The organism is Paenibacillus sp. YIM B09110, assembly GCF_037167145.1.
GTDB lineage: Bacteria > Bacillota > Bacilli > Paenibacillales > Paenibacillaceae > Pristimantibacillus.
On sequence record NZ_JBANSP010000041.1, the window covers coordinates 1 to 41,452 of the forward strand.

The window sequence follows — 41,452 nt, forward strand, 5'->3', positions numbered from 1 at the left end:
CTTCGCATACAAAGTCGTATTCGCGCTTACCGTATCCGTCGTGAAGTTCCACGCCGATGCGTAACCCTCATCCTTATACCAGCCCGAGAACGTGTGGCCGTCTCTCGTCGGATCCGTCGGCTTCGCGACAGTCGCGCCGGAGAGGATGCCTGTCTCGCTCACTACCGCGCTGCCTTCCTTTGAGTCGAAAGTCACCGTGTATGTCACCACCGGAACTGCTGTCCACTTCGCATACAGCGTCGTATTCGCGCTTACCGTATCCGTCGTGAAGTTCCACGCCGAGGCGTAACCCTCATCCTTGTACCAGCCCGAGAACGTGTAGCCGTCTCTCGTCGGATCCGTCGGCTTCGCGACAGTCGCGCCGGAGAGGATGCCTGTCTCGCTCACTACCGCGCTGCCTTCCTTCGAATCGAACGTTACCGTGTACGTCCCGACTGGAACTGCCGTCCACTTCGCATACAGCGTCGTATTCGTGCTTACCGTATCCGTCGTAAAGTTCCAAGCCGAGGCGTAACCCTCATCCTTGTACCAGCCCGAGAACGTGTACCCCGCTCTCGTCGGATCCGTCGGCTTCGCGACAGTCGCGCCGGAGAGGATGCCTGTCTCACTCTCTACCGCGCTGCCTTCCTTCGAATCGAACGTTACCGTGTACGTCCCGACTGGAACTGCCGTCCACTTCGCATACAGAGTCCTATACACGCTCCACGTATCCAAGATTACCGTATCCGTCGCGAAGTTCCATGCCGACGAGAAGTTTTCATCCGCATACCAACCCGAGAATGCGTAGCCGGCTTTCGTCGGATCGGATGGCTTCGGGACGGTCGCTCCGGAGAGAAGGCCGGGCGCGCTCTCAACCAAACTTCCTCCTTGCGAGTCGAACAACATCGTGTACGTCGGCGTCCACTTCCCGTACAGCGTCGTATTCGCATTTACCGTATCCGTATCAAAATCCCATAAGGTAATAAAATTCCATTCCTTATACCAACCCGCGAAGAGATAACCATCCGCGGTTGGCTCCGGCCTGGCAATCTTCGATCCGGGAGTAACTTCATTCAGGTCCTCGACCGGACCGCCATAATTCTCGACGAAGGTTACCTTGTAGCCCGCCGGCGCGGCTGCCCGCGTTACCGTCAAGGTGTAATTGGCCGTAGCCGACCCATCCTCCGACGTCACCACGACCGCAATCGTATTGCTCCCGACCTCCAGGGGAATCGCTTCGGATAACCTGCCGTTCGGTACGCTTTTTCCGTTTACGGTGATCGTTGCATAATCCATTTTGGCCACCGCATATACTCTAGTGCTCTGCGCGCCGTAGGCAAAGTCGATGGAGTATTTCTTGTTATCGCCCGGATCGACAACGGGTATGCCGTTGTTCAGCCCTAGTTCGATAAGCGAAGTGTCCGCGCCCGGGAGGCGATTAATATGCAACGTATAGGTCCGGGTTGTCGTCCCGTCTCTCGCCGTCACGACGACCGTTATCGTGTTATCTCCCATTAGTAAGTCAACGGGTACTTTGACGCCTCTTGTCGCTTCGATTCCGTTTACCGTGACGGTCGCCCCGCTATCTTCGGGTTGGGGATCGATCAGAACCTTGTTCTGGCCGATGAAATCTATAAAATCATAGAATGGCAAGCTCTTATTGAACCCGAAGCCGACGGGTAAATCCCCCGGTATTTCGCTTTCCAGAAATAGGCCTAGAAAATTCAATATGGTGTTGCTACCCGGCCCGCCCGCTCGAGTTACCGTTAAAGTGGTAATTTTCTTATACGATTGTAGAGGGGCGGCCGGTGTCACCAGAATCTCTATCGTGTTAACTCCAACATTCAGGGCAATAGCTCCCGACGGACTGCCGCTAGCTACTTCTACGCCGTTTACCTCAATCTTGGAATCAGCGTCTACCGCCGTCGGCGTAACCGTTATCTCGCTCACGTCGTTCGCAACGTCCGCATAGAATTTCCAAGTGTCCATGAGGTCCTCCACAGCCTTGCCGCTAGACAAAGTTAATGTGGTTAGACTCGTGACCCCGCTTCCTGCAGAAGAGTAAGAGGGAAATAAACCCATTACTATTATCAAAACCGTAAACAATGAAATACCACGCCTAATCATTAGTTTCTACTCTCCTCTTATCGTTGTGTAGATAGAGTCCATTTGTCACTCTCGAGCTGTACAAGCCATACTCTCTACTATAAAAGATAGCAGGGCTGAATTGACCTACCCGAGAGGGTAGTTCTATGGGCTAAATCGGGTAGTTAAATTCATGTTTACAGATTCGGCAGCCCCTTGGTTTTAAAAAAGAAATGAGACCCCTGAGTCTAGAGGTCTCCTCGTTCAAGTCAATAAAAAACGCCAAGCCGGATGAGATCCAGGGCTTAGCGTCCTCTTGCTGTTTCGGTCATCCTTTATGAGCGCTGAAGGCCACGCCTTCGTTTATCAGGCGAGCTGTTGATGATAAGAGGCCATTGCAATTCGTTCCAGTTCCATAGAAGTTGGATGATGATGAACGCGACCAACGCGGATTTTACCAATGGCAGCATGATATATCGGAAAGTCTGAAACAGATTGCATCCGTCCAGAGTCGCGGCTTCCTATCTTACCAGCAACGATCACTTCCGGCCATCGTATCTCCTGCCCGTCACACATTACATTAGATAAGTTTGGCTTGCTGTAAAAGCCTCCATACGATCATAGCTGCTTCCGCCCGGGTAATATACGCTTTCGGCGATAGCGTGTTTCCTCCGCGACCCGATACCAGACCAGCCTCCACTACCATCGCCGCACCGCTTCTCGCCCATTCCGATAGGCTATCCGAATCTACAAAACGGTGTAGCGGAGCAGAGGGATTAACCGTCTGCTGGCTTTTATCCGTATGAATCAGCATCATGGCTTTGGCAAGCATGATAAACGCCTGTTCGCGCGTTATGTTATCGTTCGGTCGGAACGTGTCGTCGCCGAATCCTGAAATTAAGCCATACGCATAGGCCGTTTGCACGGCGCCGCTATACCACTCCTCCTCCTTCACGTCCACAAAACGCATCGGCCCCTTCACCCTGCTCAGCCCAAGGCTCCGCACGAGGATTCCCGCAAACTCGGCTCGGGTTATGTCGCTATTGGGATGGAAGAATCCGTTTACCGGAGCACTCAGAATCAGACGCGACCCCAGGTCGTTTACGGCTGGTTTGGACCAATGCTTCTCCACGTCGGTGAAGCTTTGCGAATGATGAATAACGGCATAGGTGCCATTCGACAGGTCGCTGATTTTCACATAGCGTTTGCCGTCGACCTTCACGATTCTGCTCGGAACATGACGAATCGTTCCATTCGGTTCAAGAGCGACTGCTGTCGTGATCCGATTCATATCCACCTCCGGAGCAATCGCAAGCAGCCTATCTGGGTACTTCGAATACCGGACCTCGTCCTCCGTCTTATCGCCGTACTCCACCTTGATGGCAAACGTGATAGCTGGCGAGATGATCTCCGCATCTAACCGCTCTGCTGCATCCTGCAAGCGCTTGGATGTTTCACTCGTAGCATGGCCGACAGAGAGCCATACCTTTACGTCTTGCAGTAGGATTTGGCTACCCAAACGATCCGCGACGATCGCGTCGCTATAGATTGATTCGGCAGGCAGCGTGAAAACCATCTTCTCCGTCTGAATGACCAAGGTCGTCGCTTTCTGCTCCAGGTTGTGAAGCAGTTGGCCGTTTAGCTTGATGTTTACCGTGTCGGAGCCATTAGCCGCGACAATGGACAGGACAGCTCCCGGCTTTTCTTGCCCCAACCTGGCCGTTAGCTTAGCGGAATCCAGCTCGGCCGTGATGACCGTTCGCCCCGCTAGGGTCGTTACGATGACAGGACCAAGCTGTTCTACCTGCTGCCCGTTCACCAAAAACTTCACCCATTCCATCGTTGGGGACGAAGTCTGCGGCGGTGACGTTGTGACGCTCGCCGTCGGTCTAACGGAATGAGATGCATCAGATACGGCACCAGGTCCGACGCTGTTGATTGCCCGAACCGTAAACGTGTAGTCCGTCCCGTTGGTCAGCCCTGTGACTTCCATTTGCGTTGTCGTTCCGACTACCGTAATTCCGCCCGGGCTAGCCACCACCTCATACCGAAGAATGGCGCTCCCCCCATGGTCAGCCGGAGCATCGAAACGAACGGTGGCTATCTTGTCGCCCGCGCTCGCTCGCACGTTCGTCGGAGCTAATGGCACCGTTGCAGGCATCGCACTGGCTTCTTCCGAGAAGGGGCTTGAGCCTCCCGAATTGCTAGCCTTGACCGCAAAATAATAGGAAACTCCATTGGTTAGGCCTGTCACTTCGTAGTTCGTATCCCTCACCGTAGCGACGGATTCGCTGAAATCGCCCGAAGCCGTCGCTACATAGATCTCATATGCATCGGCATGCTCTACCGCCTCCCAATGCAAGGCAACGCTTCGATCTCCGGCTATAGCTTGTAGCGAAGTCGGGCTTGCAGGCACGCCAGGCAGGGTAATGTTCTGGGTAACGGTAAAGGTCCGATCGCTCATAAGGGCAGCGGATACGGTAACCGTTGTGGTATAACTCCCGGCTGCGAGACCATCCTTGACTTTGACTGTAAAGCTGGTGGACGGCGCACCGCTATTTAAGGTGGAGGCCGGCTGCGAGATTTCAAAAGCTTCGGCGTCTGCTCCCCCCTTTGCTACGGATAAGCCTGTTAAATGTCCCGTACCGGTATTCATAACGGAGATCACCAACGTTTGCTGAGTACCAGGCCCATACCCTTGCGTCAAGGCAGATGCAGTCTGATGATCTATCGCTTCTATTTCATAGGTAAGAACCTCGGTTGCGGTGACGGAAACGACATTGCTTGTTACGCTCGCCGTCTTCGTTCCGTTAACGCTCGCATTCGTGTTCGTCACTTCGACGTAATAATACCTCGTGCCAGCTGTTGCCGTCGGTGCGTTGTAGCTAGCGCTTGTCGCACCGTTCACCAACGTCCCTCCGCTTGTGCTATTGCTGTCGTTGCTGTACCACTGATAGCTCAGCACACCTCCATCGCTCACGCTCGCCGCTACGCTAAGCGTAGCCGTCCCTCCAACGTTCACCGTCGCATCCGTCGGCTGCGTCCCAATGCTTGGCGCCTCTGCGTTAACGAGCGTATTCAGCGTCACTTGAGCTACTCCACTTATCACGCTAGCCGTCTTCGTTCCGCTAGCGCTCGCATTCGTGTTCGTCACTACGACGAAATAATACCTCGTGCCGGCCGTTGCCGTCGGTACATTATAGCTAGCGCTTCTCGCTCCATTCACGAACGTGCCTCCGCTCGTGCTGTTGCTGCCGTTGCTATACCACTGGTAGCTCAATACGCCTCCATCGCTCACGCTCGCCGATACGCTAAGCGTAGCCGTTCCTCCAACCTCCGCCGTCGCATCCGCTGGCTGCGTCTCAATGCTTGGCGTAACCGCGTTCACGAGCGCGTTCGCTGTCACCGAAACAATATTGCTCGTAACGCTCGCCGATTTTGTTCCCACAGCTCGCGAATTTGTATTCGTCACCTCAACGTAATAGTACAAAGTCCCTTCAGTGGCAGTCGGCGCGTTATAGCTTGCGCCGATCGCTCCAGTCACAGGCGTACCACCGGAGGTGCTGTTGCTAGTATTGCTGTACCACTGGTAGCTTAACGTTCCGCCGTCGATGGTGTATGCCGTCACTCTAAGCGTCGCCGTTCCTCCCACATTTACCGCCAGATTCGCCGGCTGTGTACTGATGGTCGGAAAATCAGCGTTAATCAACATCCTGGCTGCCCTAACCTGACCGGAATAACCATTGGCTTCAGCCCAAAAAGCATATAAATCACCATTGAATTGTTGCAGGGAAGGTTCCCAAGCTGTATCGACAGTACCGGCATTAATACCATTTGAACCTCCATCATCTACAGATGACCAACTTGTTCTATCATACTTTTTTACCCGAATTTGAGCTCGAGTCGTGCCATTATCTTCAAGCCATGTAACGTATAAATCATTATTGAACACCATCGGTTTAGGAAAAGATGCTTCCCTGTTAATATTTACATTCAAGCCAATAGAACCCCCGCCATCTTCACTCGTCCAGCTTGCTCCATCATATTTCTTTACTCTAATCTGACTACTCTCATACCATGTTGCATACAGGGCATTATCAAATTCGATTAATTCGGGCGCTAATGCGTTGGAAGAAGGATTTACGTTTATACCGTCGCTTCCTCCGCCATCGACACTAATCCAACTGGAGCCATCATATTTCTTTACTCTCACTTGTGCAGCCCAAGGACCATATTCATACCAAGAAACGTATAAAGCGTTGTTGAATACGGCCATCGTCGGATAGGTTGCAGAACTCAAAGGATCTGCGTTCAAACCTGTAGAGCCTCCGCCATCGACACTGGTCCAATTGGTACCGTCAAAGCTCATTACTCGAATCTGATTAACTCCGCCGTCTACCTTCTCATGCCAAGCTACGTAAAGAATGTTGTTCATGACGGCCATGCGTGGAGCAGACGATGTTGCCGATGCGCTTCCATTTAAGCCGTCTTCATCCACACTGATCCAACTGGTTCCATCGTATTTTTTCACGCGAATCTTACCCGTTTCCTCCCAAAGCAAGTATAAAATATCCTCATATACGATTAAGGAAGGGTTAAGCGCTCGATCTGCTGGATTTATATTCAGACCGGTCGCACCGCCTCCGTCTACGCTTCTCCATGTTGTTCCATTAAAGCTTTTTACTCGAACCTGATTAACTGCAGATGCCCTCTCAATCCAGGCTGCATAAAGAATATTATGGTGTACGGCCGTACGCATAGCTTGCGATGCATGACTCGAAGTGTTCACATTCAGGCCATTAGCCCCGCCGCCATCCACCATAATCCAATTAGAGGCTGCTGCCTCAGCCGTTCCAGGCCCAGCTATCAACGTCAGCATCATACTTACTATTAACAGATAAATCAGCGATCTGCGTTTCAAATGCTTCATAAATATTGTGTTCCTCCTTGTAATCCCTTATCTATTCTGAAAAAAATAATAACCATATTCGACTCCCCCACCATCAAGATGCCTCTTATTAAATACATACGTTTAGGCACATGATGTCCCCGGGTACTTCTCCATTCCTCAGCACAAGGTAACGCAAGTGGTCTACTATCTTTGCTGCCAGCATTACTCAATCAGACCAACACAGAAATACTCTGACAAAAAATATAGGAATCGCATCGTAATCTTTGACAGGCGGGAGAGAGTTTAGTGCAGCAATTAGATGTTGGAAAATATTACATTTAAAACGAGCTAAATTCTCGCTCTCCGTAAGGCAAATCTAAATTAAGTATAATGGTTGAAAAACAAAAAATGACCTACCCAGAAGGGTAGGTCAACAAGGAAAAGGGGTAGGTAAACGTAAGCGTTCTATAATTACATTTCAAACTAACTTGTCTCCCACAAGCCCCAAAAGACCCGCTACTGTACCCTATTTTCTTCATTTTAAGTGCAGTTCGATCTTTTGATTTTTAAATAGCAATATTAATTTTTGAATTTTCTAACTAAATGCATCTGAAAGTTTATGCAACAAGTTTTATCTTTCTCAATTTCACTTAGCCGTCCTTATGAATTACCTAATAATGAAGAGAAATCAACTTGAGTCCTCTGGTTTAGTTTACGGATCCTTTTTACACGCTCGCCTATAGTGCCCGACATTTAGTTGCTCCTTCATAAAAATACCCGATGATCTAGTAAAGCATCATCGGGTATTTTCTAGTTGTTCAATAATTCTTGTTGGAGATCAAAACAATACTTTATTGTAATTCTCCATTCAAGAACATAACTTTATTGTTCAGAACAATACTTTATTGTAATGAATCAGTGAGAGTATTTCGTTTTGAATTTCTACTCCACCGTCACGCTCTTCGCCAAATTCCGTGGCTTATCAACGTCATGACCTAGAGCCAGCGATGCATAGTAGGAAATCAGTTGAAGAGGTACGACCGACAGAGCTGGTGTAAGAACCGGCAGCGTCTTCGGAATCGTGAACAGCTCGTCGACGGATTTCGCTGCTTCGGATTCGAAACCAGCGTTTGCGATACCGAGGACATGCGCACCGCGCGCTTTCACTTCTTTAATGTTGCTGAGCGTCTTCTCATACAGCGCTTCTTGCGTAACAAGGGCGATAACCGGGATGCCGTCCTCGATCAGCGCAAGCGTACCGTGCTTCAGCTCGCCTGCCGCGTAAGCTTCGGAGTGAATGTACGAAATTTCTTTCAGCTTCAGCGAGCCTTCTTGCGCGACAGCGTAGTCTACGCCGCGGCCGATGAAGAACAGGCTCTTGTGATGCGAGATCGACTCTGCCACTTGCTTCAGCACATTGGATTGCTCAAGGATGCTTTCCACTTGCTCAGGAAGCTTATGCAAACCTGCAATCAGTTCTTCAACAGCGGATTGCTCCTGCGTGCCAAGAACGCCTGCAAGGTGCAAGCCGAACAGGTAGAACGCGATCAATTGCGAAGTGTAAGCTTTGGTCGAGGCAACCGCGATTTCAGGTCCTGCCCAAGTTACGAGCACGTCGTCCGCTTCGCGGGCAACCGAGCTGCCGACTACGTTCGTAATCGCCAGTACGCGAGCGCCGTTGCGCTTCGCTTCACGCAATGCTGCCAGCGTATCCGCTGTTTCGCCGGATTGGCTTACAACGACAACAAGCGTGTCAGGCGTAATAATTGGCGAACGGTAGCGATATTCGGATGCGACATCGTTCTCTACCGGGATGCGGGCTAGCGACTCGATGACCGTTTTGCCGACAAGACCTGCGTGGTACGCCGTACCGCAAGCTACGATATGCACTTTGCGAATCGATTTGATATATTCTTCTGTCATTGTTAGTTCTTTCAAGTACACCGATTTGTTGTCATCGGCAATACGACCAAGCATAGTGTCGCGGTATGCCTTCGGCTGCTCGTAAATTTCCTTGAGCATGAAGTGATCGAAACCGGCTTTCTCCGCCGTTACTAGATCCCAATCGACATGAAATATTTCCTTGGAAATAGTTTCGCCTTCTGTCGTCATTAGTTCGACACCATTACGTGTCAACACGGCCATTTCGCCGTCGTCCAAAATGTAGACGTTGCGAGTATGCTCGAGGATCGCCGGAATGTCCGAACCAATAAAGTTCTCGCCTTCGCCGATGCCGATAACAAGCGGACTTGCAAAACGTACAGCGACTAAGCGCTCAGGCTCATACTCTGTCAAAACGCCCAGCGCGTAAGCTCCGCGCATACGTTTCACTGCGCGTTGCACCGCTTCGACAATGTTGCCGTCGTATTCTTCAGCGATCAAGTGCGAGATGATTTCCGTATCCGTCTCCGACACGAATACATGGCCTTTCGCAGCCAGCTCATCCTTCAAATCCAGATAATTTTCGATAATGCCGTTATGCACGACGGAGAACTTCGCCGAGTTGTCCGTATGCGGATGAGAATTCACGTCGGACGGCTTACCATGCGTTGCCCAGCGTGTATGTCCGATACCTACTGAACCTTCCAGTGGATCTCCTTTTAGCTTATCTTCAAGATTAGCCAAACGTCCTATGGACTTCGTAATTTCCAAACCGTTTTTCGTAAAGACAGCGATACCTGCGGAATCATAACCGCGGTACTCCAGCTTCTTCAATCCCTCAAGCAAAATATCCTGCGAATCCCGTTTACCAATATATCCAACAATTCCACACATAATTTAATAAGCCTCCGTAAGGTGTATTTCCCGCCTTCGTACGGATGCAGCCTTGCCAATGTGCGGCACAAGCAATATGAAGTTGTCACAGATTAATCCCTTATGTTGCATTAAAATGTAACCCTTCTGCCCGTGCTCGCCCCGCAGGCAGCATCTTGGACATACGGGATCAATATCAGCCTGCCGCAATTTTGTAAGACGGGTCGCCCAGTCTCTTTGATTTGCAGCTTTCGGTTGGCTTGTCGTACCGGAAGGTCCCCGCCGAATGTTTCGAACACCTTCACCTCGTCAGCTTTCCGCATGGATAACGACTCTATTCAGCCGCTGTCCCATCGCGCAAGCTCTGGCGCTTATATTGCTTATTTAACCTCTATCCTCGCTTTCCTTCTTGAATCATACTACCTACCTATCATATTCAATCTGGATATAATCTGCAACCTGTTTTCTGAAAATGGACAACTTACCAGCCGTCAAGTATGACATTTACATGTCCATTTGCAGTCAGAACAGGATACTAGGATACTTCAAATGAGCCATTGGCATGAATACGAGGAAAAAATGTCCGAGCATCTAAATGAGTCCAAAAAAGACCCGAGCACCCGTACGCATCACCGCAAACCATGCTTGGCTTGAAATCATTGAAGCTTAGTTGCGTATTTTTTGATTCAAGCAAAGAATCTTAATGGTCCTATTTACAGTTTTCCCCTCTAAAAAGATTCGTTACGAATCATGAGATTCTTATTTCATCCGATTCCTTACCGTTACGCAACATTTCGGGTAAATAAGGCTTTCTGAGTTCGTTAGTAAGCAAATATTCGTTGAAACCCGCAAATAAGATGCTCTAGATTCGTTAACAAAGCGTACACGGCTGTCGACGTCCTTAAAGGTGGTGGGCGGTGTGAAGCAAAGTATGGCGTATCGATTTACTTTCCTAAATCTCAAATAAGGACCAGCCGGGTTATTCGCCCAGCCGGTCCGTCTTCTATAAGTCATATATAACTGCCTTTACCATTAACCAAGCTCATTTTTAACGACGTCCACGATCTGAGCCACGTAAGCTTCAACTTGATCCTTGTCCGGACCTTCCGCCATAACGCGAATCAGTGACTCTGTACCGGATGGGCGAACAAGTACGCGCCCGTTATCGCCAAGCTCGCTCTCAACTTGCTTCACAGCTTCCTCGATGGCAGCGTTGCCTTGGTACAGGCTCTTATCTTCAACGCGAACGTTGACGAGCACTTGCGGGAACTTGCGCATAAGTCCCTTGAGCTCGCTTAGCTTCTTGCCCGATGCAGCCAGCGTGTCGACCAGCTGCAGAGCAGTGAGGATGCCGTCTCCCGTCGTAATATAATCGAGGAAGATGACATGGCCGGATTGCTCGCCGCCGAGGTTGTAGCCGCCGCGACGCATTTCTTCCATAACATAACGGTCACCGACCGAAGTTTGAGCCGTTCTTAATCCGATATTCTCAGTACCCTTGAAAAAGCCGATATTCGCCATTACCGTTGTTACGACGGTATCATGGTTTAGCTTGCCCGCACGCTTCATCGCATCGCCGATGATGCACAGAATGAAGTCGCCGTCGACTTCCTCGCCCTTCTCGTCGATCGCGATCAAGCGATCAGCGTCGCCGTCGAAGGAAAGGCCGAGATGCGCCCCGTGCTTCAGCACTTCCTCGCGCAGGTATTCCGGATGCGTCGAACCGACGCCCGCATTAATGTTAAGGCCGTCTGGCTCCGCGCCTACGGTAATAATGTCCGCGCCAAGCTCGCGGAACACAGTCGGAGCAAGCTCATACGCTGCGCCGTTTGCGCAGTCTAGAACGATCTTCAGGCCGCTGAAATCGCCCTTGATCGTTGTTTTCAAATAATCCAAGTATTGCTGCTTCGCTCCGTCATAGATCGATACAGCGCCAATCTCGCCGCCCTCAGGACGCGGCAGCTCATCGACTTTCGCATCGATAAGCGCTTCGATCTCAAGCTCCGTCTCATCAGACAGCTTGAAGCCGTCGCCGCCGAAGAACTTGATGCCGTTATCCTCAACCGGATTATGCGAAGCGGAGATCATGACCCCGGCGTCAGCGCTAAGCTCACGCGTAATATAAGCAACAGCAGGCGTGGATACAACGCCTAGACGCACAACGTTCGCGCCAATCGACAGAAGGCCGGCAATAAGCGCGGATTCCAGCATAGGACCGGAAATTCGCGTATCAAGACCGATCACAACGACCGGGCTCTCCGCCTTTCTTGTCAGTACATAACCGCCGCAACGGCCGATCTTATAGGCTAGCTCAGGCGTCAGCTCTCTATTTGCAACGCCTCGTACTCCGTCAGTTCCGAAATATTTCCCCATTCTCATTTTGCCCCTTTGTTCAACATGTTATCGACTACTTGTTACCTCATTCATTGCCACAAGCTACTCGCTGCTATTCGCAGCATTCCCGCCGGCATTGCCGTTCCCGCTTCCCGGGTCAGGCGTTGCGGGCGGCGTAACGGTAGGTGTCGTGCCCGTCTCATCCGGCGGCGTCTCAACCCCCGTACCTGCTCCAATTGAACCATCATCCACAATTTCGATGGTCACGGATAGCGGCTGTCCGTCCGCAGCTACCGTCTGCACATAAGCAGGCAGAACTACATCTAGCGGAATCGTATGCACGCCAGGCCCAAGCCCCGCGAGACTCGCTGTAATAGTAATCTGATTCGCTTCCACCTTGGAGAGGATCGATTCCGCTCCGCTAACCGTTAAGTCGTATTTGCCCGACACAGGCGTTCGCACGACGGCCGTCAGCCCTTCTGCAAGCCCCTCCATATTGATTGCCATACCGGTAAAGGTCCGCGTTACCGTCGGATCAACAAATACACTGATTGAAATCTCGCTCGGATCGACGGACTTAATGCCGTCAATAAGCTGCGTCTTCACCTTGAACGTTCCCGATGCCTTCACCTTCGACAAGTCGAAGACGACTCCGTCGAATACCGTCAGCGCATCAATCGTTTGCTGATCGCCATAGACGGTAACCTCTTCGATCTCCGGCTTGATCGATTCAATGCTGAAGCCGTCCGGAAGCGTGCCTGTATATCGAACCTGCAGCGGCACTTTCTTGAATGGCGGCGTCACCTTAACCTCCACCATGACCGTGCCGGGATCGACAATTGCATTCGTCATCTCCAAGCCGTCCGTATCGTAAACGACGACCTTCGCTTTCTTATCCGTAACCGTCTTATCCGCGCCTTCAATATTGACTGACGCAACGACGCTTCCTACACGCTGCATATCGTCCTTCGGCAGCGTTACCTCAATACCTGGTCCGGCAGCTTCCGTCGAGAGCGTTACCGCAGCCGGCTCGCCAGCGACAAAGCCTTCCGCAGGCTTACCTTCCGCAACGACCTGCAGATCAAACGTTTTCGTTACGATTTCCTCCAATTGTACGGTTACCGTACGCGGCGACATTGCCACAAGCTGAATACCTTTAGGTAATTTTACAACGAGGGGCAATTCCTGTATGCCTGGTTTTACGTCTTTCACATCTACTATTACTTTATAATCATCAATGGAGGAAGCTGACAGCAAATCGGTCAGCTTGCCCTGCACATCGATTCGCACAACGGTCGGCTCCATTGCCGTCAGGGCGAACTTATCCGCATCGAGTCCCTCAATGTTAATCTTCGCCGCTTCAATCGTCTTCGTGTCGATCGACGACGTAACCGTCTGCGGCGACGAATCGGTATCGATATGTACGACCGCCCATAACAATAAAGCAAGCACCACCGATAAAATCTTCATTGCAGTCGGATGACTTAGCCACTTATCCATGGCCTCCTCCTTTCCGCTTGAAGAGCGACGAGATCGACAGAGTCGACTTCTCCTTGCTCTTCGGGCTTGACTTCGGCGTCAACTCCTCGAACAGCTTCGAGATGAGCGACTCCTCATTAATGTCACGCACAATCATACCGTTCAGCGACAACGATACTTGTCCCGTCTCCTCAGAGACGACGACTGAAATCGCATCGCTCACTTCGCTTACCCCGATGGCAGCGCGATGGCGCGTTCCAAGCTCCTTGCTAATAAACGGATTTTCGGAGAGCGGCAAATAACAGCCTGCGGCCATAATCTGATTGCCGCGAATAATGACCGCTCCGTCATGCAGAGGCGCATTCGGTGTGAAAATATTAATGAGCAGCTCCGAAGTAATCCGCGATTCCATCTGAACACCGGATTCGATCAGTTCGCTCACGCCCGTGCTCCGCTCGAATACGATCAAAGCGCCGATCTTGCGGCTGGCCATATGCTGAACCGCTTTGATAACGCCGTCCACCTGCTCGCTTACGGCATCCCGCTCCAAAGAATACGTCCGTGAGAACAGCTTGCCCCGTCCGAGCTGCTCAAGCACCCGGCGCAATTCCGGCTGGAATATAATAAGCACCGAAACGACCCCGAACGTGAACATCTGATTCATCAGCCACTTGAGGGTGTACAAATTGAACCAGGTGCTAATCGCCCAAGTACCAACCAAGACGAAGATCCCCTTAAGCAATTGCACAGCCCTCGTGCCGCGAACGAGCAAGATCATTTTATAAATAATATAGCTGACTATGCCAACATCGATGATGTCCTTCAACCAATCGTGCCAAGTTAAATCCGAGAAATAGCTCATATGCCAACCCCCAACAGCCGATAACCTTGTTTTTCGCAACCTGATCCGATACTATGCCTTACGCTTCGGCTTCCTATCGATTATGATCGGAATTCAACTTTATTATTTTCTATAATTGGGATTGGAAATCCTTTATTTTGATAAAAGTTTACTTTGTACGGATAAGGTACACAAAAATACCTCCCTGCACGAGGGAGGTATGACGCTTTAATCGGCGATTCCGCCAAACGTCTGCGTTACCTTGAACCAGAACCAATCAAGCGCCTGATCGATTGTGCGGCTCTGCCCTGCAATATGCCCCGTCGATGCGAGGTTCAGCGTCCCGTCGATGACCGTCACGTTTCCGTCGATCTCGCCAAGCACCTCAGCCCGCCCGTTCTCCACGGTCAGATTGCCAGTTAGATGTGCGCCTTCAGGGACGATTACGGTGTTTCCTTCTATTATAACAGATTGAAGGTCCTCACCCGCAACGACCAGCTTCGTATCTTCCTCCCACAATGTGAAGAAGCTGCCAAGCATGACGAGCAGAAATACGGCCGCAGCCGTAACGCCGGGATATCGGTAAATAAACCGAACGAAGCCGTTCCGCGTCTTCGCTTTCTTTAACGGGAGCTGCTGCATGATTTTGTTCGTTAATTGCTCAGAGGCTTGCTTGTCGTAACCCGTTTGCGGCGCTGCCGCAGACAGAGAGTGGAATGCTGCTGATTCCGTGTTCTCCAATTGCTCAAAGCGGCTACGGCAAGCAGGACATGAAAGCAAATGCCTCTTCAGCTCCGTAATATCTTCACGCGGCAGCTCGCCGTCCAAATAGTCATGCATCCAAACGATGGCGACGTTGCAATTCATAGCAGCCAGTCCTTTCTTTCCATTGCTTCCGCAGTAGTTCGTAATTGATTTGTAAAACGTAAATGGCTAACGTCGTTATTATGTCATGAAAAAACAGCCACGATCATCTATCATCGGCATGGCTCGTTTAAGCTTGCTATAGGATACGTTGCGAATCACAGGATGTTTCACTTTTTTATGCTGCTTTTTTTTCCATAGGCAAATGCCCGTAACGAAGCCTACAGCTTGTGCTCCAGCTTCTTGCGCAGAAATTCCCGGCCGCGGTGAACGCGTGTCTTAATCGTAGTAACCGGCATATCCATAATATCGCCAATTTCCTGTAAGGACAAATCCTGCATGTACCGGAGCGCCATAACCGTCTTGTACTTCGGAGGAAGCGTCTCGATCGCTTGATGGATGATGCGCTGCGTGTCCGATAACATCAACTCCGTCTCCGGCGTCCGGTCATCGCTTGGAATCATCGAATAGCCGTCGAGTCCCTCGTGTTCCGAAGATTCCGCATCGAGCGAATAAACCGGCTTCCGCTTCCTTAATCGATCGATGCATAAATTAGTAGCAATTCTATATATCCACGTAGAAAATTTCAAAGTCTCGTCGTACCTGTCCAAGTTTTTGTATACACGAAGAAACGTATCCTGAACAACGTCCTCCGACTCCTGACGATTGTTCAGCATTCGGTATGCCATATGAAACAGCTTATCCTGATACAGGCTCACAAGCTCGGCGAACGCTCCCTGGTCGCCCTTCAGCGACAGGCGCGCCAAGCGTGCCTCCATTACATTCACCTTTACTCCTCCAGACGTTCCGTGCGTACAACCGCTCGCCTTGCTGATTGCTCGGCGATAACGATCCCAATCAATATAAGGACGATGCCAATTATTTGGCCTGTGCTTAATTTCTCATTAATGATGAGCCATGCGCTCACCACAGCGACCGGCAGCTCCATTGCTCCGAGCAGCGAGGCTAGCCCGCTTCCGATCTTCGGAATGCCTGCATTGAAGCAGATCGCCGGCATCACACTGCCAAGCAGCGCGAGCGCCGTTCCCCATCCGAGCATTTCCCATTCCGCATCGCCTGCCCATGACCCTGATCCGTAGAGCAAAACGATGACTATGAAGCCAAAAGACATCATCATTGCGGACTTCATGACCGGATCATGATCGGTCTCGATCAGTCCCGTCAGGAACAGAAACAAACTATACGTAACAGCGGAGGCTAAGCCGTAGCCTACTCCGATGATATCGATCCGTGCAAGACCCACTTCCTCGAACAAGCCTGCCGCGAGCAAAGTGCCCGCCATTGCGACGGCAATCGCCGCCAGCGCAAGCTTCCTCGGAAACCTTCGAACGCGTATGCATTCTAGCAAAATCGTAATCCACATGAACTGAAAAAGCAAGACAATTGAGAAAGATGCTTCCAGCCGCTGTAGAGCCATATTATAAAACACCGTTGTGAGACATAAGCCGAATATGCCGACGACAGCCAGCATCAGCCACTTTCCTCTGCGAAAAGGGTTCCGCCACAGCTTCGGACGAAGCAGCACGAGCAGCCACAGCAGTACAACGCTTATGCCGACTTGGTGCACCGTTATTTGCTCGAAGCTGAAGCCCGCATCATAAGCTAGCTTGACGATTGGCGATAATATGCCGTAGCAAGCAGCGCCGATTAAAACGATAATAACGGAAAACCAGTATGATGATGACTGCTTCACCCTTCGTTCCTCCCGCACCTGCTTGCCAATCATTCTGATTATTATAAACGTTATAGAATGGCTCGGCAATCGACCTAGGTCGGGGATTGGAGAATTATGCTTGCCCTACAACCTACAAATAAAACAAGCAGCAGCCATGATCATTACGTTCATGGCTGCTGCTCTCTATAGAATTGCCCGCTGCGCTTACAGCGTATTCGTCTTCAATTGATCCAGCACGTTCATTATGGTAGTCGTCGGAATCGCAAAGCCAATGCCTTGCGCCTCAGCGTTAACCGCCGTATTAATGCCGATTACTTGGCCTTTCTCGTTAAGCAGCGGTCCGCCGGAGTTGCCCGGATTGATCGATGCGTCCGTCTGCAGCAGATGCTCGTACTCGTGATCGCCCTGCTCGTCCGCTATCGTAATCGGACGCTCCTTCGCGCTAAGCACCCCCATCGTCATCGTCTGATCGAAGCCGTACGGGTTGCCGATAGCGATAACCCAGTCGCCGATCCGCGTCTCGTCGGAGTTGCCAAGTTCAAGCGACGGGAATGCCTTACCGTCAGGGCTTGTCACTTTGAGCACGGCAAGATCCAGCTCATAGCTTGTACCCATCACCTGCGCCGTAAGCGGCTCGTCATAACCTTGAACGGTAACCTTCACTTCCTTCGCTCCGGATACGACATGCTCATTGGTCAGAATATAACCGTCCGATTCGAAAAAGAATCCTGTACCCGAGCCGCTAAGCTCGAGCTCGCTGCTGCTCTGCTCATCAGACGGCTGCTGCTCTTGCTGCTGCTCCTGCTGACTTTGACCGCCTCTTCCCCCTCCGCCGAAAAACTGGCGGAACAGAGGGTCGTCCATCATCGTGCTTTGCTTGCTTGGCTCGGTATAGGTTTCGATCTTCACGACAGCAGGGCTAGTCGCCTCGTAGATTTGCGCTACGGTTGCGTTCGTCCCTAGCGATGCAGTCGTAAGCCCCGCATCCTGCTGAGCTGCGCCGCTTGCGATAGAGGTTGTTCCCGTGCCGGCTGCCGTGCTGCCGCCGCTGAACAAGTTGTTCCGATCGGCTGCATAAGCGAATCCACCAACGACCATGGCGCCGATAAGGAATGATGCCAGCATCGTTCGGGTCGAATTCCGGCTGCTGCGCTTCGAGCGATTACTGCCGCCCATGTTCATAAGGTCCATATGGATTCCAAGCTCTTTCTCATAGGAAGCTTGCAGCTCCGACGGCTTCCTCTGCCCTTGCGCCTGCGAGTCATAAGTATAAGTCGTGCTAGGCTTAACACCTGTTTCGTTCTGTGAATGCATATTCGAATTCGTTGTTCCGTTATGCGAAGTATATTTGTCCTGTTCGTTCATGTTTATCATCCTCCTGCGTTTGTTCTCTTTGCTATGTTTCTATCATGCAGGATGCACCTTAAATCAAACTTAAGCAGATTATAATTGAACATAAGAAAATCGATTTTCAAAGACAACATGCAACATTCCAATCATTCCCTCGTCTATGAGTAGGTAACATACCCGCTTACTAACAGGAGGAACGACAGATGAACAAAATGTACAAAGTATTAGCAACCGCATCCATTATGGCACTTGCTGCCGTACCGTTGACTGCTAGCGCGCAGGATATCCCGCCGGCACCCATTCATACGGGACAAGGGCAGATCGTCAATCAAACCAAAGTCGTACCGGCCGTTTGGGGTCAAATCACGGACTTCGTCAACGACTCTTCAGGTAAATTCATCACGGTCAAGGGTCGCGGGCTCGCGATTAACGACCAGAGTGAAATGATCCTTAACATTACGAAAGATACGAAAATTTATAATGCTAAAGGCAAGACCGTCGCTCTAAAAACGATCATCGACAATAAAATGGTCGTTAAGGCGTTCTACGGCCCTAATATTACGAAGAGCCTTCCCGCTCGCGGAACGGCGCTGACGCTTGTCGTTCAAGACAACAGCTTCACCGGTATCGAAGGAACGGTTGGCGAAGTGAGAGATAACGGCATTGTCGTAACGGGAACGAATATATATTCGGCATCCGAAGAAACGGTTGTGCTCCATTTTGCAGACAATGTCCAAATCTTCGATCAGAACGGACAAGCGATCAAGGCAGATGTGATCAAGCCCGGCATGTCGGTCAAATCCATCTATGGTCCGGCAATGACAATGAGCATTCCACCGCAATCAACGACCAAATACGTCGTAGTGAACACGGTGATCGAGGAGCAGACACCTCCCGGTACGGATGGCATCATTACGAATATTACAGGCAAGCAAGTGACGGTGATGGGCAATCCGCTGGAGCAAGGCGGCGTCAATTATGTCATTCTGACAGTCGACGAACAGACGGAGATCGTGAACGAGAAGGGCGAGAAGCTGACGGCTGACGCGCTCAAGCAGGATGCGCGCGTAGAGGCGTATTACGGCGAAGTGATGACGATGATCTACCCTGCTCAGACTCATGCCGATAAGCTTGTCGTGAAGGCTGCTCAAACGAATAAAGTAGAGGGCACAATCGCGGCATCCGATCGTGTAGGCAAAGATCAAGTATACGTGAATGTAGGTTCCGATGATTCTACAAGCAACGATATTATACTGAATATTAGCGAAGCTACGAGAGTGATCTACCCCGTCGGCATCGACACAGGCCTTATTGCAGGCAGCAAAATCGTCGCTTACACTGCGGCAGAGATGACGGCCTCCCTTCCAGGCATGACGAATGCGGAGCTCGTTATTGTGACGAGCAAGGACTCTGTAGACACAGCAGAATAGTGTTGTTAAAGTTCCCAAGCTCGCTATGTTGGATTTCTGCAGTATAGAAGGCAGTATCTAGCATTTGTAACGCGCTATAGTGGATTTCTGCAGTAACTTTGCTCGTTATGTGTTATTTTAAGGCGGAATTGGCTAAAGTTAATGCAATTATCCAACATAGATTAAAATATAGGGCAAAAGACGCTGAAGTTGATGCAATTATCCAACATAGTCAATAAGGCCATTAATTAACCTAGATACACAACAAAAGAGGCGGTACAGGATGTAATGTCCTGTACCGCCTCTACTTATGTGGAGCATTAGCCCGTATTGCGAAGGCCTGCTGCAATTCCGTTGATTGTAAGGAGCACCTCGCGGAGCAGCTCCGGATCGTCTTGATCGTCAGCACGCAATGCGCGAAGCTCCGTCAGCAATTGTACTTGCATGTAGCTGAGCGGATCGACGTACGGGTTGCGCAGACGGATCGATTCTTGGATGACAGGCACGTTATCCAAAATTTCCGTTTGCCCCGTAATGGCGAGAATCAGCTCGGAAGTCAGCTTGTATTCTTGCTCGATTTGGGCGAAGATACGGTCGCGAATCGTTTGGTCGGAGATCATATCCGCGTATTCCTTCGCGATGACAAGATCTGCTTTGGCAAGCGCCATCTGCAAATTGTCGATCAGCGTACGGAAGAACGGGAACTTCTCGTACATCGTACCGAGTGTCTTCAGCTTCTCTTTGTCGTCGCCTGTGTATTGCTTCAGCGCAGTACCTGCTGCATACCATGCCGGCAGCAAGTAGCGGCTTTGCGTCCATGCGAATACCCATGGAATCGCACGCAAGTCCTCAAAGCGATCGCTGTTCTTCCGTTTCGACGGACGGGAACCGATGTTCAGCTCGCCAACCTCAGGCAGCGGCGTTGATTCCTTGAAATACGTTAAGAAGTCCGGATCGCGGAAGATCAGATCTTGATACTTCGTAAGCGCCGTCTCGGAGATCGAGCGGGCGATGTCATCCCACTCCGGTTCCGTTTGCAGCCCTTGCTCTGGATATTTCGCAAGACGCGCCGCCGTAATAAGCGCCCACGTTGCTTGCTCCAAGCTGCGGTAAGCAATGCCTTGCATCGAGTAACGCGAGGACAGAACCTCGCCTTGCTCGGTAATCTTGATGCCGCCGCCAACCGTATGCGGAGGCTGTGCAAGAATACTGCGGTTCAGCGGCATGCCGCCGCGACCGAGTGCGCCGCCGCGTCCATGGAAGAACTTCAGCTTCACATCGTATTCTTTGCCGGCAGCCGTAATGTCGTTCAGCGCAACGCGAAGCTCCCAGTTCGCTGTAACAACACCGCCGTCCTTGTTACTGTCAGAGTAACCAAGCATAATCTCATGCAGGTTGCCGCGCGCTTCAACCGCTTGGCGGTAGATCGGCATCTCGAACAGCTGCTTCATAATGCCAGGTGCTGCGTGAAGATCGTCAATCGTCTCGAACAACGGAACGGATTGCAATGTGCAACGAACCGTACCGTCCGATTCTTGACGGAACAAGCCAACTTCCTTCGCGAATACCATAACCTCAAGCATGTCGCTTGCTGCTTCCGTCATACTGATCAGGTAGCTGGAAATACAGTTCACGCCGAACTCTTGTTGAGCGCGATAGATCGTATGGTATACGTCCAAACATTCGCGAGTCGAAGCCGAATAATCCAGATGGCTGGACGTAAGCGGACGCGGATCGTTCAGCAAACGATGCAGCAGGTCCGACTTCTCTTCTTCCGAAAGCGAAGCGTAATCGGAAACAACGTTCATTTTCGCCAAAATCTCGCTCATTGCGTTCTCATGCTCTTGGCTGTGCTGACGCACGTCAAGCGCCATCAGATGGAAGCCGAACAGCTCCACTTGGCGAATAAGCGTAGCGACATTCGTATTAGCCACATAATCGGCGAAGTGATGACGAAGGCTGCGGTCAATCACAAGCAAGTCCTCGCGCAGCTCATCCGGATGGTTGTAGCGCATCGCCGAGCCCTTCAGCGACTCGTCGCGCGTATTCGCAAGCTTCTCCAGCATAAAGCCAAGCTTAATGCGATAAGGCTCCTTCGTGTTTCTCCACAGGTCCACGCACTTCAGCTCAACATGCTCGCGGTCCAATCTGATCGATTCAACCAGCTCGTCGGACACTTGAACAAGGTTCGTGCTGAAGCTGAGAATATCCATCAAGCCGTTCAGCTTCTCTTCATACTTGCGGATGGCAAGCTGGCGATGAAGCGTCAACGTCTCCCATGTTACCTTGGCGGTTACGGAAGGATTGCCGTCACGGTCGCCGCCGATCCAGGAACCGAAGCGCAGGTAGTCAGGCACATGCCACTTCTCGTCCGGATAATATTTGCCAAGGCAGCGCTCCAGCTCTTCGTAGACGCTAGGCAATACCTCGAATAAAGTTTCGTCAAAATAATACAGGCCGTTGCGAACTTCATCGATAACCGTAGGTTTGCGATCGCGCAGTTCGTCCGTTTGCCACAAAATAAGAACTTCGTTCATTAGCTTCTCATGCAGCTTCCCGCGCTCGCGGTACGTAAGCGTAGGGTTGTCCAACTCCATAACGTCATTAGCGATACGCTTATGGATATCAAGCACTGCACGGCGCGTTGCTTCCGTCGGATGCGCCGTCATAACGAGCTCCAGCGAAATGCCGCCCAAAATTTCTTGCACGTCTTCAATCGCGATACCGCGTTCCTTCAACTCTTGAACCGCGCTTTCGATCGAACCGCGTTGAACCGATTCGCCCGCCGATACCTCGTAGTCGCGTTTCCGTCTAATACGATGATTTTGCTCGGCAATGTTCACAAGCTGGAAGTAAATCGCGAACGCACGAATAACTTGATGCCGAATTTCCGGACTCAAGGACGAGATCGTTCCTTTAAATTGCTCGAATAGTTCCGGTACGAATTCCGCGCGCAATGCCTTGCTCGTCTCACGAATTTGCTCGACGATCTCAAGCAGTTCTCGTCCGCCTTGGTGCACAAGTACTTCGCCAAGTATATTCCCTAGAAAACGGACATCTCGGCGCAGCAGATTGTTCGATTGCGGCCGATTGCCCGTCAATGTAGATGCTGGTTGATCCGACATACTGTGTTCCTCCTTAAGTTTTGCGAATGCAAAACTCTCTTCGTAAGCGTAAACTTTACTTTTGCGAATGCAAAAGTCTCTTCGTAAGCGTAAGCTTGTTTGCGAATGCAAAACCAACCTCATATCCATAATGTTCGTTTTGCGCACACAAAAGGATTACCCTTTTTGACTCGAATATAAACTTCTCCTATCATACTACAAAACGGAACAGGGTTGAAGCCCCTATCCGAATCGGTTCTTGCCTATGTGCTGGTAATGTTCGGTGTTTAACAGCATGTTAGCGATACCATGACCAGAGTTCTGGATAACCGTCCCAATATATCCATCAAAATAAAAAGAAGCCCTGCTCAGCAAGGCTTCCCGGTATTGTATTCGCTCTTATTAACCCGCGACGAGAATACCCTTCCGCTCCAACGTTTCAATCAACGACTTCGCCATGATGTCGTAGCCTAGCAAATGCGGGTGAAGTCCGTCGTCGGCAAGCTCTTCGCGCAGCCTGGCGCCGTCTTCTTGCGTCATATGCGAGTGGTAATCAACGTAGACAGCTGCTTCCTCATTGGCTACTATCTGCAGCATGTCATTTACTTTGATGATGCTCGCATTCCTTATATCGTTATTTCCCGATTGCGGCAAGTTCGTTGGGAGCAAGGAGCATACGATCGACGTAATCCCATTCGCATTCGCCTTTCGCGCCATTTCGCGAATATCATCCACTAATCCCGGAATAATTTGCTCCGCCGTTTTCCGATCGTGGATCGTCCAGCCGTCCAATCCCCAGAAGTTGTTCACGCCGATCTTAATGACGACGTGCTTCGGCTTCAGTTGAATGACGTCCGCGTCGAATCTTCTTAATACGTGGCTGCTGATGTCGCCGCCGATTCCGCGATTGACGACAAAATGACCGCTGCGGCCAAAGTAGGCATTCAGCTCCCACATATGAGTAATCGAATCGCCGATAAACACAAAATCAACAGGTACGTTATGCGCGATTAATATTTCGTTGCCAATATCGAATTCTCCTCTGCGGCTATCCGCTGCAGCTGCTGCGGCGAAGAAGCCAGGTCTTACGATATCGATTCGTTTGTTAGTCATTTATAAGTTCCTCTCCATCTGAATTGAATTTTGAATATTACAATTTTTTAAGCTTCAGCAAGGCTTCAACAAAATAATAATCCCCGTAAATAAGCGGTGCATCCACATACACATCCGCAGCATAATAACCTGTAGCATGAAGCAGCAAAGCTTCCTCATCCGCTTCCCAAGCGCCGTAATGGTTGTATAGAGAATGAAGGATCGCTTCCGCCTGTTGCCGATACTCTTTACTTTCCTCACCCTGCACCGCAACTGCTAAATCCAGTAACCCTGATGCGGCTATCGCTGCAGCCGAGGAATCCCGAGGCGTGTCCTTGCCGAAGTCTGGCAGTCGGAAATCCCAATAAGGCACTTTGTCTTCAGGCAGATGATCGAGAAAAAATCGCGCGACTCTCTCGGCAGCCTCCAAGTATTTCTCCTTCCCCGTGTATGAATAACTAAGCGTAAATCCATACAATGCCCAAGCCGCCCCTCTAGCCCAAGCCGAATCCGCGGCATGGCCTTGTCCTGCTAATTCACCGATCCGCTTGCCGGTTTCCGGGTCGAAGCTGACGATATGGTGAACGGAGCCGTCATCCCGTACAAATTCTCGCAGCACGGTATCCGCATGAAGCTCGGCGACATGTCGATATCTTGGATCGTCGATTTCCCGGGAGGCCCAGTAAAGAAGCGGCAGATTCATCAGACAATCGATAATGGCCCAGCCGCTGTGATCCTCCCCGCCCCAATTCGGCCACGCGCGAATGAACCCGCCTGCCGGATTAAATCTTCCGGCGAGCAAGCTTGCAGCCATTAGAGCGTGCCGCTTCGCTTCCTCATCTTGGATGTGCTTATATTGATTCACGCTGCTTAAGCCGAACATAAACCCGACATCGTGATGCAATTGCTCGAATTCCCAAAGCGTTTGACTGATTTGCCGTTCGCATTCAACGGCTAGCTCCTTCAGACGAACATTATTCGTTTCCTCATAAGCTAACCACAGTAATCCCGGCCAGAATCCGGAGACCCAATCATGAGCGGGAGTCTTCTCGTAACGGCCTTGCGCGGAGCCGTTTGGAAATGATGCTCCAATGGACAAGCTCGTCCGCTCTATTTTATCGATTGTTTTCCGGCAAGCTTCATCTACCCAATTCACCCTTGCAATCATCTGGACCCTCCCTAATCTTTCCCGCCGCAACGAATCATCTTCTCCGATAGATTTCAGGCGTCACGCCGTAATACTTCTTAAAGGTTCTAATAAAGTGCTGCGGACTCTGATATCCGACCATTTCTGTAATTTCATAAATCTTAGAGCCCGATTTCTCCAATAAAGCCTTTGCTTTCTCCATGCGTGCGCGCAATATATATTCGCTTAAGTTCTCTCCCGTGATTTCCTTGTAAATTTGCGATAAGTAAATGCCGTTCAAATATACGGAATCTCCGATGGATTGCAGCGTTACGTTTTTCCCGAGATTCTGCTCGATATAGGAATGAATTTTGTGTACGAGCTGCTGATGATTCTCGCCGATATGCATAGGCTGCAAGATCTCATTCTCTAGTAGAGCATCCAGGATAATATGGCTCCAGGTTTTTAAGAGCTTAGCAGAGTGAATAACGTTGTGTTCGGCGCGGCTTGAGGCTGTTCCGACGATATCCTCCAGCACTTTGCCCCTCTTATGCGCAAGATACGTGAAGCTGCTTAACAAATGCAAGTACGCCTCGCGCAAATGCGCCTGTGAATCCCTATGCGAATGCTCCAGTTCGCCAAAAATGTCCGAAAGCTTAGCGTTCAGCTTATCTCCATTCCCGATATCCATAAGTTGAGTCAGCATGGGAGATTGATAGAGAGACTGCAATGGCTTCATTTCCCGATCTGTACTTTCATGAGTAGTCGACACGATCATTCCCTGCTGATTCGACCTCATCAATATAGAGGCGATAGATGAATACGCAGAATAAATTTCGTCTGGAAATTGCGTTGGATTCGAAATACAAATGGCGATATTTCCCCGCAAATAATGATCGACATTTTCAGTGAGCCTTTTGGCTAAAGAAACCAGCAGGCTTTCCTGCGTGGAATTCCAATCCCGGGCGAGATTCTCTTCCTCGGATTTGGGCAGGAGCAGCAAAGCCAGATTGCCTTGCGGGGTCTTGCAGGACCAAATATGAAATTGCGCCGAGAATAGCTCCTCCGCCATATTCAGGACAGCAAACTTTAAAAGCTTCATATCTTCCAATCCATAGGCTTCATAGAAATAAGGCTCGAATTTAATCGCCGCCAATTTGACCTGATCGCCGTAAGCAAATGGAATTCGGTACATGCCGAGCTTATCCGCTAATTGACTTTTGGAAAAGCTTTTCTCCTGCAACAGTTCAAGCAACAGATTTTCTCTCAATAACGGTAAATTCCGATGCACGACGGAAGTCGAATATTCGAGAATTTGATGCCGCTGACGCTCGTTATTGCGTTTATCTACGATTTTGCCAACCGCCTCCAGAAGCACGTCATCCCGGACCGGCTTAATGAAGTAATCGATGGCATTTAATTCGATCGCTTTTTTGGCATATTCGAATTCCGCATATCCCGTGAGCAGAATGCAGTCTATTTTCATCTGATGATCGTTGACGTATTGAATAAGCTCTAGGCCCGACATTCCCGGCATGCGAATATCCGTAATCAGAATATCGATAGGATGGTCGCGAATAATCTCTAACGCGCTTTGGCCGTTGTACGCTTTATGAATCGTAGAGATATCGAACTGATCCCACGGCATGGTCGTAGCGAGTGAATCTACCTGATGTTTATGATCGTCAACGATTAATAATGAAAACATCTGCTCACTCCTTATCGACTATTTCCCAATACAGCTCAATACGCAATCCGCCAAGTGTCGAGTGATCGATATGGACGCCGGAATGATCGCCGAAATAATATTTCAGACGATGATTCACATTCCACACGCCCGTTCGTTTAGAGATATTAACTTCTTGTCCGGTCGTCTTCCTCAGCATATGCAGGGCATCCGAGGACAAGCCCGAGCCGTTATCCTCGATGACGAGCTTGCAGTTATTCGCTTCTACGATTCCCGTGATCGTAATAAGTCCCTCTTCCTCCCTCTCCTCCAAGCCGTGTACGATCGCATTCTCGATCATCGGTTGAATGAGAAGTCTTGGGATCTTGAGCTCCAGCATGCCTTCCGGAATCGCAATGGTGTAATGGAGCTTCTCCAACTGGGAATTCATAATATCCATGTAGCTGACCGCTAAATCCATTTCCATCTGAATCGTAGACACGAGCGATTCGTTTCGCGTTGTGTATTTGTAATAATCTCCTAAATTGTGAGCCATCGCGATGACCAATTGATTTTTGTTCATTTTCGCCATGTTCACGATATAAGCAAGACAATTGTAAAGAAAATGCGGGTTGATCTGCGACTGCAGCTGCTTCATAATCGCTTCTCTGGAGCGGACTTCCTCCGTATATACCCGCTTCAGCAATTGATCGATTTCTATCGCCATGCCGTTAAACGAATCAAACAACGATTGGAACTCGTTTTTACGGCGGCTTCTGATTTGATAAGCGAAATTTTTATTTTTCATTTGCTCGACGCCGCGTATCAAGATCCGAATTGGCACTTGAATGTGCGAGTACAGCAAGAAGGCCGACACGATACCGAACAGGAATAACAGCACTAACATCACATAAAACAAATTTCGGCTATGAACGACCGGTTGAAGAATTTCGTCCAACGGCTCGATATCCACCATGCTCCAATCCATCTTGCTTGACGCGAGCGTATACAGAAGATATTTTTTGCCGTCGATCTTGACGATGGTACGATATTTGGAATTGGACGTGAATTGATCCAGCGGATAATCCTTCATCACTTGCCGGATCAGCCCTATGTTCGCTTTACTGCTATATACGACCTGATCCGAGCCATGGTAGAAGAAGGCATCGCTATTTCCGTTTAACGTAAATCCATCCAGAAGATTCGATATATTCTTGGTCAGAAAATCCACGCGAATAATCATCTCGGAGCTCATAAGATCCATAGAATCAACTTGAGAGGGAGTAACGAAGTACCTAGAAAAGGCATCCATATGCACCCCGTTAACATCCACTTTATTCAACTTCCAGGTAGGCGTATAGTGATCGATAAACTCCTTTGGATCGGATAGGGCAGAAGAAACGGTCGATATTGAAAGATCGCTTCTCGGAAAATAGATCGATATAATATTCATCACTTGATTCGTAATGCTGAATAAAGCCAGCTTGTCTTGAATCGATTGAATGACGTTTTGACGGTCATAACCGGACTCGGGCATATTGCCGAAGCCTACGTTACGAATCTCGGGATCTTTAGTCGCGAGCGCTGCGTACATCATATTCTGATCCAACGTACTTTCCAGCTGAGTCAGAAAATACGATAGTTTCTCTTCGTTTCTTGTGTTGATCTGTTCCTCGATGACATCGACGCTTTGCTTGTTCGTATATGCATACAATCCGATAATCGGCGTTAGAATTAAGACAATCAGAAGAATCACCTTCGTGATCACGTTCAAGGCCTTCTCCTCCTTATACCATTTCCTACTATTCTAGCATAAGGATCGCTTATTCTTTGACCGAACCTAACGTCATTCCCTTAACAAAATATTTTTGCAAAAAAGGATAGACGACCAAGATCGGCAACGTACCGACGAAGATCAGTGCCGCTTTCAACGAGCGCTCGGACAGATTCTCCAGATCGGCTGGGTTAAGACCAATCTGCGTATAATCAAATCCGGTAATTAAAGCCTGAAGGAATGTCGCAAGCGGAATTTTGTTCGCTTCGTTCATATAAATCATCCCGTCGAACCAAGAGTTCCAATGGTACACCATGGTGAATAAAGACAGTGTCGCAATGGAGGGCAAGGAAATCGGGAAAAATATCGTGAATAAGGTACGGAAATGTCCGGCGCCGTCAATCGCGGCCGCCTCCTCCAGCTCTTTAGGAATTCCCCTGAAGAAGTTCATCATGAGGACCACATTAAATACATTGACGGCCACGGGCAGAATCAACGCCAAGAGCGAGTTGGTCAACCCTGTTTTCTGTACGACCAAGTAAGTCGGAATGAGTCCTCCGTGAAAGAGCATCGTAAATACGAAGAACCAAGCGTACAACGTTCTTCCTTGGAATTTATGATTATCCTTGGACATGGAGTAGGCAGCCAGCATCGTCAGCAGCATCGAAACGCCCGTTCCAAGTACCGTTCTCAGAACGCTTACCCGGAAAGCAACCAGAAAGTTGTTGCTGTTTAACGCCTTCCCATAAGCGTCCAGATTAAAACCGATGGGCCAAAGTTTGACGAGGAATGAAGTCGTCGCATAGTTGTCGCTTAACGATACGGCTAGAACATGGACCATCGGCAGGATGCACAACAAGGCAATCGCCGATAGAAAGATATGATTCGAATATCGAAACAGCCGGTTAGAGAATGTAAGTTTGTGCATCGCGTTATATCCTCTCAGAATATCCTGTAGTTCGCGTATTTAGAAGCTAATCGATAAGTAGTGGCGATTAATATAAACCCAATGACCGATTTGAAAAATCCAACCGCCGTAGCCAGACTGAACGAGCCTTGCAGCAGCCCGACGCGATAGACGTAAGTATCGATAATATCGCCTTTCTCATAGACTAGCGGATTGTACATATTATAGACTTGGTCGAATCCGGCATTCAGAACATTGCCCAAGGACAAAGTCGTAATGACGATCGCAATCGGGATCACCGACGGAATCGTAACATGGATGGCCTTCTTGAAATTGTTGGCGCCATCGATGTCGGCGGCTTCGTATAGGCTGGGATTGATTCCCGTCATGGCGGCCAAATAAATGATCGTTCCAAAGCCGAATTCCTTCCAGACGTCGCTTGTGACCAGTGTAAAACGGAACCAATCCCCGCTCCCCAGGAAGAAAATGCGATTAAGGTTTAATGCCTCCAACATCTGATTGATCAAGCCGTTGGTCGCTAATAAATCCGTCAATATGCCTCCGAGAATAACCCAATTCAGAAAATGCGGCAAATAAATAAGCGATTGAATCGTTCTCTTGAATACCATGACCCGTACTTCGTTCAGCAGCAAAGAAAATACAAAAGGCACAACTGACCCGACCACAATCTTAAACACGGCAATGAATAAAGTGTTCCAAATGACCTGAATCGCTTTGGGATCGTTAAACATAAACTCGAAATGCTTCATTCCAACGAATGGCGAATTAAAGATGCCAAGCCAAGGCTTAAAATCCTGGAAACCGATCAGGAATCCCGCCATCGGAATATAGTTGTAGACGATCAATAACAGGACGGACGGCAATAAAAATAAATGCAACGGCCATGTTTTATATATATACTGTTTCAGTGTCATCCCAGTATGCTCCTATCGATGCGAGATATCGAAGCAGCAAATGCGGAGCGAGATGGACAGAGATGCACTCCGCATTTACTTCTTCATAAATCATGTTTACTTCATGCTCGCAGCAGTTTCATTCACTTCTTTCGTGATTTGGGCGCCGCCCTGGTCATTCCATTGTTTAACGAAAGTATCGAAATATTCGGGCGGTTGTTTGCCGTAAATGATTTGCAGGAAAGCCTGCTCTTCCAAGGTGGAAAGTTGATCCCACTTCTCTTTCATGGTCTTCGTATTCGCTCCGCTGAATCCATTCGGTACGTCACTCGGCAGCTGTTCGTTGGCGACCGCAAAACCTTCAATTGTCAATTTCCCGTTGCTCGCAGCTAATTTTTGTTCAAAGACGCTATTCGTTTGGCCTGCTGCGACGCGCTGATAAATGCTCGGACCTTCCATCACGTTCATTGGAGCCGTTCCCGATGAAGGAGACAGCAGCAGATAGGCGTTCAGACTGACCACGCCGTCCGGAACATTCGTCCAATCCGGCTTGCCATCCTTCAACACATAGTCGTATCCTTCGCCATATCCTTTGTCGAACGGGCATTCGGAATCTTCTATCGCGCAGCCGTACAGCGTATCCCAATATTTGAATATGGCCTCCATATTGTCGAAGCCTTCGCGGAATACGTAAATGCCATAGGATAACAAGGAAGCTTGACGGCCGACTTCGCCGTTCACGCCTGCAGGAAGCGGATACGGCTTAATATTAACCGTTTCGTTTTTGCCTGCCGCCTCCGTAACCGCGGTTCCGATCGGCCAACCGCCGGACCATCCGGGAGCAAAGGCGATTCCCGCTTTGCCCGAAGTGAACTCCGCCATCGCTTTAGCAGCATCCTGCGTTCCGAAATCCGGACTTAGATATTGTTTCTTATACCAATCCTGCAGCTTCGCGAGTCCGTCTTTGACGCCTGGAAGAGTAGAGCCGTATTGCATGCTGCCATCCTCGCCCTTGATCCATAAGTAAGGCTGATCCTGTCCGAAGATAAATGAAGTGTCCGCCATGTAATTGCTCGTCGGATGGTAATAGCCCGTGTTTCCGCCTATTGCCAGCCCGTACGTATCGTTCTTGTTATTCCCGTCCGGATCTTGATTCGTGAACGCATCCAGCACGGCTTCGAATTCTTCTATCGTAGTCGGAGCTTTCAAGTTCAACTTATCCAACCAATCCTGCCTGATCCACATGACCGTCGCACCGACGATTCCGTTGGAAATGCCCGACAAGCCGTAAATCTTGCCGTCTCGTTTGACCAGATTCCATATTTCAGGATTTTTGACGTAGGAATCTTTAACTCTCGCGGTAGCGTACTTCTCGAACGCCTCATCGATAGATTGAATTTTCCCGGAATCGACCAAATCCTCGAACAAGGTTCCCGAAGTATACAGAACGTCAGGCAATTCCTCTCCGCTTGTCATCGCGAGCCGCACTTTGGTTTCCAACGAATCCGTTACGACCCATTTGTATTTCGTGACGATTCCCAGGTTATCCTTAAACCAACGAGAGACCGGATTATCCTCCGGAGTATCGCCATTCCGCAGCTTATCAGAAGGCTTTAAGGCAAGAGCTGCTGTAATCGTAACCGGCGGATCGAATTTCGTGCGATCATTCGGCTGCGGTTCCGGCTGAGTGGAAGGACTTTCTTCGTTAGAGCTCGGGCTTGCGCTCTCGGACGGCTGAGCGCTGCTCTCGTCCGTAGACTGGGATGGCTTGTTGCTGCTGTTCGAACACGCGGTGAACATGCTTATACACAGGATGATACTCATAATGAATGCAAATGATTTCCGATAGCCTTTCATTTGTAATCCCCCTCGTTTATGGTCCTTGCATACTCAATTATTCCATGTTCGCTTAATCATTGAAATGATCGTATATCAAGATCATGAACTTTCATTAGTAAGTTCGCAGTAACTTATGAACGTATGCAAAGAGCCGTCAGAATCTCTGACGGCTCTTCGTTGGTTGCGCGTATATGGACCATTTATTCCATCCGCTGAATAGACATGGAATATGGCAAATCTTGATCTTCAACATAAGTATGACTAGGAGTATCGGTCAGCTCAAAGCGGATGAGCGCACCGTTCATAAGCTGATCATGCGTGAAATACAGCTGCCGATGCGGTTCATTGTTTAATTGAACGCTCTGGACGTAAGGTTTGTCTTCCGTCTGCGAACCCGCTTCTACGACAATTCGATTGCCGTTCTCCAATTGAATGGACATTCGCTCAAAAATCGGGCTGCCGATGACATATTCGGAAACGCCGGGACATAGCGGATACATCCCCATGCTTGCGAAAATATACCAAGCGCACAGGCTGCCGTTATCCTCGTCGCCCGGCAAGCCTTCAGCCGATGAGCTGAAAAGCTCCTCCGCCGTTTTTCTAACCCAATACTGAGTGTGAGAGGGAGCACCGGCAGCCGCGAAGAGATAGGGGATATGGAAGCTAGGTTGATTGCTGATCGCGAATTGTCCGAAGGGAATAGAAGCCATCTCCGACATTTCATGAATCTCAAAACCGTAGCCGCCAACCTTAAATTCCGGTGCCGCAGTCATAAGTTCGATCATCTTGGCCAAGAAAGCTTCCCGGCCTCCTAAGCCATTAGCCAATCCCATCACATCGTGTTGAACGGCCCAACTGCACTGCCAAGCGCTTCCTTCGCAATACGCGCCGCCCCATTCAATCGGATCGAAGCCTTCGGCCCAGCTGCCGTCTGCTTGTTTCCCCCTCATAAACCCTACGGATGAGTCTAGCAAATGTTTGTAATTACCGGCTCGATTCATTAACAAGCTGTAATCATCCAGCCTACCGATCCCTTTCGCAATCTGCGCAACGCAGAAATCTCCATATACATAATCTAATGTATTGCTGACGCTCTCATGAAATTGGTCTGCCGGCAAATACCCGTATCGGTTATAGGCATCCGAGCCCTTTCTTCCGAAACGCGGGTCTTCCGCAGTTTCAAGCACATGCTTGAGCAAGCCTTCATACGCCGCGTTCACCTCGTACCCTTCAATGCCTTTGACAAAAGCGTCAGCAAACACCGCATCGATTAAAGTTCCCGGCATGGCGCTGCGCTCTCCGGGGGAAGACCACTTCGGCATCCATCCCCCTTCCTTGTAAGCATTAACGTAACCTTCCAAAATCTCGCCCAAGCGGGTAGGAAACAAAATACTAAATAAAGGGTACGAGGTGCGGTACGTATCCCAGAATCCATTATCGCAATACATCGGGCCGTCAACGACCTGGCCATTGTAGGGACTGTAATGAATTTGGCGACCGTCCTCCGTATATTCATGCCACATCCTAGGAAACAAACAAGTCCGGTACAAGCAAGTATAAAAGGTTCTCAGCTTCTCCTCGTCGCGATCCTCAACCTGTATTCGACCTAAATTTTCTTCCCAGCATGCAGCGGCTTCCGTTCTTATTTCTTCGAATGACCTTGAACCTACCTCTTGATTAAGATTCGTTTGTGCTTGCTCGATGCCGATAAAGGAAGTACCTATTCTTAATACGGCCACGCCTGACTCAGGCAACCTCAATCCGATGAATGCTCCCGTGCGTTCCCCTTCTTCATGCAAACGGAACGATTCCTGAAATTCCCTATCGAATACGCCGCAGGCTGGCACATCGAAATCGCAATCGATTTCGATCACGAAATACATCGCGTAATTGTCGGGAACTCCTCCTGAATTCGCGCGGGTGTACCCGGTTAGCCTTCTTCCTTCAGGGTCGATGGTCATGGATGATTCTCCCGTAAACGGAGACACGATCACTCTTGCCTCTTCCCGCTCATCGAAAGTCAAACGCATGACTGCGCATCGCTCGGTCGGGCTAAGTTCCATCAAGGCCCGGTAACGTTGCAGGCGAATCTTGAAATAGTCCGGCTTAACCTCCATCTCTTCGCTTCGGAATGAGGACGAACGCTTCGCGGAGGATAAAGCAAGAGCGCCTGTTTGCGGCAATAGGGTCAGGTGTCCGTAATCTTCAATCCACGGGCTCGGTTGATGGGTCAAACGCAGCCCTTCAAAGCGACGGTGCGAAGGGTGAAAGAACCAGCCCTTCCCCGCTTCATCGGTTTGCGCGCTCCATGCTGCCATCCCGAACGGAAGCGCAACTAACGGAAGCGTATTTCCATTGGAAAACGTAAAAGTAGAAGCCGTTCCTTGCAAGGGATTTACATATTGTAATATACTCTTCATCAATTGCAGCAACCTTTCCAACTCGATCTTTTGCTCTTCATTGTAGTTGGAATGCCGCCTTGCTTCTTATCAAAATTATAAACTTTCTCTCAATTTTTAAGAATTTCGGCTATCATAGCGAGATAACTCACATTTAAAGCGAGTGATTCGATGATTCCCTTCAATCTGCCCGGCGATCAGGAGCTTCACGGAAGCTTTCCCTTTACATTCAAAATCCACAAGCTGACTGCCGACGTTCCGCCGCACACGCACAATTTCATTGAATATACGTACGTCTTTTACGGTAGCGGCATAGAAATCGTCAATGGGGTAGAGCGTCCTATTCAAGCGGGCACCTTCACGCTATTGTTGCCGCATCAGGTTCATCAAATAAGAATTGCTCCCGGTGAAGAGCTTCATCTCTATATCGGCGCCATCGGCCTGCAAGCCTTGTTCGGCTCCGATGAATCCGCCGCGTCTTTGAACGCGCTACTTCTTCGCGAAGGCATGCAAGGGGATCCTTCCTATCCGTTAGAAGACAAGCTCTCGGCGACGCTGCTCCCCATCTTCGCAGCCATGCACGAAGAAATACGAAGCGCTCACTCCTGGAACCAATTAATGTTCAAAACGAAATTGATCGAAGCTTTGATTTTGTTGGATCGCCATTGCTTCCGCGTTAAAGAGCCTGAGGCTCCGCGAACGCCTACCCACAAAAAGGGGAAAATAGCGGATGTCATCCTCTACGTTTATCAAAATTATCGCGAGGATATTAAGCTCGTCACTTTGGCGGAGCGCTTCTATTTAAGCGTTCCTCACATAAGCGCTTCCTTTAAGCAGTATAGCGGGGATCACTTCCATAATTTCTTGGAGAAGATCAGAATCTCGCATGCCTGCAGCCTGTTGGCGTCCAGCAATGAATCAGTGACTTCAATCTGCTTCGAGGTCGGATTCACGTCCTATTCCACCTTCTCCCGCGTATTTCAGGAGCGGCTGCATATGTCGCCTTCGGCTTATAGGAAGCTTTATTAAATGGCGCGTATGGGTGATGTGGTTAGGATGGGAAATCCCGCTTATAACACGCATTCAAGAAACTGAAGGAGCGTTAGGATGGGGAATACATCTTATTCCGGTGGCGGGATCCAACGGAACGTTCAGTTTGCTGCTTAGTTGAAGTGTTAGGATGAAAAATCCCGCTTAAGGCGAATGAATATATAAATTTGAGGAGACTAGGATGGGAAACTGAGCTTATTGCAGTAAGCGTCTTCGATACTCGAAAAATTTACAACCTCGAGGCTGTTCAACACACTCAAAAAGTATTATTTATTCGAGGAAAATTATTGCTCATGTCTTTGCTTATTCAAACAATAATCGCGTACATCATGCTATAATTCCAAAAAGGGGTGAAATCATTGGGTTTCTTAATCGTTGTCATTATTTTCTTAGTACTATTTGGTTTTTTCAAAAACAAGAAGAAGTAATTCAGTATCCTCTCAATTGTCACCTCAGTATTCAACCTTAAATTCAACTCTTAATTACGATATTGATAAACTAGAATTAATCATCTAAAAAGAAAGGAGTTCCTTCATGCTAATATTCAAATTAAAGCCTGTTTTCAAATTGGTCGCTCTCGGTCTTACTGTCTTTGGATGCTGGACTATTATCAAATTGTTATTACAATGATCCTCGATTCAAGCCTCTTCATCTTCCACCATAACCGGGTCCCATTCTGACTACTTGATGGGCACACCAGATCATCTCCAACCTTTACCGAATGAAATCCGTTATCGCAATATCTGCATTCAGGATGCTTCGACATCTTCCCCTCTCCCAAGTTACTCAATATTCAATTCCCATCTGTAATGAATGTCCTCTTATCATAAAGCATATATTGCTTATATATTTCTAGTAAAAGAGGTGTTGGCGTTCAATGGATCAGAATAAATGCGAAAAACTGGCGCAAATAAGGGAAATTCAAATTGCTAGGATAGCCTTTATCGGGGCATCCATTGCAACAATCGGTGATGGAATAGCTGCACTTGCTGCTGGCCTTGCTCTAGAAGTATTAGAAAATAATTATGAACAGACATCACGAAGTTATCCCAGTGATCCTAATCAATTAATTAATGCTCAAAGGAATCTGGATCATTATATTAATGAATTGATACAACTTCGTAAATCAATAAAATAAAAAATTTATATAACCATATGATCACCGCACTCAGAAAGTATCGTTCTTTTGTATGTGGTGTCATCCGGCACCACATAGCTATTCCATATTCACGGAATGTTCATTCCGCCATGAACTCCCATAACGTCTTTTGACCTGTCGGATGCTTGTCTATTCGCGGTGTAGTCGGACAAACCCAACTGCCTCCCTTAGTTTAATGAAGCGCCTTTCAGCCTGCTGTCCGCAAGCTCGTTCCCGGCTCCTCAACAAACGTATAGGTGACTAATCTTCGGTAATCCATAGCTATTCTCAATATCCGGGGATCATTGTCTAGAGCGCATCAAGACGATTCATATCGTTAACTTTTTCGTTCGGGTCGTGATTGCTTCGGCATCCACCCCCTACTGCGGTAAGCTGCTGGCGAACATCCTCGTTGTTATCTACCAGCTATTACGCGTCTTCACCATCAGGAAAATTTACAACCTCAAGGCTGTTAAACGAATTGGTCTAGCACTCATAGCAATGTCGATGTACCCAGTTCTTTCTCGATTCCGACAAAATTTTTGTTGTAGCTGGCGGCCACGGCTGTAGTTCCGGATCAGATATTCGAAAAGTTGAAGCCACCGACGACTTCATTTAGAATGTCCTCATTGATAGCGATATACCTCCTGGAGATCGATGGTACGCTGTCCTTCAGCAGCACGAAGTCCTTGTAGCAATTGTAAAAGTGGTATCCGAACGTATTCCGCAGTCTATGAGTCCCAATCTCGATCAGTCCACCCTCGGCAGCCGCTTCGCATTGATCGGAAAACGCTTCTTCTTTTCGGTCTTGCCTTCGAACTTCTATTCCCATGACGAGCAAAAACCAATTCCGCTCTGACCGTTTCCTAAGCACTGTCTCCATGCTCTCCAGTTTCTCCACGCTTCGCATCGGTTGCACAACTTCCACTGGCCTTGCCTCCATTCATGTTTACCCGCTATTCAATATGTAGTATCTCGTATTTTCGTCGTACAGTACATCAACTCAGCAATCCAACAACTTGTAAAGATTAACAATTAATTATAAAATCATACAAAGGCGGTGTTGACTATGAACATAGTACTACTCATTTCGGTTGGAGTATTCGGCATTTTCTTTCTCTCATTAGGGATCGTCATTGTCAAGATGCTCCTTAAAAGAGGATTACCAAGTAATAATTACACTCCATTTGACTACATCACGGCCCATTCGCTAGTTGAGTTTCATGATGAGAAACAAGAGAAAGAAGAAGATGAGGATCATGGTGATGATAAGAACAAAAACATTATTTCTCTATCAAAACGATCCTCTCTTTCCTAATGCGCCATATAAGTTGACAGTTGAGATGCACTAACATCCCCGATTTTCAAAATAGCATATCATATAACTTTCCCGCCATATCGCTACGGCCGTGTTGCATTGTGAGCTATCTTTTCAATAATTGCTTCTTCCAAGTCAATGCCGTATCGACCTCATGTATCGAACACTCTGTACGTGCAAAAGTTGACGCGCGACCGTTAAGGCTTGCTTCGCTTAGCCTTAACGGTCGGTCGAACCCACGCTTATAGCGTGCGGGGATTTCTCTCCCATCCAACCTAGCTCCATAACAAAAAAAAAAGAACCTTTTCAGGTTCTTGTCGTTTCGTTATGGAGCGGGTGATGGGAATCGAACCCACGCTATTAGCTTGGAAGGCTAAAGTTCTACCATTGAACTACACCCGCAAAACAAGATGGTCGGGATGACACGATTTGAACATGCGACCCCCTGGTCCCAAACCAGGTGCTCTACCAAGCTGAGCTACATCCCGAATTAAGTATATCTTGCAATTAAGAAAAGATGGCGCGGCCTAAGAGATTCGAACTCCTGACCTTTTGATTCGTAGTCAAACGCTCTATCCAGCTGAGCTAAGGCCGCAATCTTATGGAGCGGAAGACGGGAATCGAACCCGCGACCCTCGCCTTGGCAAGGCGATGCTCTACCGCTGAGCCACTTCCGCACGGTGTTTTCGTCAGCCGTTTCAATCAGTTAATGTCGCGGCGACAAGTAATAATATATCACCTAGAGAAACAGATTGCAAGTGTTTTTTGCGAAAAACTTATCTTTTTTAAAAAATCGCTGAAATCCGTTGATTTTACTGGCTTTTCTCCGCATAGAAACAGTGAAGAATAACTTTAAACAAATACAGCTGGTTATAAAAAAAGCCCTGACTCCAATTATAGAAGCATGGCTTTTCATTAGACTAGGTGTGTTATGCGCCAGCGGCAGCCATAACGGCTTCCGGCTGTGCACGACCCATCATTACTTTATCGGCCGTTGGCTGATCAGCAAGCGCGAACGGCAAGCATAGAGGTACGCCCGAACGAGGATCCGGTACGATATCGGCTTCGATATTGAACACTTCGCGCATAATCTCAGGCGTAATAACTTCAACTGGCGAACCCTCGCCTGCAACCTTGCCAGACTTAATAGCAATCATATGATGCGCGTAACGCGATGCATGATTCAAGTCATGAACAACCATAACAACCGTACGGTTGTTAAACTCATTAAGCTTCTGCAACAGATGAAGCACTTCAAGCTGATGTGCCATATCCAGGAACGTCGTCGGCTCGTCAAGGAACAAAATATCGGTTTCTTGCGCCAAAGCCATTGCAATCCAAGCGCGCTGACGCTGCCCTCCGGACAGATGGTCGACCGGACGATCGGCGAACTCAGTCATGCCTGTTGCTTCAACCGCCCATTGTACGATCTCGCGGTCTTGCTTCGTCATAGAACCGAAACCCTTCTGATAAGGGAAACGGCCGTACGAGACAAGCTCAGATACGGTTAAGCCGTCCGGTGCTGTAGGATTTTGCGGAAGAATGGCAAGCTGCTTCGCTACTTCCTTCGTTGATTGCTTATGAATCGATTTGCCGTCTAGAAGTACACTGCCTTTAGATGGAATCATGATACGGGCCATCGTCTTCAGGATCGTCGATTTGCCGGAGCCGTTCGCTCCTACAAGCGCCGTAATTTTCCCCTGAGGAATTGCAATGTTTAAATCTTGAACGATAAGACGATCATCATAAGCAATGTCGAGATTCGAGGTCGTAAGACGAATCATTAGACATGCACACTCCTTCCGTTGCCTGGTCAGGCTATATCTCAATAAATTTGATTAATTAGGTAAAAAGTGATAACGATTATCACCACTTTATTAATGATAATGGTTATCACTTACAATGTCAATGTCTTCTTTCATCAAACCTTCACTCACTCTTCATAAAAAGAAAAGGATGTGGCCGTTCTATGACGGCCACATCCTCATCCAGATTGAAACTTACCACTTCAGCTTATTGCCGAACACGAGGGCATTGCTGATTAATCGACCAGGTACGGTAATCATCTTCCCTTGCCCGTACATACCCGATGAAGCTCCGCCATCCATATTCATCGCTTGCTGGGCGCCAAGCGCTACCATAATTTGGCCCCATTGCTTCATCGTAGCTGCTCCGACTGTAGCGAGAAGGAGTGAACCGTCCTTTTTCACTACAATTGCGCTTCTAGCCGCTTTGTCGGTTAATATTTTGGAGCTGCTGAACCCTTCAGGGGCGGGATTAACCGCAAGCTTGCCATTCGTTACAAGCCGCGGACCCGCAGCAACCGCGGTGTGAACCCGTCCCCAACTGATAGCCTGTCCAGCCATATTCGTCATCGACACTTTATAATCAACAACCGTACCGACTTTGAAGCGCTCAGCGAGCTTCTCCTCCCCGCCGGTATAGACGAGTACGTAACCGTCCGAAGGAATGTCGGCATTCGTGTTTTTGGCTATTTTTGTAACGACGCCTTTGCGTACAGTAATGGCCGTTCCATATGCGAAGCCGATCTTAGCTCCACGCTTAGGCGTGAACATAATAGCGGAGGTCGTACCGGCAACCGGCGTCCGATTGACAAAGTAGACGTACCAATTGTTCGGCGACTGGTACGAGCCGTTCGTTCCGCCGAGGATTTTGACTCGAAGCGTATCCATTACAACCGTGCCGTCCCAGGTAAAACCGATCGCCGTTCCCGTATTGCCGATATGCTCGACTTTGCCGTCGGTAATGACTGTGCCGTAAGGCTCCGGAATGCCTCCGTAAGCTTCGAAGTACGTCGCATTAATCGCCGCCTCCGCGTTGTAGGATTTGGTTATGTCGCTCAACTGTTGGACGACACCTACCTTGCGGCTGGCAAGCCCCACAGTTACCGGCAAGCCCTTCGGAATCGCGACGGTTTGAACGGAATAGGTTTGATTGTCTGCCTTCACTTTTTTGAGCTCGTATTTGGTTTTATAGGCTAAGGCAGCAGCCGTAACTTTGATCGGCAGCTTCAGTTCGCCTTTGTAGCCCTTTGTCGTGACGACGACAGAGATGTTCGTCGAGCCTATGGCGACAGGCGTGACCATGCCTTTGTCATCGACGCGGGCAACGGACGGATTGCCCGATGCGTAGCTGACGGCGACTGGAACGGACAGCTTCAGCTTGTCCGTGAGCAGGAGCCTTGCGTGAAGCGGCAGCGAGATCGACGCTGTCGCATAAGTAATCGCGACGGGCCGGTATGGCCCCGCCGCAATGAGCTTATCGGCGGACGCGTACGCAATCCGTCCGCCGCCAAGGATTGCAATGCCGCCGACAGGCTGGGCAGCATCGCCCTTGTAGGTGTATGCGATTCGGCCGGCAGCGCCGTCGATCGCATACACCGCACCCGAGCGGGCGCCGGCGAGGATCACGCCGGCGCGAGC

The 41,452-nt window shown here is 49.2% G+C and carries 26 protein-coding genes, 4 tRNA genes and 1 pseudogene; 4 read left to right on the forward strand and 27 right to left on the reverse strand.

Going from position 1 to position 41,452, the window contains the following annotated elements; translation table 11 throughout:
* The 11 genes and pseudogenes from V8F51_RS29990 to V8F51_RS30040 all read right to left on the reverse strand — a co-directional run.
* On the reverse strand, positions 1-1,968 hold a 1,968-nt coding region (locus V8F51_RS29990), incomplete at its 3' end, for an InlB B-repeat-containing protein (RefSeq protein ID WP_337104180.1).
* A 461-nt stretch (positions 1,969-2,429) separates the two neighbouring features.
* Positions 2,430-2,585: pseudogene (locus V8F51_RS29995) on the reverse strand (ABC transporter permease subunit); the annotation flags it as partial.
* 59 nt (positions 2,586-2,644) lie between these two features.
* Positions 2,645-6,994, reverse strand: coding sequence for an S-layer homology domain-containing protein (locus V8F51_RS30000; RefSeq protein WP_337104181.1), 4,350 nt, complete (start codon positions 6,992-6,994; stop codon positions 2,645-2,647).
* A gap of 903 nt (positions 6,995-7,897) precedes the next feature.
* Positions 7,898-9,730: a glutamine--fructose-6-phosphate transaminase (isomerizing) gene (glmS, locus tag V8F51_RS30005; protein ID WP_337104182.1), complete on the reverse strand. Its 1,833-nt coding sequence runs from the start codon at positions 9,728-9,730 to the stop codon at positions 7,898-7,900.
* A 1,011-nt stretch (positions 9,731-10,741) separates the two neighbouring features.
* Positions 10,742-12,082 (reverse strand): phosphoglucosamine mutase, encoded by a 1,341-nt coding sequence (gene glmM / locus V8F51_RS30010; protein ID WP_337104183.1) that lies wholly within the window; start codon positions 12,080-12,082, stop codon positions 10,742-10,744.
* A 63-nt stretch (positions 12,083-12,145) separates the two neighbouring features.
* Positions 12,146-13,543, reverse strand: a complete 1,398-nt coding sequence (locus V8F51_RS30015; protein ID WP_337104184.1) for a CdaR family protein — start codon at positions 13,541-13,543, stop codon at positions 12,146-12,148.
* Complete coding sequence (gene cdaA / locus V8F51_RS30020) at positions 13,536-14,384, reverse strand: diadenylate cyclase CdaA (protein WP_337104185.1); 849 nt, start codon at positions 14,382-14,384, stop codon at positions 13,536-13,538. Before cdaA ends, V8F51_RS30015 begins: the two co-directional genes overlap by 8 nt.
* Before the next feature lie 207 nt (positions 14,385-14,591).
* The gene (locus V8F51_RS30025) at positions 14,592-15,230 is read right to left on the reverse strand and encodes an anti-sigma factor family protein (protein WP_337104186.1); all 639 of its coding nucleotides are present in this window, start codon (positions 15,228-15,230) and stop codon (positions 14,592-14,594) included.
* Positions 15,231-15,448: 218 nt separating this feature from the next.
* Entirely contained in the window at positions 15,449-16,006 is a 558-nt protein-coding gene (gene sigW, locus V8F51_RS30030) for an RNA polymerase sigma factor SigW (RefSeq protein ID WP_442956514.1), read from the reverse strand.
* Between the two features lie 11 nt (positions 16,007-16,017).
* Positions 16,018-16,941 (reverse strand): EamA family transporter, encoded by a 924-nt coding sequence (locus V8F51_RS30035; protein ID WP_337104188.1) that lies wholly within the window; start codon positions 16,939-16,941, stop codon positions 16,018-16,020.
* A gap of 186 nt (positions 16,942-17,127) precedes the next feature.
* Positions 17,128-18,288, reverse strand: coding sequence for a S1C family serine protease (locus V8F51_RS30040; protein ID WP_337104189.1), 1,161 nt, complete (start codon positions 18,286-18,288; stop codon positions 17,128-17,130).
* A 188-nt stretch (positions 18,289-18,476) separates the two neighbouring features.
* Between V8F51_RS30040 and V8F51_RS30045 the strand changes: the two genes are divergently transcribed.
* The gene (locus V8F51_RS30045; protein WP_337104190.1) at positions 18,477-19,703 is read left to right on the forward strand and encodes a peptidase; all 1,227 of its coding nucleotides are present in this window, start codon (positions 18,477-18,479) and stop codon (positions 19,701-19,703) included.
* Between the two features lie 299 nt (positions 19,704-20,002).
* Here V8F51_RS30045 and ppc read toward each other — a convergent pair whose 3' ends face one another.
* The 9 genes from ppc to V8F51_RS30090 form a co-directional block, all read right to left on the reverse strand.
* Positions 20,003-22,807 (reverse strand): phosphoenolpyruvate carboxylase, encoded by a 2,805-nt coding sequence (ppc, locus tag V8F51_RS30050; protein WP_337104191.1) that lies wholly within the window; start codon positions 22,805-22,807, stop codon positions 20,003-20,005.
* A gap of 381 nt (positions 22,808-23,188) precedes the next feature.
* Positions 23,189-23,899: a GDSL-type esterase/lipase family protein gene (locus V8F51_RS30055; protein WP_337104192.1), complete on the reverse strand. Its 711-nt coding sequence runs from the start codon at positions 23,897-23,899 to the stop codon at positions 23,189-23,191.
* Positions 23,900-23,936: 37 nt separating this feature from the next.
* The gene (locus tag V8F51_RS30060; protein ID WP_337104193.1) at positions 23,937-25,046 is read right to left on the reverse strand and encodes a glycoside hydrolase family 88 protein; all 1,110 of its coding nucleotides are present in this window, start codon (positions 25,044-25,046) and stop codon (positions 23,937-23,939) included.
* A 34-nt stretch (positions 25,047-25,080) separates the two neighbouring features.
* Positions 25,081-26,712 (reverse strand): response regulator, encoded by a 1,632-nt coding sequence (locus V8F51_RS30065; protein WP_337104194.1) that lies wholly within the window; start codon positions 26,710-26,712, stop codon positions 25,081-25,083.
* 4 nt (positions 26,713-26,716) lie between these two features.
* Positions 26,717-28,438 (reverse strand): sensor histidine kinase, encoded by a 1,722-nt coding sequence (locus V8F51_RS30070; RefSeq protein ID WP_337104205.1) that lies wholly within the window; start codon positions 28,436-28,438, stop codon positions 26,717-26,719.
* Between the two features lie 55 nt (positions 28,439-28,493).
* Complete coding sequence (locus V8F51_RS30075) at positions 28,494-29,372, reverse strand: carbohydrate ABC transporter permease (protein WP_337104195.1); 879 nt, start codon at positions 29,370-29,372, stop codon at positions 28,494-28,496.
* A gap of 14 nt (positions 29,373-29,386) precedes the next feature.
* The gene (locus V8F51_RS30080; RefSeq protein WP_337104196.1) at positions 29,387-30,286 is read right to left on the reverse strand and encodes an ABC transporter permease; all 900 of its coding nucleotides are present in this window, start codon (positions 30,284-30,286) and stop codon (positions 29,387-29,389) included.
* Positions 30,287-30,382: 96 nt separating this feature from the next.
* Positions 30,383-32,122: an extracellular solute-binding protein gene (locus V8F51_RS30085; RefSeq protein ID WP_337104197.1), complete on the reverse strand. Its 1,740-nt coding sequence runs from the start codon at positions 32,120-32,122 to the stop codon at positions 30,383-30,385.
* Positions 32,123-32,304: 182 nt separating this feature from the next.
* Entirely contained in the window at positions 32,305-34,524 is a 2,220-nt protein-coding gene (locus tag V8F51_RS30090; RefSeq protein WP_337104198.1) for a GH92 family glycosyl hydrolase, read from the reverse strand.
* A 150-nt stretch (positions 34,525-34,674) separates the two neighbouring features.
* On the opposite strand from V8F51_RS30090, the gene V8F51_RS30095 reads away from it, so the two are divergent.
* Positions 34,675-35,532 (forward strand): AraC family transcriptional regulator, encoded by an 858-nt coding sequence (locus V8F51_RS30095; protein WP_337104199.1) that lies wholly within the window; start codon positions 34,675-34,677, stop codon positions 35,530-35,532.
* Positions 35,533-36,430: 898 nt separating this feature from the next.
* Positions 36,431-36,691, forward strand: coding sequence for a translation initiation factor 2 (locus V8F51_RS30100; protein ID WP_337104200.1), 261 nt, complete (start codon positions 36,431-36,433; stop codon positions 36,689-36,691).
* A 577-nt stretch (positions 36,692-37,268) separates the two neighbouring features.
* Here V8F51_RS30100 and V8F51_RS30105 read toward each other — a convergent pair.
* Positions 37,269-37,619, reverse strand: a complete 351-nt coding sequence (locus V8F51_RS30105; RefSeq protein ID WP_337104201.1) for a hypothetical protein — start codon at positions 37,617-37,619, stop codon at positions 37,269-37,271.
* Between the two features lie 141 nt (positions 37,620-37,760).
* On the opposite strand from V8F51_RS30105, the gene V8F51_RS30110 reads away from it, so the two are divergent.
* A complete protein-coding gene (locus V8F51_RS30110; RefSeq protein WP_337104202.1) occupies positions 37,761-38,009 on the forward strand; it encodes a DUF3951 domain-containing protein in 249 nt (82 codons plus the stop codon).
* Between the two features lie 328 nt (positions 38,010-38,337).
* On the opposite strand, the gene V8F51_RS30115 is transcribed toward V8F51_RS30110, so the two are convergent.
* From V8F51_RS30115 to V8F51_RS30140, 6 genes are all read right to left on the reverse strand, one after another.
* Positions 38,338-38,411, reverse strand: a tRNA-Gly gene (locus V8F51_RS30115).
* 9 nt (positions 38,412-38,420) lie between these two features.
* Positions 38,421-38,497 (reverse strand) — tRNA-Pro (locus tag V8F51_RS30120).
* Between the two features lie 30 nt (positions 38,498-38,527).
* A tRNA-Arg gene (locus tag V8F51_RS30125) sits at positions 38,528-38,604 on the reverse strand.
* A gap of 7 nt (positions 38,605-38,611) precedes the next feature.
* A tRNA-Gly gene (locus tag V8F51_RS30130) sits at positions 38,612-38,686 on the reverse strand.
* 252 nt (positions 38,687-38,938) lie between these two features.
* Complete coding sequence (locus V8F51_RS30135) at positions 38,939-39,793, reverse strand: ABC transporter ATP-binding protein (RefSeq protein ID WP_337104203.1); 855 nt, start codon at positions 39,791-39,793, stop codon at positions 38,939-38,941.
* A 216-nt stretch (positions 39,794-40,009) separates the two neighbouring features.
* The coding region (locus tag V8F51_RS30140) for a phosphodiester glycosidase family protein (RefSeq protein WP_337104204.1) at positions 40,010-41,452 on the reverse strand (1,443 nt) is incomplete at its 5' end.

Excerpts from the sequence above, each read along its gene's own strand:
- V8F51_RS30000 (WP_337104181.1), bottom strand. The coding sequence starts at position 6,994 with ATGAAGCATTTGAAACGCAGATCGCTGATTTATCTGTTAATAGTAAGT.
- glmS (WP_337104182.1), bottom strand. The coding sequence starts at position 9,730 with ATGTGTGGAATTGTTGGATATATTGGTAAACGGGATTCGCAGGATATT.
- glmM (WP_337104183.1), bottom strand. The coding sequence starts at position 12,082 with ATGGGGAAATATTTCGGAACTGACGGAGTACGAGGCGTTGCAAATAGA.
- V8F51_RS30015 (WP_337104184.1), bottom strand. The coding sequence starts at position 13,543 with ATGGATAAGTGGCTAAGTCATCCGACTGCAATGAAGATTTTATCGGTG.
- cdaA (WP_337104185.1), bottom strand. The coding sequence starts at position 14,384 with ATGAGCTATTTCTCGGATTTAACTTGGCACGATTGGTTGAAGGACATC.
- V8F51_RS30025 (WP_337104186.1), bottom strand. The coding sequence starts at position 15,230 with ATGAATTGCAACGTCGCCATCGTTTGGATGCATGACTATTTGGACGGC.
- sigW (WP_442956514.1), bottom strand. The coding sequence starts at position 16,006 with ATGGAGGCACGCTTGGCGCGCCTGTCGCTGAAGGGCGACCAGGGAGCG.
- V8F51_RS30040 (WP_337104189.1), bottom strand. The coding sequence starts at position 18,288 with ATGAACGAACAGGACAAATATACTTCGCATAACGGAACAACGAATTCG.
- V8F51_RS30045 (WP_337104190.1), top strand. The coding sequence starts at position 18,477 with ATGAACAAAATGTACAAAGTATTAGCAACCGCATCCATTATGGCACTT.
- ppc (WP_337104191.1), bottom strand. The coding sequence starts at position 22,807 with ATGTCGGATCAACCAGCATCTACATTGACGGGCAATCGGCCGCAATCG.
- V8F51_RS30055 (WP_337104192.1), bottom strand. The coding sequence starts at position 23,899 with ATGACTAACAAACGAATCGATATCGTAAGACCTGGCTTCTTCGCCGCA.
- V8F51_RS30060 (WP_337104193.1), bottom strand. The coding sequence starts at position 25,046 with ATGATTGCAAGGGTGAATTGGGTAGATGAAGCTTGCCGGAAAACAATC.
- V8F51_RS30065 (WP_337104194.1), bottom strand. The coding sequence starts at position 26,712 with ATGTTTTCATTATTAATCGTTGACGATCATAAACATCAGGTAGATTCA.
- V8F51_RS30075 (WP_337104195.1), bottom strand. The coding sequence starts at position 29,372 with ATGCACAAACTTACATTCTCTAACCGGCTGTTTCGATATTCGAATCAT.
- V8F51_RS30080 (WP_337104196.1), bottom strand. The coding sequence starts at position 30,286 with ATGACACTGAAACAGTATATATATAAAACATGGCCGTTGCATTTATTT.
- V8F51_RS30085 (WP_337104197.1), bottom strand. The coding sequence starts at position 32,122 with ATGAAAGGCTATCGGAAATCATTTGCATTCATTATGAGTATCATCCTG.
- V8F51_RS30090 (WP_337104198.1), bottom strand. The coding sequence starts at position 34,524 with ATGAAGAGTATATTACAATATGTAAATCCCTTGCAAGGAACGGCTTCT.
- V8F51_RS30095 (WP_337104199.1), top strand. The coding sequence starts at position 34,675 with ATGATTCCCTTCAATCTGCCCGGCGATCAGGAGCTTCACGGAAGCTTT.
- V8F51_RS30100 (WP_337104200.1), top strand. The coding sequence starts at position 36,431 with ATGGATCAGAATAAATGCGAAAAACTGGCGCAAATAAGGGAAATTCAA.
- V8F51_RS30110 (WP_337104202.1), top strand. The coding sequence starts at position 37,761 with ATGAACATAGTACTACTCATTTCGGTTGGAGTATTCGGCATTTTCTTT.
- V8F51_RS30135 (WP_337104203.1), bottom strand. The coding sequence starts at position 39,793 with ATGATTCGTCTTACGACCTCGAATCTCGACATTGCTTATGATGATCGT.